The following is a 57,671-nucleotide window of genomic DNA, read 5'->3' on the forward strand; positions in this document are numbered from 1 at the left end:
CGTCATCGTAACAGAAAATATGTTCGGTGACATTCTGAGTGATGAAGCAGCTATGCTGACAGGTTCTATCGGTATGCTTGCTTCGGCATCGCTGGGTGAAGGAAGCTTCGGTCTATATGAACCGGTACACGGCTCTGCGCCGGATATTGCGGGTCAAGGCCTAGCTAACCCGATTGCTACCATCTTGTCGCTCGCGTTGATGTTCCGGACAACGTTTGGCTATGCAGAGGGTGCAGATGCGATTGAAGAAGCGGTAGCGAACGTACTGAATGCGGGCCACCGCACAAGTGACATCGCTGTTGATAAGAGCAAAGCGATCAGCACGACCGAAATGGGCGATCTGATTGTTGCAGCTATTCAGAAAAAGGCTTAGGTTTCGGTTAAGCCTTGTCCAATTTTAGAAACATTAACACTAACATATCTCAGGATACCGTCCTGTGGTTCGCATAAGAAACAGCCCTTTGATGCCCTAGTAGACCGTCTTTTGGTTTCTAATAGAGGAGAATGCAAAGGGCTGTTCCTTTCTCATTCTCGTCTTAGATTAGGCACTAAAAATTCTTATTTATAATTATTATAAAAAAATAACGTTTATAATCTTGACTTTGAGAAGTGCGGATGATAACATTTTATTTGTACTTGAGAACAAGTATCAACAAATTGATTAATGACAGGACAAGCGCTTGCGTGTATCCTGATGATGAGCAATCCATATGGATGCTTACATAATCCCAAAGGAGGAATTTTTAGTTATGGCAGAACGTTTGGTTGGTAGACCAGCACCAGATTTCGCAATGGAAACAGTATCAGGAGACGGACAAGATTTTGGTTCCGTTAAACTGTCCGATTACCGTGGCAAATGGCTTGTATTCTTCTTTTATCCTTTGGACTTCACATTCGTGTGCCCAACTGAAATCACAGCTTTGAGCGACGCTTCCGAGCAATTCAAAGCTTTGGATACAGAAATTCTTGGCGTGAGCGTAGACTCCGTACACAGCCACAAAGCATGGATCAACACACCTAAAGACAGCAACGGTCTTGGTCAGTTGAACTTCCCGCTCGCTTCCGATATCACGAAGCAAGTAGCTAAAGACTACGGCGTTCTGATCGAAGAAGAAGGCGTAGCATTGCGCGGTCTGTTCATCATCGATCCAGAAGGCGAACTGAAATACCAAGTCGTTAACCACAACGATGTAGGCCGCAGTGTTGAAGAAACACTTCGCGTACTGCAAGCACTTCAATCCGGTGGATTGTGTGCAATGAACTGGAAACCAGGCGACAGCAACCTGTAAGCCGGGTTTACTTGAACGATTGATGTTCAAGCCCTCATCCCACTCGGGATTGAGGGCTTTTTGCAACCTTTTCCAAAGATATAACGTTAACTTAATGGAGGTGTTTGAACAAGCTGTCAGACGTGTTAATAATGTTATAGAAGAAGAACTTCTTTTTATAAAAGAAAGAGGAATTGAAGGCTTGTAAGGCGAATAGGGTATGGAAACCCGGTAATTTAATTCCGGTGATCCGCACTTATCATTTGAATATGAATGTGATACACTGTTTGAACGATTCCCTTTCGGAAGTTTTCCAAGTGCACGGGTATATATTAACTATGTTCCCGGCACCTAATAAGGAGGGTGAACAAAAATGAGTTACTGTTGTGGGGCAAGTATGGTTGGAACGAAGGGCACGCTGAAGCATTACCGCACCCAGGTTCATAATGTTCCCCTGCTGTTTTGTCCGGTGTGTCACCGGGTTGAGGTGCATTACAAGGTTGAGAATGAATATGAAATTCTTGCTGAGTATGCGCATGGCGATGGGGCTTCTGAAATTGACTTTCAAGACTACGTGACTGAAGACGAGGATGCCATCTTCGAAAACTGTGTAAACCGCGAGAGCGAAGATGCAATGGTGATTGTTCAGCGTCAGATTGATATGTCACTTGATCTGCTACGGCTCGCCAAGGAAATGAAGGACGAGAAATGGGAGAGCGAATTGAAACGCCGCCTTGCCGTCATGAGTCAACGAAAACTTAAAATTCAGCATAACAAGACTGGGCTATAGATTGCAGTGAGATGTGACATGGATAGACCAATATCCGAATTATACAATATTGAACGAAGCTGATTTCCCAACAGGGCGATACGGCTTCGTTTTTTGTATTTTTTGGATAAACCTTTGTTGTTTTTGCAAAATTATTTCCATTCGACACTTTCTCCGATTGACTCTATTCCCTAAACTTGTCTATGATAAAAGCAGACTTGCAAAAGAGGCGGAGCAAAATAAAGGGTTTTCGTTTGGGAATTGGAAAAGGTTAGTAAGGAACAAACGTAAATGATATTTCCGGACATTCTCGAATGAGCCGGATAGACCAGCTTAAGTTCCGGACATGCCATCCTATTTTCGGCTCAGCCCCCTAATGAAAGGGACCCGGTAATCAATAAAAAATCGGCCCTTCCTGTTTCTGTGATGATATGATGTCCGAACGGCAAAGTTTATCATTTACGTGAAAAGGAGGAACCTGAAGTGATTCGTGAATTTCAGGATATAGTGCCTCAACCAACAGATGTGCTTCCTCAAGTACATCTGGATTACAATAAGTATGAAAATGTACTAGAACACATGGATAGCGGTATTATGTTATTTGATAATCATGGGGTTTTGACGTTTATTAACGTTCAGATGGCTAAATTGCTTGAACTGCCGAGAGGTCTGTTAAGCGGATGCACGTTACTGCAGATGTTGCATCTTCCCCAGATGAGCCGATTCAAGAAAAAGAAAATTTTACGAATTTATCGGGAAACGATCTTTCATCGTAAGCGTTATCATGAACTGACGGATGAGTATGGAAGGCACTGGCTCGTAACGGTGACCTACGGTGATCAGATGGACGGTGATTTTCTTTTTAGTGTCAAGGATGTTTCGGATTACAAACAGATCGAGCAGACGGCCTATCAAAACGATAAACTGGCTATGCTTGGCCGCATCTCTGCATCAATCGCTCATGAGATTCGTAACCCGTTAACAGCCATTCGCGGATTCATTCAGTTGCTTCGGCCTCATCTACTGCAGCTGGGTAAAGACGAGTATGCCAGAATCATACTCACCGAGATCGACAGGGCTAATGACATTATCTATGAATTTCTGAACTCCTCGAAACCTTCGGCTCCGCAGAAAACGGTCATGACCGTAGAATCTTTGCTGAAAGAGGTCGTTCTATTGACCGAGAGTGAAGGGTTGATGAAAGGATGCGAAATTCTGCTCGAAGTGGATGACACCCCGCTTAATGTATCCATTGATGTAAAACAGATTAAACAGGTCATTCTGAATATGGTCAAAAACGCAATGGACGCGATCGAAGAAGTGGGCGAAGAATATACAGGCTTGATAAGGATCACGACAGCGACGGAAAATAATTTTGTGCAAATTACGATTTCGGATAACGGAAGAGGAATGGATCATAACACGTTGGTACGGTTGTTCGATCCTTTCTTTACGACAAAAGAAAGCGGGACGGGCTTGGGACTTTCCGTAAGTTATCGTATTATTAAAAATCATGGAGGCACCATCTCTGTTGATAGTCAAAAAGGCGAAGGCACCAGCTTTATGATCAAACTTCCATTGGTGAATTGACACAGAGGATATCAGAAGGGATCGGTATTTGCCGATTCCTTTGTTTTTTGTCCGTGCGATTAGGGTTATAGTTAGAAATGAATGCGAATACATATGCATCACGGAAGGAAGGGATCGTTTTGAATATTCAGGATATGGAGCGTATGAACGGGCAACTCATCGAACATGTAGGCAAAGTAATCGTAGGGAAGGCACATACAGTGGAACTGATTCTGACAGCAATCGTTGCATCAGGTCATGTGCTTCTGGAAGATGTCCCGGGTACAGGTAAAACGATGATTGCCAAATCGATGGCTTCTTCACTAGATTGTACTTTTCAACGGATACAATTTACACCTGACTTGTTACCATCCGATTTGACGGGTATTCATTTCTATAATCAAAAATCAGGAGATTTCGAATTCAGGCCCGGTCCGCTATTTGCGAATCTTGTGCTGGCAGATGAGATCAATCGAGCAACACCGCGTACACAGTCCAGCTTGCTCGAATGCATGGAAGAGCGCCAGATCAGTATTGATGGCTCAACAAGGCAGCTTGAGCGGCCGTTTATCGTTATCGCCACGCAGAACCCCATTGATAATCAAGGGACATTTCCGTTACCTGAAGCACAGATGGATCGATTCATGATGAAGATTCGTATGGGGTATCCGTCCGGTGAAGAAAGTATTGAGATTCTGAGAAGAACGGTTGCCAGCCGCTCTGTAGATGACCTGTCTTCCATTATCTCGCGCGAGCAACTTCTGACAGCACAGGATACGTATAAAACGGTTAACGTAAACGAGGATCTCCTGCATTATATTGTGCAGGTCACTGAAGCAACGAGAAAACATCCTGAACTGTCGCTAGGCGTTAGTCCCCGGGGGGCGCAGGCGCTGTTGAAAGCGAGTCAGGCATGGGCTGCGCTTCACGGCAGAGACTATGTTGTACCCGATGACATTAAATTACTGGCAGAGCCTGTGCTGGCTCACCGTCTGGTGTTTCGTAATCGAATCAGACAGCAAGAAGGACTTGCTGAACTCATCATTCAACAGGTTCTGAACGAAATCGAAGTACCAACTGAGACACTTACTACAGGCGGACGTTAGGCTTATGGCACTTCTATGGCTTGTCGTTGTTGGGAGTTTAGTGATTGTGATGCATGGCATATGGTTTGGACGGCCAGTGTTACGTAATCTCAAATACAGCAGACAGTTCAGCAAAACGCGGTGTTACGCCGGCGATGAACTGGAGATGATCGAAACGATATCCAATGAAAAACGAATTTCTGTTCCTTGGCTTAGACTTGAAGCAATGATGCCGGCTTCCTTTGTGTTTCATTCAGGTTCGGGCATGGATATTAGTCAGGGGAATATTTATCAGAATCATAAAAGTGTTTTTACATTAAAGCCTTATAATCGAATTACTCGCACGCATCCATTTGTTTGCTCCAAACGTGGAGTGTTTACGATGGATACAGCAACCATGACTGGTGGAGACTTATTTGGAGTATGGCGTTCCTCAAAGCCGATTCCCGTGAAGATGGCGATGATTGTATATCCTTCATTGCTTAACACTGAAGATATGCCAGCCATCTATCAGGTGTGGCAAGGCGAGGTGGAAGTTTCTCGCTGGATTGTGGAAGACCCGTTTCTAATTCTGGGGGTGCGGCCTTACGGGGCTGGTGATCCGATGAATCGTATTCACTGGAAAGCAAGTGCACGTACAGGCGAACTTCAAGTGTACAAACAAGGCTGGACGGCAGATCCCCAGTCATGGATTATAGTGAACATACAGGACTCTGCTGAAATGTGGAGTGTGGTTACTCGGCCTGAGTTGATCGAGCAGTCACTCCGCTACGCTGCTACTGCAGCCGTAGAGGCTATTAGCAAAGGATTGCCTGCTGGATTTGCACATAATGGCTACCGTATAGGTGGGGGACGCGATGTGCTTCGTATTAAACCGGATTACGGCACACCTCATCTGGAGATGTTACTGGAAGCTATGGCTGAAACCGAGTTGAAGTGTTTGGTACCCATGGAGCAGTTTTTGCAAGATGAAGTAAGATTGAATGAAGAAGAGCAGCAGATTCGCAGTTATTTGTTGATTACGTCATATGTCTCGGCTGCCATGGAATATGAAATCGGACGTTTGCATGATCAGGGGCATCGGGTAACGATTTTGCCTGTAGAACAGCTGAAGCGTGATGCAGGGGCGGTGGGCGCATGAGTGAAAGTGATGCAATGAAGCGAACGCATATCCTATCCTTATTCGCTGTTCTTTCGATTGGGATCTACCTATTTCCAATCTTGACAATCACATCATTGTATACCAGTGCTTATTTTCCTTATCTATTGTTCGGTTTATATGTTATAACAAGCCTGCTCGGCCTATGGATTAGGCTTCGATTTACGAGCATTATAGAGAAAAACGCACTCGTTCGAGGTCTAATGGCATCGGCAACCGGTATTTTGTTCGCATGGGTTTCGGGGATGTTAGCGCCGCTTTCACTTCCAGAAATGATTACACTTGGAGCCGTTGTATGTATTGCGGCATACACAAGTTTGGATTTCGATCCTGCTTTTCATTCCAACAGGCTGTGGCGCCTGCAACTTGTGGGGGTAATCAGTGCCATTGTATCCACGATCGCGGCAACGCAGATCGAATTTATGTTGCCTGTTATGATGTATACGGGCTATATCTACGCTACTGGAGTCGTCAGTTTTGGATGTTGGGTTGTGGGACAATACAGGGCTCAACTGGATCGTGCGGTACTAAACGATGGTAAACGCAGATTAGTACTTCGGGAATTCACACGGGCTAACCATCTTCGGATCATATGGATGTTAATCATTATTGCAGGTATCGGTGCTTTTCCCAGTCTTGCTGCATGGCTTGCGCCGTTGAAGGATCGTCTGCTTGCTTGGATCAGAGGTCTGTTCGGAACTCCCTCACCTCAGAAACCACCACTTACACCAGAGATGCCGAACGAGCCGATGAACCTGCCGGACGAGTTAAGAGGGCCACCTTCAGAACCTTCTGTTATTTGGGAAATTCTCGGCTGGATTGTTTTTGGGGTAGCTGCGGCTGTGATTTTATGGCTTTTGGTCAAACTCGGCAGAACCATCATGGGTAAATTAGCGGAGCGTTTCAATGGATTGTTACAGCCTGTGCAGAAAAGACAAGTACCAAAAACAGAGTATGTGGATATCAGCGAAACACTGGAAGTGCCCACGAAGGTTCGTAAACGATGGTTTCGCAAAAAGGAACCCGTCCCCACTCAGGCTGGAGAGCGTATTCGATACTATTATCGGGTATGGGTAAGCAATGCGATGGATCGCGGAGTACAGGTTGAGAAGTCTTATACGCCGCTGGAGACAGCAGAGAGCATTAAAGAGACTTATCCTAAGAGTAAAGAGGGTACAGAGGCAGAGCTGGCAACGAGGCTTCCTGAGGTTTATAATGCTGTGCGCTACGGGAAAAAAGATGATGAAACCCCCGATATGATTGATATAGACCGAATCTGGAAATCTTACAGTAAATAAGCCCGGAATCCCTTTACTTTTCTTGTCACGTTCAAGTATCATGAGAGGAATACACAAGTTGGTCAGAAAAGGAGCAGACATTAATGAAGACAAATCATAGTAAAATTGTAGATTGTACCATTCGTGATGGTGGATTGGTGAATAATTGGGACTTTAGCGTTGACTTTGTTCAAAAGCTGTATGCAGGGCTGAATGAAGCTGGCGTTGATTATATGGAAATTGGCTACAAAAATTCGCCGAAGTTGCTTAAAGGCTCCGAAGATGCTGGACCATGGCGCTTCCTGAATGATGATTTTCTTCGTAAAGTTATTCCGCAAAAAGGCAACACGAAACTGTCTGCACTTGTAGATGTAGGGCGTGTAGATGAGAATGATATTTTGCCGCGCAGCGAAAGTATGCTGGATCTGATTCGTGTCGCTTGTTACAGTAAAGATGTGGACAAGGCGCTTGAGTTGGTGCAAACGTTCCATGATCGTGGTTACGAAACGACACTGAATATTATGGCGCTCTCGAATGTTATGGAGAACGAATTGCTGGAAGCTTTTGAAATGATCAAGGAGAGCTCGGTTGATGTCGTCTATATCGTAGACTCTTACGGCAGCCTGGATCATAACGATGTGAAATATCTGGTGGAGAAGTTCAAGACGCATCTTCCAAACAAACGTCTTGGCGTTCACACGCATAACAACATGCAGCTTGCGTTCTCTAACACCCTCGTAGCCGCTGAACTTGGAGTTGAATTGCTGGATGCTTCTGTATACGGTATGGGCCGCGCGGCAGGAAATTGCCCAACAGAACTACTGGTAGCTCATTTGAAAGGAACCAAGTATAGTCTACGTCCAGTACTTGAGGTATTGGAACAACTCATGGTTCCACTGAGAGAAAAAGAAGAATGGGGTTACATCCTGCCTTATATGATTACAGGCACGCTGGACGAGCACCCGCGGTCGGCTATGGCACTTCGTTCATCGGAGAACAAAGACAATGTCGTGGACTTCTACGATAAGTTAACAACTCCTGAAGTAAACTTCGACAAATAAAAATAGTCTTAAATACAGTTGTAAATTCGAAAAAACATGGTCTCTAACCTGAGGTCCATGTTTTTTTAGTTCTTTATGCCTTGTTTTTACTCATTTTTATGAATAGTTATTCCTACTTATAACTATTTTTTAGTTCACGAATAGGGATTTAAATGTTATTATGTACCAGATAGAACATATGGATTTTTAAATTAAACAGTGGTCAATATATGTTTTTGTCGAAATGTGTAATATACTTGGTGAATCAGATCAATAGAATTCAGTTGTACACGTATTACAGGATAGTGATCCCGGGAAGGAAAACATGGCATGAAGTTTAAAATGCAAGGTCAGAGTCAAATAGGTTGGGTCGCCATCGGCGGCTTATTGTTTTTCCTCGTAAGTCAATGGTTTCGTTCTTCTTCAGGCTCTGATCTGATTTTTTCGGGTTACCCGGTAATAACGCTTCTAGGTGGATTCGCTGCAACGGCTGCTTGTATTGGCATTTATAATCAAAGCTGGCTATTTCAAACTCAAAAATTGACACTGCGCAGAGTGTTGCTGACAACACTTTTTTTAATGATAGGTCTATTTGAACTGGTGCACATCGTTTCGTTTGCAGAAGAAGTTCCTAACAGAGCGATGATGGAATCCGATTTTTCATTAATGATGTCAACAATGGGATCACTGGTTTGTTCTGTAGGACTGTTATTTATATACACCGTACAGGAGAAGCAAGTTGCATTACCGCGCAAATTTCTTCTGTTCAGCGCTACCCTGGGAGCCTTTCTGATTTTGTATATCTGTTCTATTCAAGAGTGGAGTTTGCTGTCTGAGATGCTTGATGGTCATTTGCTTGGCAAAGTATTCACTCGTCTGCACTGGGTTGCAGGAATACTGTATGTTACTGGCGCTGTCGTTCTGTACGTACAATGGAAAAAGACAAAAAATGCCGATCTACCACCTATCCTGGGTGGCATGCTCTGCTTTTTGCTAGGTCAGGGATATTTCGTGACTGCGAGTGTAGTGAACGATCTCAATCTGCTGCTTGGTATGCTCAGCAATTGTTTGGGCTACTTTTTCATTCAAAAGGGGCTCTATGCATCTGTAGTGGACACCCCATTCCTGCAACAACAGGCCGCTGAGGCCAAAATGAATTACATTGCGCACCATGATGATGTCACCGGCCTTCCGAATCGTCGCCGCTTAAGCCAGCGCCTTCAACTCATGCTGGATGATGCGGTTGTGGAGGAAAAGCTCGTCGGTGTCCTTGTACTCAACATCAATCGTTTCAAAACCATAAATGACTCCCTCGGACAACAAGCGGCTAACCGCGTTCTGCGTCAGGTTGGACAGCGATTGAATCACTCATCTCTTCCGGGAGAAGAGGTGTTTGGTTTAGGTCGAGACGAATTCGCGTTGACCATGACAGATTTTTACAGTACAGATACCGCGTTACGCCGGACACGGTCGATTTTGCAGCTCTTTGAGAAACCGGTTATGGTGGATGGGAGTGAATATCATCTTACGCTGGGCATAGGCATGGCCATCTTTCCTTATGATGGAGAGTCTCCGCAAGAGATTATTCAGAATGCCGACACGGCTCTGCATAGTGCGAAGGAACAGGGGATTGAACTTAACCGTTATGCACATGCCATGCAGATGAAAGCTCAGGAACGATTGCAGCTTGAAAACGATTTACGTAAAGCACTGGCTCGGGGTCAATTTTATCTGGTATACCAACCCCAGGTGAATCTGCAAAGCGGACTGATTGTTGGTATGGAAGCCCTTGTTCGATGGCAACATCCGCAGCGCGGTTCAGTTTCTCCGGCAGAGTTTATCCCGCTGGCCGAGGAAAGTGGACTAATTGTTCCACTCGGGGAATGGGTGTTGCGACAGGCATGTGCACAGAACAAACTGTGGCAGGAAGCAGGATATCGCAAACTGTGTGTATCCGTCAATCTGTCGATGAGACAGTTCAGACACTCCCACCTGCTCGACAGTATCAACAGTATTCTCAGGGAAACGGGACTTGAGCCCGCATGGCTTGAACTGGAGATTACGGAGAGCATGACGTTTGACAAAGACCGGGCTTTTGAACAGCTTCATAAAATTAAGGAGATTGGTGTACATATCAGCATTGATGACTTTGGCACGGGATACAGCTCGCTCCATTATCTCAAGGATTTGCCGATTGACCGGCTCAAGATTGACCGGTCATTTGTGAATGAAATCATGGAAGACAGCAATAACGCTGCTATTGTATCCACGATTACTTCGATGGCACACCATTTACAACTCAAGGTCACAGCAGAAGGTGTTGAGAACGAGGAACAGATGATGTTTCTTCGCAATCAGCATTGTCATGAGGCACAAGGTTATTTTTTCGGTAAACCGATTGAAGCGGCGGACTTTGAGCAAAGGTTCCTTAGAGATATTGACAAGCCTGCGGGATAAGGAGTAGCAGGGCCGCGAGAGCGTTCCTGCCTTTCTGGTATCCAGTTCTAGGAAAAAACTGTTGATATGCCTTGCACCTTAGTGCGGATCGTGGTATATTAGGTTTTGTAAAATCACTGTTAACTTCCATTTGGAATTTAACGGGACGTAGCTCAGCTTGGTAGAGCACCTGGTTTGGGACCAGGGGGTCGCATGTTCAAATCGTGTCGTCCCGATTGTTCATTTTGCGGGTGTAGTTCAATGGTAGAACTTTAGCCTTCCAAGCTAATAGCGTGGGTTCGATTCCCATCACCCGCTTAACAGAAGTACCTGGAAAACCCTTGGATGTTCAAGGGTTTTTCTTTTTTTTGAATTTAGATACAGACAATTACATCTTGACCTTTGCTTTTTTTCAATGATCTGGTACAATAACGGAGAATTGATACTACACATGAATGAGAGGTAACCATACGTCCCATGAAGTAAGACACATGAAGTGAACCCCAGTTAACTGCAGATTGTTGTATGACGCAGTCAGCCGAGCGGCTGAGCAATGAGGGGATTCGTGTGTCCAAATTCAGCTATAGGGAATAGTATGGAATAAGCAAGTCTTTCGGCTTGCGTAGGCCCTCGTCAGGGTTTCTTTGTTCATGCTATGGTAGCCTCATATCTGTATTTTGAACGCGTTAATCCATTCGAAATTGCTAAACCGCCGGCTGATGCCAGCGGTTTTTTTTGGATTTTTGGTCAGGAAGGATGAGGACTCATGACGACATTGGTGCGCTTACATGAAGTATCAAAAGAATGGAACGGTAACGAATTGTTTTCCGGATTGAACCTTGAAATTAACGAAGGCGAACGACTCGCTATTTTAGGCCGTAACGGATGCGGCAAAACGACACTTTTACGAATTATACTTGGTGAAGAGCAAGGGGGTGGACGGATTGACCGCCAGCTTCCACTCTCGGAGTGGGGCTTCATGCGTCAGCGTTCAGAGGTGCCGAGTGGAATAAATGTATTGGAAGCCGTGAGGCGGGAGAGTGGGAGGATCGACGAGGTCAAACGAAAGCTTGAAGAGCTGGAGCGCCGATTGAGCGACGCGGATGCTGCCGGAGACGTTGCTTTACTGGACGAATATGCCCGTTTTTTGGAGGAATATGAGCAACTGAACGGCTACATGTGGGAAACAGAGGTAGAGAAGGTACTAACACGTCTCGGGCTAAGCGTGGAACACTGGAGCAGGCCTTATCGATCCCTTAGCGGTGGTCAGAAAACGAAAGCTCGCCTCGCAGGACTCCTAGTCAGCAAGCCCAGGTTTTTGATTTTGGATGAACCAACCAACCATCTGGACGAAGAGAGCATGCGTTGGCTCGAAGCCTGGTTATCTGCATACGAGGGTACGGTACTGTTTGTATCCCATGACCGGACATTTATTGACCGGGTAGCGACCAGTGTAATTGAATTTAGCGCAGACAAACTGACAAAATATAGAGGTGGTTATACCGATTACAAGGGGCATAAAGAGCGGGAGTTGAAGGAACAGGAGACGCTCTACCGCAAACAGCAACTGGAACGAAAAGCGCTGGAGGAAACGATTCGCAATTATCAGCAATGGTTTCACAAGGCTCATAATGAGGCAGGCGGCCAAGAGGTGAAGATTACCCAAAGCTTCTACAAGGCGAGAGCGAACAAAAATATTTCGCGTTACCACGCCAAACAGAAGCAGCTGGAGCGGCTGGACAATGAACGTGTGGATAAACCGCGTGAAGCCGCAAAGCTGAACATGGAGCTACAGATGAGTTCAATCGGGGCTCGACAACTTCTTGCGCTGGAGGAGGTAAACTTTTCGTACGATCCCAAGCACACGTTTCTTCACGATTTGCGGATTGCGGTCGAGCGTGGGGATCGACTTGCCGTGCGCGGAGCAAACGGGACAGGTAAGAGCACACTGTTGAAGTTAATGATCGGAGAACTTCAGCCTTTGCAGGGAAAAGTAAGCCGTCATCCCCAGCTTAGCATCGGTTACTTTTCGCAAGAGCTGGAGGGCTTGCCTGAGGATGCAACGCTGCTCGACAGCTTACTTGTTCTCCCTTCGATGACACAGAGTGCTGCGCGTACCATCCTGGGATGTTTTCTTTTTTCACGAGAAGATGTGTTTAAACGCATTGGGAATTTAAGCATGGGGGAGAAATGCCGCGTTGCATTTCTGCGATTATATTTCGGTGGTGCCAATCTGCTGGTACTCGATGAGCCAACGAATTATCTGGACATTGATACGCAGGAAGTGATGGAAAACGTGCTACAGGAAGCCTCCGGCGCACTGGTTATCGTATCCCACGACCGGATGTTAGTCCGGACGCTTGCGAATCGTCTATGTGACTTGAAGTCGGATGGTACAGCATCACTTTTTGAAGGAGGCGTGGCGGATTGGGAGCAGACGGTGCAACTACGGGAGTCTGCACTGCAAACACGTGATTCAGATGATGAACGTCTACGACTGGAGATGAGGTTATCTGAATTGCTATCTCCGGTGAGCAATGCAGGAACAGAACGAGAACGATTTGTGGTCACTGAGCCTGCGGCAGAGATGGAAGCCGAAGCAGCCGAGATTCGTGCCATTCAGCAACGATTGAAGGAGCTGAAAAATCAAGGTGCATCTACAAATTAGCAACGGGGCATGCTTGCTATTTCGCCGCATATTGCATATAATAATGAACGATCATCGATCATTGGTATCGATAAAGGTTAGTTTAATTCGAACAAACGTATTGATGGAGACAAGTAAGCAGTGCCTCTGGACAGGGAGGAAGCGCCGTAGATTGAGAGCGTTTCTGTAGAACCAGGCTGCCGAAATTCACTCCGGAGCGGTTCCCTGAACCTGACGATGTGTGAAGACACAAAGGCGACAGTAGGGGTAAACGGTTAACGGTCGTTATTCCGTACAAAGTGAGACAGAACGTGTTGCAGAGCTTGTTGCAATGTGACAACGGGAGTCTAACAAGGGTGGTACCACGGTCTTTTCGTCCCTTTTGGGAGAAAAGGCCTTTTTTTGTTGCAATTACAGCATATAAAGGAGGCAATTACACATGAAAGAACGTTTAGAGGCATTAAAGATCGAAGCGCTGGAGCAGTTGTCTGGCGTAAACGATCCGCAGACGCTGGCTGATCTGCGTGTAAAGTATTTGGGCAAAAAAGGGGCACTGACTGAGATTCTGCGCGGCATGGGTGCACTTAGTGCGGAAGAGCGTCCAGTCATTGGGCAAGTGGGTAACGAGGTTCGTGGAGCGATTGAAGAGGTGATCAACAGCAAACAGGAACAATTCCAGAAGGAAGAAACCGCGAAGCGCCTTCAATCTGAAAAGATTGACGTAACCTTGCCTGGTCGCATTGGACGTCAAGGTGGACTGCATCCACTGACGAAAGTGGTGCAGGAGATCGAAGATATTTTCATCGGTATGGGATACCGTGTAGCAGAAGGTCCAGAAGTCGAGATGGACTATTATAACTTTGAAGCATTGAACCTGCCTAAGAACCACCCGGCGCGTGATATGCAGGATTCCTTTTATGTTACTGAGGATCTGCTGATGCGCACGCATACTTCTCCGGTACAGGTTCGTACGATGCAGAGCATGAAAGGTGAAGTGCCCGTCAAGGTCATCTGCCCAGGTAAAGTATATCGCCGTGATGATGACGATGCGACACATTCCTTCCAGTTCCATCAGGTCGAGGGCCTTGTGATCAGTGAAAACATTCGCATGAGTGACCTGAAAGGAACGTTGCTGCAATTTGTGCGCGAAATGTTCGGGGCTCATACCGAAATTCGTCTGCGTCCAAGCTTCTTCCCGTTCACCGAGCCAAGTGCGGAAGTGGATGTAACTTGTGTACAATGCGGTGGTAGCGGATGTCGGGTCTGTAAGCAAACAGGCTGGCTTGAGATTCTAGGCGGCGGTATGGTTCACCCGAAAGTGCTGGAGATGGGCGGATATGACCCGGAGAAATACAGTGGTTTTGCCTTTGGCATGGGTGTAGAGCGTATCGCGATGCTGAAGTACGGCATTGATGACATCCGTCATTTCTATAACAGTGATCAGGCTTTCCTGAAACAATTCGCACGGCTGTAATGATATTTGAACGTCAATGAGCGTCAAACTAATATATAGATTAAGGAAGTGAACGTGCATGAGAGTATCGACAGATTGGCTGTCTGATTATATTGCCCTTGAAGGTGTAACCCCACAGGAGCTGGCAGAAAAAATCACCCGTGCAGGGATCGAAATTGATGTTGTAGAGAACCGCAACCAAGGAGTAAACAAGGTTGTTGTCGGTTATGTGAAGAGCAAGGAGAAACATCCGGACGCTGATAAACTGAATGTCTGTGTGATTGATGCAGGACAAGAGGAAGAGCTACAGATTGTATGTGGCGCGAAAAATGTGGATGCGGGTCAAAAAGTAGCGGTAGCCCTTGTTGGCGCAAAGCTTCCAGGCGGGCTGGATATTAAAAAAGCGAAGCTGCGCGGCGTTGTATCGCTTGGTATGATCTGTTCGGCCAAGGAGCTTGGCATGAACGACAAATTGCTGCCTAAAGAGCAACAGGAAGGTATTCTTGTGCTGCCGGAAAACACAGAGATCGGCACGCCAATCAGCCAGGTGCTGGGTCTGGATGACCATGTGCTGGAGCTCGACTTGACGCCGAACCGTTCTGACGCCTTGAGTATGCGCGGTGCGGCATACGAAGTGGGTGCGATCCTGGGACGCGAAGTGACGTTGCCGAATCCGAAAGATCAACTGGTTGAAGCTGGTGATGAAGCGGCTAATCATATTTCTGTAGAGATCAAAGCCCAGGAGCAATGTAGCCATTATGCGGCTCGTTATGTGACTGGAATCAAGCTGGGGGCTTCCCCGCTCTGGATGCAGAACCGTCTCATGGCGGCAGGCGTACGTCCGATTAACAATATCGTGGATATTACGAATTATGTCATGCTTGAATATGGGCAACCGCTGCATGCGTTTGATGCAGATAAGCTGGAGAACGGCCGTATTGAAGTGCGTATGGCACACGAAGGCGAAACGATTGTGACGTTGGATGGACAGGAGCGTAAGCTGGAACCGCATATGCTGCTGATTACCGATGGCGTGAAACCTGTTGCCATCGCTGGGGTTATGGGTGGTGAAAATTCCGAAGTATCAGAAAGCACCGTGAATCTGCTCTTGGAGTCCGCCAAGTTTGATGGCGGAACCGTTCGGAAGACGTCGCGCCAATTAGGGCTGCGTTCCGAAGCAAGCTTGCGTTTTGAAAAAGAAGTAGACCCGGGTGCGGTAATTACGGCTTTGGATCGTGCGGCCGAACTCATTCAGCGTTATGCATCAGGCCAAGTACATCAAGGGATTGTTCAAGCTGGTGCTGAAGCTTCCGAGAAACGTGTCATTCAAATGTCTTTGAACAGACTTAACCGTTATCTGGGAACGGATCTGTCCTTGCTTGAGGTGAAAACAATCTTTGCCCGGTTGCACTTTGCATGTGGTGATGCGGAGCAGGGTGTTCTCGATGTGGAAGTGCCTACTCGCAGAGGGGATATCACGATGGATGTGGATCTGTTCGAAGAGGTTGCTCGTCTATACGGGTACGACAACATTCCGACAACGTGGATTGAAGGACCGACTACACCAGGAGCATATACTCGTCCCCAGGCTATCCGTCGTACGATCCGTGGCTTGATGTCTGGTAGCGGATGGCAGGAAATGATCAGTTATTCGTTTGTTCATCCAGACAAAGCAGTGCTGTTTCCTTCCCTGACACAAGGAAGCAAAGCGGTTAAACTGGCTATGCCGATGAGTGAAGACCGCAGCGTGTTGCGTACGAGCATTTTGCCGCAGATGCTGGATGCTGCTGTATACAACATGAACCGGAAGCAGGATTCGCTTGCTGTGTTTGAAGTGGGCAGTGTTTTCTTCACGGAGGAAGAGAAGCTGACGAAGCAGCCGCATGAAATTCCGGTACTCTCCATGTTGCTTACGGGTAACGGTGTAGCGCAACAATGGAATGTTGGAGCAGAGAAAGTGGATTTCTTTGATATCAAAGGTGCACTTGAGAACTTGTTTGCTTATTTGGGACTGGGACAGCGGATCCGTTACGTGGCAAACAGCCCGGAAGGATTTCATCCAGGGCGTTCTGCCTCTATCTACTTGGATGGCAAAGACGGTAGCGAAGGTACAATGATCGGTACTCTCGGTCAATTGCATCCAGAATTACAGCAACAATATGATCTGAACGATGTTTATGTTGCTGAAATTGTTCTTGAAACGATTTATCAGGAAGCGGATGCGGATATCCGTTATCGTGAGCTTCCGCGCTTCCCGGCAGTAGAGCGTGATGTTGCTGTTGTGGTAAGCAAAGATATTGAAGCCGGTGACATGCTTCGTGCGATTCGCGAATCCGCTGGTGAACTGTTGCAGACGGTGCAGGTATTCGATGTATTTACAGGCAGCAAGCTTGGGGAAGACAAGAAAAGTGTGGCGATGGCACTGGTATACCGGAACCGTGAGCGCACGCTTACAGACGAAGAGATTACCGAAGTTCATGCGCGTGTTGTAACACGTCTGGAAGAGCAATTCAACGCAGAACTGCGCAAATAGGACAGAAGTCAATTTTTTGAACAAAGATTAGCAGGAATTGCTTGAAGTCACATCGAATCCTTAGCATTAGAGGATCGATGTGACTTTTTTGTCATTACAGCTTAGAATCAACATACAGACTTGAAGGAGGGCACAACTGTGACTACACCTGATCGTACACGCGTCACCGTAGAGATCTACGGGACTTCCTATAAACTGGTCGGCAGCAGTGCTGACTATATGAAACAAGTAGCTAATCTGGTAGATGAGCGTATGAGCGCCATCTCCAAAAGTCATTCCCGTTTGGACACGCCGCGTATTGCTGTACTTGCGGCCGTACATATGGCTGAGCAGTCTCTGCAGACGCAGGAGATCCGTAATGAGCTTAAGATGCTCACGGGAGAACGTACAGAACTTCGAAATGAATTGAATCGGTTGAACGCCGTACAAAGTGAGCATCAAAAAGAACTGCAGTTACGGGATCAGTCACTTGCTGACATGAAGCAACAGAAGATTGAAGCTGAACAGGCTTTGCAAAAATTGAAAGCAGACAAGCAGGCTGAAATATCCAAGCTGAATGCTCTGCTGGAACAAGAGCGTAGCCAAATGAAGGATCAGATCCAGAAGATGCAGGCGCAAGCCGCGGCTCAACTCAAAGAGGCAGAAGCGAAAGGCAATTCACGTCTGAAGGAAACTGAGGAAAAAGCAGCAAACCAACTCAAGCAAGTTCAGGCTCAATCTGCTTCGCAACTTAAAGAAGCACAGAACCGTGCGGCAACAGAGCTGCAGCAGGTTCGGGCCAAAGCCTCGGCTGAGTACAAGGAGTTGCAGGACAGAACTGCGGCACAATTGAAGGAAGCCGAAAGCAAGGCAGTAGCAGATCGCCAAAAACTGCAGGTTCAGGCAGCAGAACAGGTCCAAGCGGCCAAAGAAGAGGCAGAAGCAGCAATCCTCTCGGAACTGGAGCAGGCTGAACTCAAATTGAGACAGGTGCAAGAAGAGGCGGCCCTTCAATATAGCGAACTTGAAAATCAAATGAAGCAGCGTCTGGAGCAAGCCGAGCAGAATGCACAGAAGCAGGCAGATGCGTTCGAAGCTCAAGCGAAACAGGAGCATGAAGCTTTGCTTGGTGAAGCCGAGCAGAAGCACCAGGCTGTCCTGGAGCAACTGCAGGCTGAGTTTAAAGCACTTTCCGAGCAATCTGAACTGGAATGGATGGAGAAAGAAGCATTCTACGAAGAGCAATTGAAAGAAGAACAAGAAGCCGCGGCTACCCGTACAGCTGAGGCAACGGCTGCGGCTGAGGAGATGCTCCAGCAAGAGCAGCGTAAACTGGCTCGTCAGCTGGAGGAAGAACGCGCTCAGGCCAATGCCCGTATAACGGAGATCAATGAACAACTGGGCGAGGTTCGGAGTCAGCTTCAACATGCGCAGGAAGTGGTGTCAGAGCAAGAGCAGTTGCTTCAAACGGAACGTACTCAGGTGGAGTCGTTGCGACAAGAGCACGATGTCCGTATTCAGGAACAGGAGACTCAAACACGTCGAATTGCGGAGCTCCAGCAGCAATTGGAGCAATTGAGAGGAGACAGCAATGATCTGCAAAACAAGCTTCGTGAAACGGAGCAGTCGTTGAAACAATCGCAGGAGTCTCAGCAACAGTGGCAAGATCAATATAATGAAGCTGTGGATCGTGAAACAGCGCTAACCGCTCAACTGCGTAAACTCCAGGAACAGCATGTCCAGCTTGAACAGGATGCGCAGCATTTGCTTGAAGCAGAAGCGAAGTCAGAAGAAGAACAGCGCAGACTGCACAAAGTGCTTGAACAGGCACATGCGGCTGTACGTACATTGCAAAATGAGATCACAACACTAACGGAGAGTGAACAATCCTGGAAAGATCTTGCTGAACAGCGACTCGCCGATATTGGCGATCTGGAGAATCAGATTCTCGAAGCGGCCGATCAGAATGAAACGCTGGAGGCTGGTGTACAGTCCTTACATGATGAACTTTCCGTTGTAAAGGAAGAAGCACGTCTCTACAATGAAGAGGCTGTTCGTTATGAGAAAGAAAACGAGGTCCTGGAAGAAAAACTCAAGCAATTGGATGAGGAATTACAAGGCACACGCCGTGAACTAAATGATAAGCATGAGGAGTTAGCTGATACTCGCGATGAACTTCATAGTGCCCAAGAGGAATTAAGCCGTTTGCAAGAACAATACAAGCAGATCCGTCACGATTATAGTGATGCTCTCCAACGAGAAGAAAATGCTGGTTCTCTAATGAGTGAACTCGAAGCGGAGAAGAATGCGCTGGAGCAATCGCTGAACGAAGCAAGACAGTCCGCTGAGCAGCTTGCCAAGCGTTATACAGAGCAAGCGAATCAACTCGCGCAGACGGAAGAGGAAGCTCTCGAATGGCAAATTAAACATGAGGATCTGTCGGCCAACCAGGCGGAACTGTCATCTCGCATCGAGCAACTGATGAGACGTGAAGAAGAGCTTCGCTCACAGTTGGAACAGGCAACTCAGTCGGCAGAACAGAACGAACAGGTATGGAAGCTCCGAGCTGACGAATGGGCGGAGCAGGAGCAGGCATGGCAGGATCGCTGGACAGCGCTGGAGAGTGAATTGACAGCGTGGCAACGAGAGAGTGCAGCGAGTTCCGAGAAGCTGGAAGAACTGGTACAAGAACGAGACCAGTTGCTCAGGGAACGTTCACAGCGGGAACAGCATCAAGTGGAGGCTGATGAGGAGAAGCAGATCATGGAGAATGAACTGCGAGAAATAAGTGAACGTTATGAGCTGGCAGCTAACCAGCTTCGCTTGTTACAGGTCGAACGGGAGATGGAACAGGAAAAGGCGGAGCAGCTCAATACGGAATATCGTCAGCTGCACGATGAATATACGAAGTTACAGACGGAATATAACGAATGGATTGAATTGATCGAGCAGGATCAGACGTAGCTGATAGACACTTTCGTCGATGCGCTGACCAGCGAACTCTTGCATAATTTGTTATAATACAAGACAAGAGCTCCCGTCGCTGCGGGAGCTCTTGTCTTGAAGTGTTATTCCTCTACAATAATTTTGGAGATCATGCTGCTGTGTCCAGAACCACAAAAAACGGAACATGACATTTCGAACTCTCCAACTTTGTCTGGGGTGATCACTTTTGAACTTTTTTGAGTGTCTAACTGAAGATTGAGCTCAGGTACAAGCAGACCGTGATTTCCGTTGACGTTTTCATAAACAATCTTCACAGGCACGCCTTTTTTGAGTCGATATTCGGGTTGATCGAATTCGTAGTTGCTTGCCTTGATCACTAGTTGTTCACTGGTTGTAATCTCTGGCTCGGATGCTGAAGAATCTTTGGGACTACCGCATGCAGCAAGAACAAGAATGAACATACACGCGGCAAGCCATGTTATACCCTTCTTCATCATGTACCTCCTTTAACGTTTGGAATGGATAAAATTTGAATGATTTCTCAAGTCATCATACCGCAATCTGACGATGCCTGTACATGCGGGGTATGTCGTTTTATTGAAATTTATCGATAGTTGCTGTTCGCTTGATGTGCAAAAAGAAAAACCTCTTCAGGCCAACGGCCTTCCGAGGTTTAGGTGTCTTGTTAAAGCGTTAGCCAACATGTCAGGCTGTCTTTAGCTTTTGGAGCTGCGTCCGGCATCAAACGGTGTAGATACCGGGATGAAGAGATCGATAATCCCGATGACCAATGCGGCGAGAATGGCACCGAGCAGGCTGACCTCAACATGATCAACCACATATTGGCCCAGCCAAATGACCAGTGCACTTACGATAAAGCCGACGATTCCACGGCCAAAAGGATTCACTCTTTTGCCAAAGATACCTTCAACGATCCAGCCCAGCAAGGCGATGACCAATGCAAGCATCAGTGCGCTCCAGAAACCACCAACGGCGAAACCGGGAACGATCCAGCTTACAACCATTAAGACGATAGCTGCGATAATAAATCGTACGACATGGCCCAGAAAATTCATAGGGGTTACCTCCTTTGTTCAGATTGGATTGGGCATAAACATGGGAACTCTAAGGGAGTAAAATGAATAGCACAATCCTGACACATGTAGTTTGTGGCGTCATACCTCAAGTTATGTGTGGAAGGATTCGTTAAATAGCGCAACAACGTTTCTTTCGTTATAATACAGGTATAGTTTGGAAGGAGTTGTACACTTGGACACGAAAATATTACACACATTAGAATATCGCAAAATTCTAAATACATTGATTGGCTTTGCTCAAACGTCAATGGGCAAGAAAAAAGCGGAGCAACTTGAACCAAATAGTGATCTGGAAGAAGTCAAACGTTTACTTCAACAAACGGATGAAGCTTTCACCTTTGAGCGTCTCAAAGGTTCCCCATCATTTGGCGGGATTGTAGATATAACTACTTCTGTAAAACGAGCTGAGATCGGGGGCACGCTCAACCCGCATGAGCTGCTGAGCATTTCCACGACGACACATGCGGCTAGACGGTTGAAACGTCAGATTGCAACGCTACATGAGGACGAACCGATTGCGTCGCTATTTTATATCAGTGACCAGTTGTCCGAGCAGAAGGAGCTTGAAGATGCGATCCGTATCTGTATTGATGATAATGCGGAGGTTGCAGATAGTGCGAGTGTAACGCTGTCTCAGATTCGCCGTGAACTACGCGGGGGTGAAGCACGGATTCGGGAAAAGCTGGATTCAATGATTCGTTCATCTACGGTATCCAAAATGCTTCAAGATCAGCTTATTACGATTCGTGGAGATCGATTTGTGATTCCGGTCAAAGCTGAATACCGCTCATATTTCGGTGGCATTGTTCATGATCAGTCAGGTTCAGGAGCGACTCTATTCATTGAGCCGGAATCCATCGTGGCCATGAACAATAAATTACGCGAAACCCGGATTCGGGAAGAGCGCGAAATTGAGATCATTTTGCAAAAATTGACGGCCCTTGTCAGTGAGCAGGGGGAGTGGCTGTTATATGATGTCGATTTGCTGGCATCGCTTGATTTTATTTTTGCCAAAGCACGTTTAGCCCGTGAATTGAAAGCAACCCTGCCTCGGATGAATGATCGGGGTTTCTTGAAGCTGAAAAAAGGACGTCATCCGCTGATTCCGATTGAACATGTTGTTCCGATTGATGTGGAGCTTGGTAACGACTATACCTCTATTATCGTGACAGGACCCAATACGGGTGGTAAAACAGTAACGTTGAAAACCATCGGTCTATTAAGTTTGATGGCCATGTCGGGATTGTTTGTTCCAGCCGAAGACGGCAGTCAGCTATGTGTCTTTGATGCGATCTATGCCGACATTGGTGATGAGCAGAGTATCGAGCAGAATCTGAGTACGTTCTCTAGCCACATGACCAACATCATTCGTATTTTGAAAAATATGACGCCGAAAAGTCTCATCCTGTTGGACGAGCTTGGAGCAGGGACAGATCCAGCAGAAGGTTCTGCTCTTGCCATCTCCATGTTAGAACATATGCACCAGACAGGTTGCCGGATGGTGGCAACGACTCACTATAGTGAGTTGAAAGCTTATGCGTATGAGCGTAAAGGTGTTATTAATGCCAGCATGGAATTTGATATCAATACACTGAGTCCGACATACCGTCTGCTCGTTGGTGTACCGGGACGCAGTAACGCTTTTGCGATTGCAGAGAGACTTGGACTTCCAGCGTACATTCTGGATTATGCCCGCGGTGAAGTGAAAGAAGAAGATCAGCGGATTGAACACATGATCGCTTCCCTGGAAGAGAACCGCCTTACAGCTGAACAAGAGCGTCAAAAAGCGGAAACGCTTCGCCAGGATATGGAGAAACTTCGCAGTCGCCATCAAGCCGAACTCGACAAGCTGGAACAACAGCGTGATCGGCGGATTGAGAAAGCGGAGGAAGATGCACGTAGCATTGTAGATAAGGCTCGTGCAGAAGCGGAGAAAATTATTGCTGATCTTCGTCAGCTGGCCCTGGAAGAGGGAGCTTCTGTCAAGGAGCATAAATTGATCGCTGCTCGTAAGCAACTGGATGAAGCAGAGCCGGAAAAACGTAGAAAAACGGTGAAAAAGACAGCCGCTCCGAAAGCACGTGCGATTGGTCCAGGTGATGAAGTTCTGGTTTACAGTCTCAATCAGAAGGGACATGTCGTGGAGATGGCAGGCAACAAGGATGCTATGGTACAGCTTGGCATAATGAAAATGAAGGTTTCGCTGGATGATTTGGAGTTGCAACAAACCGCTCCGGCAGCAAAACAGCCAAAGCAAAAACCCGTCACTGGTATGAAGCGCACTCGAGATGATAACGTGAAGAGTGAGCTGGATCTACGGGGGGCTAACTTGGAAGAGGCGCTAATGGAAGCGGATCGTTTCATCGATGAAGCATTCCTTGCCAACTTGGGTCAAGTGTATATTATCCATGGTAAAGGTACAGGAATTTTGCGTACGGGTATTCAGGATTACCTGCGGAAGCATAAACATATTAAAAGTTATCGTCTAGGCAATTACGGAGAGGGAGGCAACGGTGTAACCGTCGCTGAACTGGAATAGCCTCAAGATGAAAAAACAATACCTGCTGTTCAGTCAAGTGGATAGCAGGTTCGGAAGGAGAATGGGAGTGAAAGAAGCGATTGACGGACTACTGTCTCATCCGCTCGGGATGGTCCTCGGTTTCTTCTCGGTTGCCATTATGGAGTTGCTTGTTTTTCTGGCATGCTTCGAACTGGTGACCAAATATAAATGCTGGACGGAGATCAAAAAAGGCAATATAGCCGTTGCTATGGCTACAGGCGGGAAAATTTTTGGAATTTGCAACGTGCTCCGTTTTTGTATTCAAGCAAAATCTTCAGTATATGAAGCGATGACATGGTCATTTGTCGGGTTTGCTTTGCTGCTCATTGCGTATTTTTTGTTCGAGTTCCTGACGCCAGTGTTTTCAATTGACCGGGAGATTGAAGCAGATAACCGTGCAGTTGGATTAATATCCATGATCATTTCTGTCTCACTGTCCTTTGTTATTGGTGCAAGCATTGTCTAGGGGGATCGATGATGAAAATATTGATACGGATTTTGTTTGCGGCGTCGATTGTGTTTTTTGCCATCGGTGTGATCTATGTGTTAAATACGTAATTATATGAAAGAGAAAGGTTGATACATGATGGAAACAACGGTATGTCCTTGGTGTCAAACAGAGATTGTATGGGATGAGGAACTGGGTCCGGAAGAAGAGTGTCCGTATTGTCATAATGAATTAAAGGGTTACCGTACACTGAACATTAACATTGGTGATGAAGAGAATGATGATAGCGAAGAAGAGTTCGACATGAAGGACATTTCAAACGATAAAGAGCAAATCTCGGACCTAACTTCGCTTTGGGGTGATGAAGTGGAACTGAAGTTGCCAGAACTCCGGACATTGAATAAATATGCAGATGAGGGCAACGATCTGATTCAATATGAACAAGGTGTAGAAAAGCAACTGGATCAGCAAGAGGAAGTACCAGAGTGTCCGAATTGTCGGGAATTCATGATTCTAGCTGGTACGCAGACAGCGAGTCAGGATACATTCACACCAGTGGCCAATGCTGCTTCTGGAAAAGGTGTTGTCTTGTCATCTCCATTTACGGTATTGACTTACGTGTGCTCTGGTTGCTTCCAGGTTCAATACAGCTTGTCTGAGGATGACCGTCTGCGTTTGATTCAGAACCTGAGTGCACACGAATAGATCACATTGGTTTGAAAACTAATTTTATACAACATCAAAGATTCATCATGTTTTCCTCCGGCTTGGGGTACGTTAAGCCTTAAGAGCCACCTGTTCAAGTTAAAAGTTGGATTCAGGTCATGGAGGAGGGGCAGATGAAGATTACTTTGGGAAGACAATCCATTCTGCTTTTAGGCGTGAATGGATTGTTTGCGTTAGCCGGAGCCTTGTCCGGTACGTTTTTGAACGTGTTTCTATGGAAAAGCCGTCCGGATTACGCCATGCTCGGCTGGTTTACCATCAGTCAGCAACTGGCTATTGGCATCACGTTTTGGCTCGCGGGGAAGTGGGTCAAGGAACATAATAAAATGAGTGCATTGAGGCTTGGGACAGCATTATCTGGTATGTTCTATATGCTTGTTCTGTGGACTGGCAAGAGCGCTGTGGATTGGATCTGGCCGTTAGGTTTGCTCCTGGGATGTGCATTGGGGCTATTCTGGATTGCCTTTAATGTCGTCTATTTCGAAGTGACGGATCGGGAAAATAGGGACTTGTTTAATGGCTGGGTTGGTTTGCTAGGCTCCATGACAGGCATTGTTGGGCCGTGGTTTTCGGGCCTCATTATTTCACGTATGGCAGATAATACAGGATATCGGCTTATATTCACCGTATCTCTTGTTATTTATATTATTGCAGTGATTTTCAGTTTTTTTCTGAAAAAACGAAAAGTTAGCGGGACATACTGCTGGTTAGAACCCATCCGGCAGTTGTCCGCCCCAAAGAGTCCCTGGCGGCCGCTCTCCATGGGGCTGTTTGCCCAAGGCGTTCGGGAAGGGGTATTTGCCTTTTTGATTGCACTGCTTGTTTATGTGGCGACAACACAGGAGTATAAGCTTGGACAATTCTCTCTTATTACTTCAGCTGTGGCGCTCGCCAGTTATTGGGCTGCAGGAAAATGGTTTAAACCTCATTACCGATCTAGAGGGATGCTCATAGGTTCCGTATTGCTATTTCTGGTGTTGTTGCCTCTTCTCTGGAAAGTGACCTATGGGACACTGCTTTTTATGGGAATCGGAAGCGCTATAGCGATGCCCCTATATATTTTACCGATGATCTCCGCAGGTTTCGACATGATGGGCACGAGCGGCGAAAATGTGGAGAAAAGGGTTGAACTTGTCGTATTGAGGGAACTCAGTCTGATGTGCGGGCGGCTTTTTGGCTTGACCGTATTTATGATTACTGTGTTAAACTCGCCATCAACTAAAGTGTTAATCTGGCTCATTATCATCCTGGGGGCTTTTCCGCTCATTGGCTGGATGTTTATGAGGAAACTTTGGATCAACACGACAGCTCGTGATTCATGAAAGTTTATAAATGAGAAAAAAAGGGTGCAGCGAGGGAATGGAAGTTATCCCTTAGCCGTACCCTTTTGTTGTTTTTCATACGACGAAACTGTATGTCATCCAATTTGTTTTTGCGTTTAGGCTGGAGATGGTTTGCTCGTTCTTGTCAGGGAGAAAAGCTTCATATCTTCATTCTGAACGCCGCTAATGGCATCTGCGATCAGGGAGGCCGCAATCATGCTGTATACCGTTCCGTTCCCTCCGTACCCTTCGACAAAGTATGAGTGCGGGTAATCCGGATGCGTACCAATGAGGGGAAGGCCATCATGTGTATTACCAAACACAGCACCCCAAGCATAATCTACCTCCAGCTCGTTAAGCGGAAAATACGCTTTGAGTTCTTCTAACAGAACATCGCCTTGATTTTTGGAACGGAGCTCGCGCTGATCCTGGTCCGGTGTTTCTTCGTCAAGCCCACCCACGATAATGCGGTTGTCTGGCGTGGTACGCATATATAGATAAGGGCGAGCCGTTTCCCAGATCATAGCTTGCTCGTGCCAAGAGCTCAGATCAGACAGAGGTTTGGTTGTTATTGCATACGTTGCTTTTAAATACGCTCCCCGGTCTTTCTTGATCTCTTGTGTTTCATAACCGGCCGCATAAACGACTTGCTTAGCACGAATTTTGCCATGGGGAGTATAACACGATACCCCTTCATCATCATATTCACAGTGAATCATTTCTGTTTGTTCGTAGATTCGTGCCCCATGTTGAATGGCCGACTCAAACAAGCCTTGAACAAAGCGATACGGGTTTACTTCTGCATCTCCTTTGGTGTACAAGGCAGCGGGTTTCACAAAAGGAAAGTGGCTTTTGATCTGGTCAGAGTTCCATAACTCTGCTTCGAATCCATGCTTTTGTAAGGTCTGATATTCTTCCTCTAGCAAAGAAACATCTTCTTCGCTGCTGGCAAAACAAAAGCTGTTTCGCGGAATAAACCACGGATCGGTCTTCAGACTCCCCGCAATTTCGGAAAGCTGCTGCATGGCTTCACGGCACAGCTGATAAAAGCGTACCCCTTTTGCTTCTCCAAATGTGTTGATGCACGATGTCAACGTTTTGTCATTGGTATATTGTAGCAGGCCGGTGTTGGCTGAACTGCTTCCATGTGCTATTTTTCGCTTGTCAATGACAACCGTATCGAATCCACGCTCTGCAAGCAATCTAGAAGTCAGAGCACCTCCCATTCCGCCACCAATAATCAAGCAGTCACAAGAGATATCGCCGTTTAACGAGGGATAATCCACATCCGATTTATAAGTTGAAGGCCAGTAAGGTGTACCATAAACGAGATCCATTAGAACCAGCTCCTTTGTCTTCACGTTGGTATAGTTTTGTCATTCAAGGTAACAATAAACTCGCATAAACTTTAGATCTAGGAGGTACGATGTACATGCAACATTCACAAATGCAAGCCCTGAGTCCGAAAGAATTGAACTACATTGCCGATTCCATCTCCAACGAGGAGATGTTGATCAAGCAATGTGCAGCCACAGCTTCCGTATCCACACATCCAGCTATTCAACAGGCATTGAATCAATATGTTCGTTCTCATGAGCAACATATGAACACCTTGATTCAAACCTTGCATCAGCATCAATCTCTTGCACCTTCCCAATCCCAATAATTCACATTAACAAGCAACCCACAGCAATAAATTAGCACACAGGAGGAAAACACATGTATAATCAAACGAGTACTTTTATGCAAGAACAGGATTTGTTAAAAACGATTCTTGCAGACCTGAGACGAACTTCGCGTGAATACACGACGGCTACAACAGAATCTTCCTGTCCGATGGTTCGCACGATGTTCAATGATTTGACGAATGATACACTTCGTCTGCAAGGAGAACTGTTCAACCTGATGCAGCAGAACAACATGTACTCCGCTTCTGCCAAAGCACCGCGTCAGGATTTAGACAAGCAGATTCAATCGGCACACCAAGCACAGCAGAAGTGTCAGCAATTCGTGCAAGAAAAAACTGTACAAACGAGCTCTTATGGTCAAGTGCCAAATGTATCTCCGCGTCAACCGAATTACGGCAACCCTTATTACATGTAACCTGTAGATAAGGGTTTTGAAGCATATGCTTAAAGACCATACCACCGCTTGCCTGAATTGAAGGCAGGCGGTCTTTTGTCTATGCACCAACGTTGAATTCATGTAATATAAGTATTAATTCATTTTAGGAACCTGGATGACGCTGGAGGGAAAACGATGAAAGAGTTGAACGATCTGCAACTCAAAGTTCTGGATCTGTTGAAGGAAGACGCGAGAAGGACTCCCGCACTGCTGTCAACGCTGCTGGGGGAGTCGGAAGATAAAATCAAAACTGTTGTAGCACAGCTTGAAGAAGAACACGTCATCGTGAAATATGCAACGGTCGTGAACTGGAGCAAAATTGATGATGAGAAAGTGACGGCCCTGATTGAAGTTCAGATTACTCCCGAGCGTGGGCGTGGATTTGAAGGGATTGCTGAGCGGATCTACCTATACCCGCAAGTGAAGTCGGTTTACCTCATGTCGGGAGCATATGATCTACTTGTCGAAGTAGAGGGCGGCAATCTGCGTGAAGTGGCTAATTTTGTATCGGAGAAGCTGTCTCCGATTGATTCAGTACTGTCAACCAAGACGAACTTTATTCTTAAAAAATATAAGCAGGACGGGATTATTTTTGAAGACCATCAGGAAGACAACCGTCTCATGATCTCGCCGTAAAGGAAGATGTGTCATGATAGTGAATGAACAGACAACCGGGAATAACAAAACAATGTCCTCATATTTGGCTCCGCTTGTGAAGCAGATCCCGCCATCCGGCATCCGCAAGTTTTTTGATCTGGTGGGCGACAATAAAGATATCATCACGCTTGGTGTAGGCGAGCCGGATTTCGTAACACCGTGGCATATGCGTGAAGCTTGTGTGTACTCTCTTGAAAGAGGCATGACTAGCTATACATCGAATGCAGGTATGCCGAAGCTGCGTGAAGCACTTAGCGATTATTTGGATACACAGTTTGACACGAAGTATGATCCGAAAGATGAGATCATTGTCACTGTTGGGGGAAGTGAAGCGATTGACCTTGCTTTGCGTGCATTGATCGTGCCCGGTGACGAGATTCTAATCCCGGAGCCTTCTTACGTAGCATACTCTCCTATTGCATCTATCGGTGGAGGTATCCCTATCGGTGTAGAGACATATGCAAAAGATCAGTTCAAGGTAACGGCTGAAGCGCTGGAAGCTAGCATTACTCCGAAATCCAAGGTCGTTATTTTATGTTACCCGAGCAATCCTACAGGGGCAATTATGACTTATGAAGACTGGCTACCGATCGCAGAAGTCGTCAAAAAACACGATCTGATCGTCATTGCTGACGAAATTTATGCTGAATTGACGTATAATCAAAAACATGTCAGCTTCGCTTCAATTCCTGATATGAAAGATCGCACGATTTTGGTGAGTGGTTTTTCCAAAGCGTTTGCGATGACAGGCTGGCGGATCGGATATATGTGCGGACATCCTGAACTTATTGCAGCCATGCTCAAAATCCATCAGTACACGGTAATGTGTGCGCCGGCAATGGGTCAGGTAGCAGCTCTCGAAGCATTGACAAATGGACTGGGTGAAAAAGACCGAATGGTCGAATCCTATAACCAGCGCAGACGTCTGATCGTACAGGGGTTCCGTGACATCGGACTGGATTGTCATGAACCTCAGGGAGCGTTTTATGCTTTTCCAAGTATTCAGAAGACAGGCCTCAGCTCCGATCTGTTTGCTGAACGATTGTTAACGGAGAACAAGGTGGCTGCGGTGCCAGGTAACGTGTTTGGGCCGCAAGGAGAAGGATTTTTACGTTGCTCTTATGCGACCTCAGTATCCCAGTTAACCGAAGCTTTGGAACGTATCGGAAATTTTGTTTACAAAGTTCAAAAAGAGGGTTAATACAAAGAAGAGCTACAGTATAAATAAGGCATTTGGTACTTTTCCAAAAAAATACTTTCTTTTACAAAATATTATGATATAATTTCAATTTGAAATAGGATTTCATATATTTGGAAAATTATTTTCTGAGGAGGGGTTAGCTTTGTTTTGTGTTGAATATGATTTACCGACAAATCGTGGACACGTTCTGGCAGAAAGCGATCATGGCGACCGATGGTCGGTGAACCCTGATGACGCATCCTTGCATAACATTTCCTTGGAAGATGAGATCCGCATGCTTCGCAGCAAGATGGAACAGATTTTTCTGGAAGAGAAATCATTTACATCCGACATTGTGATTGAAATCAGCAGTTTGCTGGACTTGAAAATTAACGAATACATGAAGGCTAATCCGGTCAAACCGAAGTAAATATCGGGTTGATGGATATATGCTAGGAACATGTAGAATGATATCATTTGTAACACGGCAGAGAGGAGGTCCGAAAGGGTCTCCTTTTTGTTATGTACTTTAATGTAATGTCGAATACGGGTTATTTTTTTGCGTGGAACAATTGTGATATATTGGAGTTAGGAGACTAAAGGGGGAACTGGAATGAGGAGATTTTGGGGACTGGGCGCAATAATTTCATTAATCTTTATATTAGCCGGATGTGGCGGTAAAGATGGTTTTACGGTGTTTATTATTGATAACCAGGGTAATCCATCGGGTATTTCGGAACAGTTACAAACAAATCTGCAGCAAAAGCTTGGTGAAGAACCAAAAGTAGAAATCATTACAAGTGCGATGTATGATGTTCAAAAAATATTGGTTGAATATGCCGCTGGCAGCCATGATATCTTTATTTTGCCTGAAAATGATATGAAACAGTATGGTCAGAACGGCTCGAATGTCCCGCTAGATGATACATTTGATCCCAAAAAATATGAACGTGGTGTATTTGAGGGATCTGTATTGGTAGAAAAAGGGAAGGGCGACGATGGATCTGATATGAAAAAAGAGACCCACTTGTACGGTATTCCGCTGGAGAATATGCAGATGTTCAAGGATGTAAACTATGCCCCAAGCAATCTGTTCGCTACCATTCCATTGTCAGCGGCTAACATTGAAGAGTCGAAAAAAGTGCTCAAGGCGCTGACAGAATAACATCTATCTAGAACAGGTATGGGAGGAGGGAACGGATTGCTGATTACGGTCACAGGCGGTATGGGCAGCGGAAAAACGCGCTTTGCGCTGAAATATGCGGCTCAAATGAGCCGGGAAGGTGTATATTTGTCCACTGGTGATCATGATTCCGTAATTCCCGAATTGCCATCCGCTCATTATCGTGCCATTCAGGTGGGGAACGGCCCGAAGCTTGCTGAAGTGGTGAACCAGATTAATCGGGAATCCAATCTTTTTCTGGCGGATCAACGCATGTTGATTGTGGATAGCCTGACGTCCTGGATGGCAGCGAGTTTCAGGGAAGCAACCGATCTGGATCTGCAACGTGTGGAAACACAACGGTTACTAGATGCACTACTATCCTATCAGGGGAAAATACTTATCATTACAAATGAGATGCAAGGTAGCTTACATCCGTCAGAAGAGGAACGTATTTTTGCAGCGAGAATGGCTTCGGTGAACCGGATTCTGCAGTCTAATGCAAAACAGATGTTTATGCTGGTGTCTGGACTTGCGATTGATCTGAAAGCTCTGCATTTGCGTTATGAAGATGAAGGATAGACGAGCTTTCGGTAATCGGGTAAGATATTTCAGCGTTTGATAAATGATTGATGCACAATTGGAGGGATTATGATGGGGATATATACACGAACCGGTGATGAAGGCCAGACTTCAGTCATTGGAGGCCGAGTTATCAAAGATGATGATCGGGTAGAGGCTTATGGCACGATCGATGAATTAAATTGCATTGTGGGTCAAGCAATCAGTTTGATTGACTCTGCTAACGGAGAATTTGAGGATTTGCGCGAACATTTGCTTGAAGTGCAACAGGAACTCTTTGACTGTGGATCAGATTTGGCTTTTGTGCGAATAAGTGAGACAAAGTACAAAGTAAGGGATGAGATGGTAACACGTTTGGAGCAGTGGATCGATCAATATGATGCTGAAAATCCTAAAGTGGAACGTTTTATTATCCCTGGCGGAAGTCAACTCTCATCTGCTCTACATGTGTGCCGCACAGTGTGCCGCCGGGCAGAGCGCCGTACCGTTACGCTGGGACAGCATACGGATATTAATCCGTCAGTGCGCCGGTATCTGAACCGTCTTTCGGATTACTTCTTTGTTGTTGCACGGACAGCCAATGCAAGACAACAAGTTGCGGATATTGAATATGTGCGGAGCAAAAAAGTATTCCGCCGCAAAGAATGAGCCAATATTATGCACCGATTGCCTACACGGTGACCGAAGTAGAGGACGGCTGGCTGCTAAAGACCGTGCTTCAAAAGAGGCTGCAGGTTTCACGTAAGCTTTTATCCAAAATCAAACTCACCGAGCAAGGGGTTATGTTGAATGGCGAACGGGTATACATCAGTGTCAAAGTAAGTGCAGGTGATCTGGTGGAGATTCGGATGGAGCAGGAGGAATCTGACGATATTTTGCCAGAGGATATTCCATTCACTGTGTTGTATGAAGACGAACACCTGCTGATCGTGAATAAAGATGCCGGAATTATCGTGCATCCAACCCATGGACACTACACAGGTACTTTGGCTAACGGTGTGGTGCATTATTGGCAACAAAAAGGAGAGAGATTCCGCTTCCGTCCTATCCATCGATTGGACCAAGAAACATCCGGTGTGCTGGCAATCGCCAAAAACCCGTATGTACACCAGCATGTATCAGAGCAGATGATCGCCGGCACTGTGGATAAAAAATATATCGCACTGGTGCATGGCAGCCCTGTTCCCGAACAGGGGGCAGTTGACGGGCCAATTGATCGCGATCCCGAGGAACCGCATCGCCGTATCGTTACACCAGACGGATATGTGGCCAGAACGCTCTACACAACGTTGTCTCGCTGGGATGATGGAAGTGCCAGTGCTGTAAGTTTGAAGCTGGAGAGTGGACGAACCCATCAGATCCGGGTACATATGACGTCTATCGGTTGCCCGTTGATCGGTGATCAGATGTATAAGACGTTGCCAGTGCATAACGTGGATGAGCAGACAATGGCTGTTCGTGAGGAACGGGATACGTGGATTGAACGCCAAGCGCTGCATGCGTGTGAACTGATATTCGAACATCCGATCCTCCGGGAACGTATGACATTCCAGGCTCCACTGCCGCCAGATATGGCCGCATTGGAGAAACGTTTGGATACCGAGGCGGCCCCGAGAGAAACGGTGCAATAAGCCAAGCTAAACACCCAAGTGGATGAGTAACTATAGATCCAGGGGAGCGAATGAGTGAGCGTAAGCTAGATGCCCCACGGTTTGGCGGCAAAGCAGCAGCCAAACCACACGCCGAAGGTTAAAGGGGTTTTGGTGTCTTAAGGTTTTGAAGTTTTAGAGTTTGGTGAGCGAAGCGCCAAACCATACGCCGAAGGCTAAAGGGGTTTTGGAGCCTTAAGGTTTTGAAGCCATAGAGTTTGGTGAGCAAAGCGCCAAACCACATGCCGAAGGCTAGAGAGGTTTTAGAGCTTTTAAGATTCTTCAGGCTTTAAGTTAGTTAAGCTTGAGTTCGTAAAATCTCTAGCTCTAGAAATGTTGGAATACATGTTGAAAAATCAAGGTGCAATGAGGGACGATATGCCCCCATTCACCAACAGAAAAATTGCAGGGCGAGGGTATCGGGATGGAGCGACTTTTGGATTTGCGGAGCAAACCAAGGGAAGCGAGAGACCGAAACCGGAGCCTCTCGAAAGGGACGATCCCATGACAAAACTGAAAGTATACCAATATGCAAAATGTGGTACGTGCCGTAAGGCTGTGAAATGGTTGGAAGCGAAAGGGCATGAACTGGAGCTAATCCCTATTTTTGATACACCACCATCGAAAGATGAATTGACAGAGCTTATTCAACAAAGCGGACTTGAAGTGAAAAAGTTTTTCAACACCAGTGGAGAGGTCTACAAAGAGCAACAACTCAAAGACAAACTGCCAGGGATGTCCAAGGAAGAGCAGATTGCGTTACTGGCTTCCAATGGTCGCCTGATCAAACGTCCAGTCGTAACCGATGGAGAAAAAGTCACCGTGGGTTTCAAAGAAGATACGTATGAGCAGGAATGGAACAACGTCTAAAAATTCGCCAGAGCTAAGTCTTGAATTGTTCACAATTCAGGGCTTTTTTTGGTGTACCGGGGGAGTGGCATAATTATGCTCTAAGGAGGGTTGGCGTAACTATGTTATAATGATAGAATGAGTTTCGATATTTAATATGCTATTGAAGTTGGAATCAATTGTTGTTCCAGCTTTCATAGATCAAGGAGAGAACAAATTCAAGTGAATCAACGTAATGAACCTACTTTGTTACTGGTAGACGGTATGGCAGTGTTGTTCCGGGCATTCTATGCAACTTCTGCAAGCGGATATATCAGACGTACAAAGGCAGGGCTTCCGACCAACGCAGTCTATGGGTTTATCCGTTATTTTTGGGATGCGGTTCAGACGTTTGGACCAAGCCATGTCATCTGCTGTTGGGATATGGGAGGCAAGACGTTTCGCGGTCAGGAGTATGCAGCGTACAAAGGAAATCGTGCTGAAGCACCAGATGACCTTATTCCCCAGTTTGCTCTGATTCGTGAAGTGATGGATAGTTTGAACATTCCGAATATTGGTGCAGAAGGGTATGAGGCTGACGATTGTATCGGGACACTTGCCAAGTATTACACGGAAGAAACAGATATGAACGTGATGGTACTTACGGGAGACCATGATATGTTACAGCTCATTAATGACCGCACAAGTATCATTATTATGAAAAAAGGTCACGGCAACTACATGGTATACAATCCTGAAACGTTGATGGCCGAGAAACAATTGACACCACGTCAGGTTATTGACATGAAGGGCTTGATGGGAGATGCCAGCGACAATTATCCCGGGGTACGTGGGATTGGCGAGAAAACGGCTTTGAAGCTCGTGCAAGAGTATGGAACGATTGAAGGGATTTTAAGCAATCTGGATCAACTCACCCCTTCGGTACGTAAAAAAATCGAGAGTGATCTCGATATGTTGCATCTGTCTCGCAGACTGGCAGAGATTCACTGTGCAGTTCCGGTGGCTTGTTCGCTGGAAGGCTGTGAATTGCGTCTGGACCCGGATACGGTAATGGACAAGTTTGAACAACTTGAGATGAAGAGCCTTGGCTCTTGGATGGGAGTGGCGATCGGGTGAGCAACATGATGATGAAAAAAACGAGTAAAAAGTGGTGGACTGGGGCGATGGCCCTTGTCCTCGCACTTCCGGTAGTGCTGTCGGGGGCGGTAAGTGCGCCGCAGACAGCGGAAGCCAAAGCATCGATTAGCACGAAGGTACAGAAAGTGAAAGCAGCAGGACGTAGTTTTAGCGTACAGACCGTATCCATTCCAAAAGGGACACCAGTAACCGTAGGACTTGCGAAGAAACAGGTCGGTCAAACCGCGACATTACCCTCGATTGTAAAAGCATATGGCGCACAAGCAGCAATTAACGGGGCTTTTTTTGAAGCATATCACGGAGCACCAGATCCTTACGGGATGTTAATAACAAATGGGAAAGTTATACATATAGGAAGATACGGCACATCTATCGGTTTTAAAGCGGATGGGTCAGCGATCATGGATTCACTTCAAGTGAGCTTAACGGGCACGGTCACAGATACGAGTGGAAAATCGCGTAGCTGGTATGCAACATTTATTAACCGAACACCATCAGCAGATGCAAGCATCTCGATGTTGTACACGCCAGAACGTGGAGCCAATGTAGGTTTCAAGGGCGGGACAGCAGTGATTATGGAAAAGGGTGTTGTGACCAAGAAAGTACCGAATACAAACGTAGCGATTCCTAAAAACGGTTCTGTTCTGGTCTTCACAGGTCGTGAGAAGTCCACAGCTGACCGGTTTACGGTAGGTTCCACCGTAGAGATGAATTACAGATATACGAACGCAGCCGGTCAGGAAATTCCTTGGCAGGATGTCGTCACGGCTGTAGGGGCTGGTCCGCGTCTGGTGAAGGACGGCAAGATATCGGTCAATCCAGCAAGTGAGGGGTTCAGAGATCCGAAGATTTTGAATTCGTCTGGAGCGAGAAGCGGAATTGCCATCATGCCCGACGGTTCGGTGATGCTTGCTACCGTTTCTGGTGCTACAATGAAAGAATGGGCAGCTGTGATGCAAAAGCTGGGAGCCAAACAGGCGATGAATTTGGATGGCGGTGCATCCTCAGGGATGTATGCAGGTGGCAAGATGCTGACTTCCCCAGGGCGGCTGTTAAGTAATACATTAGTATTTGGTGGTTCTGTTCAATAAAAAGTAATCATGGAGGTATGATGTGGCATGACACCTATACCCGATCCGATAACAGAAGAGGAAAGCACGGCAATTTTGGCGATTAATATAGGGCAACCTCAGCCATTGCCTGGCCAGAAGAAAGAAGTGTTGAGCGGTATTGTGAAACATGCCGTCTCCACCTCGGTGTTTCTGTCATTCACTGGAATGACAGGGGATGCCCAAGCAGATTTAGTGCACCACGGTGGTCCAGATAAGGCTGTCTGTGTATACGATCATAGTCGCTATGCGGCGATTGAACGCCTGATGGATCGTAAGCTGGAGTGGGGGGCATTCGGAGAGAATCTGACCGTCACAGGCTGCGCGGAAGAAGAGGTTCGCATTGGTGATGTATTTGAACTCGGTGATGCGCAGGTGCAAGTCAGTCAGCCAAGACAACCATGCTTCAAGCTGGGTGTAAGATATGATTACAAGGAGCTGCCTGTATATTTTCAGGAAAGCGGGCATACCGGTTTTTATTTTCGAGTATTGCAAGAGGGAGAGGTTGGCCCTACATCACGTTTCAGAAGAGTTCGCACAGACACTTCATTCATGACAATTCTTGAAGCTAACCGAATCATGCATCAGGGGAAACAGAATGTAGAAGGTATGCAGGCTCTATTAGCTATCCCTGCACTTTCAGATAGCTGGAAACAGACATTGCTTAAACGGTTGAACAAACTTGAATGTAACTGAGCCCTGCTGAAGAGTTCGAATCACGATATGGATAAGGCAGTGTTCCTATTTCAAACCAACGTAGGAGTGAGATCAACATGACAGTTTTAGGTGCGATTGAAGCAGGCGGAACCAAATTTGTATGTGGCCTTGGCACAGAACATGGGGAGGTCTTGGAACGAGTTAGCTTCCCTACGACCACACCGGAAGAAACGATGGCTCATGTCATCTCTTTTTTTGAAGGTAAAGGCATCGAAGCGATGGGCGTAGGTTCGTTCGGTCCAATTGATCCCATTGAAGGTAGTGCGACTTATGGTTACATCACGACAACACCGAAGCCACATTGGGGACAGTACAACATGATTGGCAAGCTCAAAGAACACTTTAACGTGCCTATGACGTTTGACACTGATGTGAACGGAGCTGCTTTGGGTGAAGCGACTTGGGGAGCTGCGCAGGGGCTGGATAGCTGTCTGTATATTACGGTAGGCACAGGCATCGGTGCAGGGGCTGTCGTTGGCGGGAAAATGGTACACGGACTGTCTCATCCCGAGATGGGGCATATTATCGTACGGAGACATCCCGAAGATTCATACGCAGGAACCTGCCCATATCATGGAGACTGTCTGGAAGGTCTTGCAGCGGGGCCGGCCCTGAACAAGCGCTGGGAACAACCTGCCTATGAGTTGCCGGCAGATCACAAAGCTTGGGAGATTGAAGCGCATTATCTTGCACATGCTTTGATGAATTATGTGCTGATTCTTTCGCCTCAGAAAATTGTGATGGGCGGAGGCGTGATGAAACAGGAGCACCTATTCCCGATGCTTCGCAGCAAACTACAGGAATTGCTCGCAGGTTATGTACAGCATCCATCGCTTCACGTTGGAATGGATGAGTATGTAGTACCACCGGGTTTAGGAGACAATGCAGGGTTGTGTGGTTCCCTGGCGCTGGCAAAATTAGCTTTATCGAAATAAACGTATTTAGGGATTGACGAAATTTACCAGTGTGGTATGATATGTTCAACAGTATAGTACGGTTAATGAGGAAGCACCTCTCTTGCAGCGATTTTGCAGGAGAGGTGCTTTTTTTGTGCTGTCTGTATAGAGAGACAGAGTGTCTTCATTAATCGAACAGGCTGTATCGTCCAAAGGAGGGAATAAGCAATGGAAGTCATTTTTATGAACAAGTTATCCAGAGTGTTTGATCAGCATGAGCAGATTGCTCAGTTATGGATTGGCGAGGAGGAGAATACTTGGCACTTGGGATGGAGTCGTTATGAAGCAGGGGATCGGGAAGATAGGATCTGGTATGAAGGCCATTCGTGGGAAGAGCTGATGCACATATATCGTCATCAACTTGCCATGCAAATGAGCGAGGGCTATCGTCCATTGATACATGGATTGTACAACGAAAATGAGGATCTGAAGCTACGCAGTTATGCTGGCCAGCGTCTGCATTGTTTTAGTGAACTATATGGAAATGAGCAATTGTATGAAGACTTGTGCACATGGCGCAGGCAAAAAGCGGCTTCGGATCGAAAGGCTCCTTATTTTGTAGCAACGAATCGTTTGTTGCGGCTGATCAGTGCTTTTGTGCCTCATACGATGGATGAACTAATGCAACTGCCGGGTGTTGGCGAGAGCAAAGCGACGGAATACGGGCTGGAATGGCTTGAAATGATGAGTGGAATCGAGCAATCGAGACCTTTCCCGTTAGACTGGGTATACATCGTATTGCAAGAAGAAGAGTACGAAAGCTGGTTATATAAGCAAAAAGAGCAGAAGTACAAGCAGGAACTGGATAAATTCATTACGCGTAAACAGGTACTGGAAGGCATGAAAGAGGGACAAACCTTAGAAGCGATCGTGAATCGATCCGGATTATCCCGGCGGGAATTAATCGAACTGCTGGAAACACTGGATCTGGAAGGCTATGACACGGATTCTTTGCTGGATGTGGAACTGGCCGTTATGCCTGAGAACGAACAAGAGGCGGTATGGAATGCATATGAGGAGTTAGGAGATACATTTCTGAAGCCTGTGTTACATAAGGTTTACGGAGGAGAGCGCCCTGAAGGAGGAAGCTTGGAGCAAGTGTATGAACGGTTACGGATGATTCGCATCCGTTTTCGGAGACATACTGAAACCGAGCGTAATGTTGGTTAGCTAAGAAATGCTGTGAAAGCGGTGGTATTCAAAAAGACGAAGCCGTTCCTGTGAAGGATGACTTCGTCTTATTTTTTGGATGTTATGATGTAGCGGATCCCGCGGTCGTTTCAAATCCAGTCTTTTTTACGGAAAATAAAGAACATCGTCAAGCCTAGTGTAATCATCAGGCCGATAACAGCATAATACCCGTATTTCCAGTGTAATTCGGGCATGTTGTCGAAGTTCATTCCATAAATACCGGTGATAACGGTCAGAGGCATGAACACGGTGGTGATGGCGGTAAACACACGCATGATCTCATTCGCGCGGTTAGCGATACTGGACTGATAAGCTTCTCGCAAGTTGCCCATCAGATCGCGGTACGTTTCGAATGTCTCCGATATTTTTACGGCATTCTCATAAATGTCACTAAAGTATTTTTGCAGCTGATCATCAATGAGACGCAGATCTTTTTTGTTAAGTGTATTGATGACCTCCTTTTGAGGTCCCAGTACTTTCTTCAGCCACAGAATTTCGCTTCGCAGACCGATTATCTCATTCAGATGTGACTTTTTGGTATGCATCAGAATGTCTTCCTCAAGCTTCTCAATTCGCGCTTCAATTCGATCACCAACGGTGAAGTAATTATCTACAATCAAGTCAACGAGCAGGTAGAGAAGACGATCGGGACTGCTGATTTCCTGTTCCCAGAGAATCGGCTTCAATGTACGTAATTCGCTGATCTTTTGTTTGGTAACGGTGATGATAAAATGTCTGCCCAGAAAGAGATTGACTGCACGCAGGAAGATCTCTTCATCATCAAAACGAATGCTATTAATCACGATAAAATAATGGTTCTCATAAATTTCAATCTTCGGACGCTGCTCTTCATCACTCAAGCAATCCTCAACAGCCAGATCATGCATGGAGAACAGCGGCTGAAGTACAGCCAAATCGTCCACGTCCGCATCAATCCAGTAAAATCCTTCTGCTGGTGGAGTCAGCGCTTGCTGAATGTCATCCACCGGGATAAATACACCGTTGTTAACCAACCGGATTTTCATGTTATCTACTCCTTCTGCACCCGCCGTTTTGGCGGATTTCATCATTAATATGGGCGCAAAAGAACAGATCAGCCGGTCGGCAGCGGAGCCTGTTATCAGGACTGTACTGCGTCATCAATCTATAATCAAACGGAAAAAACGTCCCGCTGCCGACATGCTGATGTCAATTCTCTATGCAGTTGTTCGGAATTCGACTGCCAGTTGGGCCTCGGGTCGCCATCCATTTAATATGTCACCTCTCACATAAGGGCTTATAAACACTTGTTTAGTATACCGCTGGTCCAAGGTGCTTTCAAGCGCAAAAATGTGTCTATTTCGAGCTATGAGGCAGTGTATGAGAACGGATGATGAAGGGTTCCGAGTTCAGTCCTAAAACCAATCAACTGGTTCTTGACGTGAGAGCGGTAATGTTTTAAAGTAAAAGTTAATAAATTTGAATTATAATTGAATACAGCGAAATCTTATCAAGAGTAGGTGGAGGGACCAGCCCGATGAAACCCGGCAACCGGCGATAATATGCACGGTGCTAATTCTTGCAGCGACCAAGCATCCTTGCGATGCTGTTGTAACTGAGAGATGAGAGAGGCGCATATCTGTTTACATATGACCTTTCTCGGAATCCGAGAGAGGTCTTTGTCATATGCAGAGCTTCTCAGAGCGTGATTTTCGTACCAGATGCGACCCATGAAAAAGGAGGAGTCAACTCACTATGCCAATTAAAATTCCAGACACATTACCAGCCAAAGAAGTGCTTGAGAGCGAGAATATTTTCGTCATGGACGAATCATCCGCATACAAGCAGGATATTCGTCCACTCCGAATCGCCATACTGAATCTGATGCCTACGAAGGAAACGACGGAAACGCAATTGCTTCGTCTGGTAGGTAATACACCGATTCAAGTGGATGTTGTGCTGGTACACCCCAAATCTCACACTTCCAAGAACACATCTCAAGAATACCTGGATCTGTTTTATAAAACATTTGATGAGATCCAGCATCGCCGTTTTGACGGGATGATCATTACCGGTGCACCGGTAGAGCAAATGGATTTTGAGGACGTGAATTATTGGGAAGAGATTCAGGAAATCTTTGAATGGACCAAAACGAATGTAACTTCGACGATGCATATATGTTGGGCTTCTCAAGCAGGTCTATACCACCATTTTGATGTACCCAAAGTTCCGCTGGATGAAAAGTGTTTTGGTGTATTCCCGCATACGATCAACAAACCTCATGTTCCGATACTGCGTGGATTTGATGAAGTGTTCAACGTTCCACACTCCCGTCACACGGAGGTAAGACGCGAGGATATTGAGAAAAATGATAAACTCGAAATTTTGGCAGAGTCCGAAGAAGCAGGAGTATTCCTTGTTGCCACCAAGGACGGGAAGCAAATTTTTGCCACAGGACATGCCGAGTATGATCCGTGTTCATTGAAATGGGAATATGACCGTGATGTTGCCAAGGGATTGGACATCGCGCTGCCGAAGTACTACTATCCAAAGGACGATCCTTCTCGGATACCTCCGGCTACATGGCGTGCACACGCTAACTTATTATTCTCTAACTGGCTCAATTACTATGTGTATCAGGAAACCCCTTACGATATTGGCCCACAAATCTAATCAAGATTACAGGAGGATGCAGTAATGGAAGATAACAAGTTAAAAATTGAAAGCCGTTTAGCTCAAATTGGGTCCATCAATGAACCCGTAACAGGTGCTGTTAACTTTCCGATCTATCAATCCACTGCGTTTCGTCACCCGAAGCTGGGACAAAGCACGGGGTTTGATTACATCCGTACAACAAACCCAACGCGCAAAGTGTTAGAGGAAGCAGCAGCGGCTCTGGAGTCCGGTGATGCGGGTTTTGCCTGTAGCTCCGGTATGGCCGCGTTGCAAACAATCTTCGCGATGTTCAGCCAAGGGGATCATCTGATTGTTTCTCTTGACCTATATGGCGGTACATATCGCTTGTTGGAACGCATATTGTCCCGGTTCGGTGTAACTGCAAGTTATGTAGATACGAACGATCTGGAAGCATTGGAGAACATCCGTCAGCCGAATACGAAGGCTGTTTTCATCGAGACACCAACTAATCCGCTCATGATGATTACGGACATTCAAGCTGTTGCTTCTTGGGCGAAAAAACACAATCTATTGACCATTGTAGATAATACGCTACTGACTCCATTCTTCCAGCGCCCGATTGAACTTGGTGCCGATATTATCATCCATAGTGCGACTAAATATCTGGGCGGACATAATGATGTGCTCGCTGGATTGATCATCACCAAAGGTGAAGCCTTGTCTGCTGAGATGGCGTTCCTTCATAACTCCATTGGAGCTGTGTTATCACCGAGTGATTCATATCAATTGATGAAAGGGATGAAAACACTGGCTCTTCGCATGGAGCGTCATGAATATAACGCACTTACCATTGCGAAGTTCCTCTTGGAACATCCGGCTGTAGCTGAAGTATTCCACCCTGGTTTATCCGATCATCCTGGATATGAAGTTCAGCGTAAGCAGTCTTCCGGCAATACAGGCATTTTTTCGTTTAAAGTGAAGGATGCACGCTATGTTGAGCCATTGCTGCGTCATATCCAATTAATTGCATTTGCAGAAAGTCTCGGTGGTGTAGAATCACTCATGACGTATCCTGCGGTGCAAACCCATGCGGATATTCCGCTTGAAATTCGTGACGCTGTAGGTGTGGACGATCGTCTGCTTCGCTTCTCGGTAGGCATCGAACATGCAGAAGATTTGATCGCGGATCTGAATGAAGCATTGCTGGCAGCACAGAAGGAAGTTGAAGGAGGCGTAACCTCATGAGTGAATCGAGTAACCATAAGCCCAGTACGTCGGAGCTGAAGTTTGATACCAAGCTGCTTCACTTTGGAGATGAAATTGATAAAACAACAGGTGCCTCCAGTGTACCGATTTATCAGGCATCCACGTTCCATCACTTTGATATCTTTAATCCGCCGCAACATGATTATAGCCGTTCAGGTAATCCGACTCGCCAGGCTCTGGAAGATTACATCGCGTTGCTTGAGGGCGGGGTACGCGGATTTGCATACTCGTCCGGGATGTCTGCAATCTCCAGTGTGTTCATGATGTTCTCCGCAGGCGATCATATCATCGTAACGGAAGATGTATACGGCGGCACGTATCGTCTACTCACAACGATACTAAGTCGGATGCAGATCGAGACCACTTTTGTTGACATGACGGACATTGAACAAGTCCAAGCAGCAATTAAGCCTAACACCAAGGCCGTATACATGGAGACACCTTCCAATCCGACCTTGAAAATTACGGATATTGCCGCAGTGACGTCTTGGTCCAAGGAACATGATCTAATTACCATCCTGGATAACACGTTTATGACACCGTACTATCAGCGTCCCATTGAGCTTGGCGTAGATATCGTCGTACATAGTGCTACGAAGTTTCTAGGCGGTCACAGTGATGTACTGGCAGGTTTGGCTGTTGCGCGTACAGACGAATTGGGCAGACAACTGAAACAGTTGCAAAACGGTCTCGGTACCGTTCTCGGAGCCCAGGAATCCTGGCTTCTGATGCGCGGGATGAAGACCCTGGGTGCGCGGATGGCTCACAGTGAACAGAGTACTGCCAAACTGGCCGCATGGCTCAGTGGGCGTCAAGATATAACAGCTGTGTATTACCCTGGACTTGAGGATCATCCAGGCCGTGAAGCGCATGAGCGTCAGTCGACGGGTTACGGAGCGGTAGTATCGTTTGACGTCGGTTCGGGTGATCGTGCAAAAGCTGTTCTGAATCAGGTGAAACTACCCATTGTCGCTGTAAGTCTTGGAGCAGTGGAGAGCATTCTTTCGTACCCAACGATGATGTCTCATGCGGCTATGCCAGCTGAGGTTCGGCATGAGCGCGGAATTACCGATGGGTTGCTGCGTTTCTCCGTAGGGCTTGAGGATATTGATGATCTGATTGCTGATCTTGAGCAAGCGTTGCAAGCCACACAATAAATTGAACGACTAAATAGGTGCACTGTAAAATCGGATGCAGCTAGCATTCAAACGGTTTTCATATGTCAAAATTTTAATTTATTTTATAAGCACCTTTTCATAAGGTGCTTTTTTTCACATGTAACCTGTGTTACGATATGTAGAGTACAAAATGCGATATTACAGCCACGACTTGCTTTTTGCTAACAAGCCGGGAGTGATCGTCGTATTATTTTCTCTTTACGAGGGAGGCTTTTTTACGATGAGTACGGTAGACCGTATCTTAGATAAAGCCCTTCGGGGCGAACGTTTAGACTTGGAAGACACGATTCAGTTATTTGAATCAGACGAAGTGGATAAAATCGGGGCAGCTGCCAATGTAATCATGAAACGTATGCACCCTGAACCATACAGAACATTTGTTATTGGGCGTAACGTCAATTACACGAATGTGTGCGACGTATACTGCCGTTTTTGTGCTTTTTACCGCAGACCTGGTTCAGAAGAAGGTTATGTGCTTCCAGATGAAGTGATTTTCCAGAAAATCAAGGAAACTGAAGATGTCAACGGAACCGAAATTCTGATGCAAGGTGGAACGAATCCAAATCTGCCTTTCAGCTATTATACGGACTTGTTGAAAGCGATCAAGGAACGTTTCCCGAATATTACGATGCACTCTTTCTCACCAGCCGAGATTATGAAAATGGTTGAAGTATCCGATGGTCTTACGCTGGAAGAGGTAGTGCGTGCCATTCACGAGGCGGGACTTGACTCCTTGCCAGGTGGCGGAGCCGAGATTCTTGATGACCGTACACGCCGCAAAATCAGCCGTCTGAAAGGTTCATGGCGCGACTGGATGGATGTGATGCAGACTGCTCACCGAATCGGTATGAATACTACAGCTACGATGGTTATTGGTCTGGGTGAATCCATGGAAGAGCGTGCGCTGCATCTGATGCGTGTACGTGAAGCGCAGGATGAGTGTATTGCCAATAAGTATGATTCTGAAGGCTTCCTCGCTTTTATTCCGTGGACATTCCAGCCAGATAATACGAACCTTAAGCTGGAGCGTCAAACTCCACAGGAGTACCTGAAAACGGTAGCGATTAGCCGTCTGGTGTTAGATAACATTAAAAACATCCAATCTTCCTGGGTCACAATGGGACCTGAAATCGGTAAGAAATCACTCGAATTCGGCTGTAATGACTTCGGCAGCACGATGATTGAAGAGAATGTTGTATCCTCCGCAGGAGCAACATACAAAGTGAACATTGAATCCATTCTGCGTCTGATTCGGGAGTCTGGTTATATTCCGGCACAGCGCAACACCCGTTACGATATTCTGCGTATGTTTGATGAAGAAAGCATTGTGCCTAAAGATTTCGTAATGCAGAACTAATCCCTACATTTATAGAAAAGCAATATGGTTTTTAATTTATGTCACATCATGTGAAGTAAATAGCAACTCGTTCCGCTTAAAAGGGCCAAAGCAGGTTAAATCTGCTTTGGCCCTTTTCGTTGTGCGTACCTGATACAGGTACAGTCCTCCTTTTTCCAGGAATCGAGATCATTAAACAGTACATATTACGCATTTGACGATATGTTATATAGATTTTTAACTGATACAATGGAGGGACAGTTGTGTAGTCAAACCTGCTGGGAGGAACGAATCGATGAAAACAAGAAAATTGGGAAAGACAGCATTAGACGTACCTGTTTTGAGCTTTGGCGCGTCATCATTGGGCTCTGTATTTCGTGATATTGACCGGGATGAAGGGATTCGTACCGTTCATGCAGCGATCGATGCAGGTATGAATTATATAGACGTGTCGCCGTACTATGGTTTAACCAAGGCGGAGACGGTACTCGGTGAAGCAATCCGTAGTTTGCCGCGTAGCTCTTATACGTTATCAACCAAAGCTGGACGGTATGGTGAGAACGAGTTTGATTTTTCTCGCAAGCGTATTTTGGATAGTGTACAAGAGAGTCTGGCAAGGTTGCATACGGATTATCTTGATATTTTATTTTTACATGATATCGAGTTTGTGGCTCCTGAGATCATCATTGAAGAAGCTTTTCCAACATTGTTAGAACTGAAAGAGAAGGGCGTGATTCGTTACGCCGGAATCTGCGGTTTGCCGTTGCCTTTATTCGAAAAAATGTTGCCGCAGCTTGATGCGGATGCCATCATCTCCTATTGTCATTATGCTCTGAATGATACGTCATTGTTATCGCTACTGCCGTTACTCGAGGAAAAAGGGGTTGGACTTGTAAACGCTTCCCCTCTTTCAATGGGATTGCTTAGCACACGCGGAACACCGGCTTGGCATCCAGCGGGTGAGCGGGTAAAAGAGCTTTGTTTGACAGCTGCCCGCTTCTGCGAGGAACAAGGCAGTAATATCGCCAAGCTGGCAGTACAATTTTCTACAGCAAATGAACAAATCCCAACAACTCTCGTTAGTAGCGCGAGCCAGCAAAATATTGTCAACAACGCGGCCTGGGTTGAAGAACCTATAGATAAGCAACTTCTGGAAGAGGTATTACGTATTCTGGCTCCATTAAACAATGAAACTTGGCCGAGTGGTCGTGCTGAATATAACGGATAGTTAAATATATCGTCGAATGGATCTGAGGGGGAACAATGATGAGAGCTATCGTATGTGAAGAAATTGATCGTTTGGTGCTGAAGGAACTGCCGCAGCCCGAAAGAGGTGAGGGAGAAGCGTTGGTGGCTATCCAGCGAATTGGTATCTGTGGTACGGATTTGCATGCGTACAAAGGCAATCAGCCGTTTTTTACGTATCCTCGTATACTTGGTCATGAACTTGCAGGCGTTATCGAAGAGATTGGTCCGAACGAGGCAGGTTTACAGCCGGGAGACCAGGTAAGCATTATTCCTTATCTGCATTGTGGACATTGTATTGCTTGTCGTTCAGGCAAAACCAATTGTTGTGCATCCATGCAAGTGATGGGTGTACATGTGGACGGTGGGATGAGAGAACGGATTACAGTGCCTGTCTCCCACCTGCTAAAAGCAGAGGGGTTAACATTAGATGAGACAGCTATGGTTGAACCACTTAGCATTGGGGCACATGCTGTGCGCAGAGCTGCACTCCAACCAGGAGAGCGTGTCGTTGTTATTGGAGCCGGACCTATCGGGCTGGGAGTCATGGCCTTTGCCAAACAAGCAGGTGCATATGTCATTGCAGTGGACCGAAATCTGGATAGGCTGGAATTGAGCCGAAGCTGGGCCGGCGTGGATGAGACCGTGCAGGCGAATGAACAGGCACTGCAACGAGTATCCGAGATTACTGGCGGTGATTATGCGACAGCTGTATTTGATGCGACAGGTAACGTACATTCGATGAATGGAGCGATACCTTATGTTGCCCACGGTGGACAGTTAATTTTTGTTGGGCTGGTAAAAGCCGATATTACGTTCCATGACCCGGAATTCCACAAACGTGAGATGAGTATGCTGGGTAGCCGAAATGCAACACGCGAGGATTTTGAGCAGGTGTTATCGACATTGCGTGACAAAAAATTAACGATGGATGGTTATATCACACATCGAGCGCCTTTTGCAGAGCTTCCAAACGCAATGAACACTTGGCTGTTACCGGAATCACAAGTGGTTAAAGCAATCATAGAATTATAATTTTCGAAAATTGAAGGTATGTACGAAGAAACGCTCTCTTCCCGGTTGATGAGCAATGGAGAAGGATCCATTAGTTCATGGGAAGAGAGCGTTTTATTATATCGTTATTTTATAAATATTATTATTTCTCTGGATTCGAGATAATACCTGCGTGAGGGTCAATGTGTCGAACAATAGATTTTAACCAGATTATCTCCAGGAAATGGACTTCGTAATAAAGTGTTCCTGGAATCTGTTTGATCCAGACCTCCGCGCCAGCGATCGGGGAAGACTCGAGTGTTGCATCAAACTTCCCTGGTTCCCTGCGCAGGCGGTTTCGTACAGCTTTTTCAACTTGAGCACGTTGCGTGGTCAGAATGCATATTTTGCGTTTGGAGGAAAATCCCCGGAATGCAAGGTACACCATTTCATAGGCAATCAGATAAGCGATGATAGAATACATGGCCTGATCCCAGCCAAAAACAACACCAGCAGCTGTCAGTATGATCAAGTTAAGCAGCATGATTATTTTTTCGATAAGCATCCGTTTCCCGCTAAACACACGTTCAGGTGGCCGAGAAGACGGATCACCGATTTCCAGCGTATCCAGTGTCCCACCATACCGAACAACAAGCCCGATTCCGAGCCCCAGGCATAACCCGCCAAACATGGCGGCAGCCAGAGGATGCTCGACGAGCGGCGGCATGGGATGTAGTACAATGGCACCGATCGAAAAGACAACCAAACCCAGAACAGTTACAAGTACAAACTTTTTCTTCACGATCCTGTAGGATAGAAATATAAATGGAACATTGAATAAAAACAGGAACAAGCCGATTCGTAGCTCCGTCCAGTGTGCGAACAGAGAAGAGATTCCTGTTATGCCACCAATAATAATTTTATTGGGGTGCAGAAACAACTCAAGTCCCACGGAGGCCAGTATTCCGCCAATGATGACCAGAAACAGATTTAACCAGCGGCGAGATGGCGATATGCTACTCTTCGTAGTACGTGGCACCGGATTAGCCGATATCAGAGGTGTTTTCACATGTCCATCCTCCTTCAGTGCGGCCTCGAGCCATTCTCCCTGGGTTGTTCACAGAAAGGTCGGCGTGCAGCCGCTCAGTTGCTTGATACGATCGATCATAGGTCTGCTCTGCACAGACAGGTTACTTAGCCTTCTTTCTGCAGAACTTTAGGTTCTTCTTTTTTCTTGCGAGGATCTTTGAACTTGAATATTTTATCCAAAATACGGAATACGTGTTTGGACTCTTTGGTTAACAACGGCCCAAGAATAGCGAGAATCAATACATATAGCGCGGCAAATGGTTGGAGCAATGGTAACAGTCCGCCGGCTTTACCCATATTGGCCATAATGATGGAGAACTCGCCACGCGATACAATGGTTAATCCGATATTAGCAGATGCTTTTGGTGAAAGCCCTGCACTGCGTCCAGCCAGCATACCTGCGAGAAAGTTACCAAACAGTGTAATCACTACAGCAATCAAAGCGAGCCAAACGGCTTCACCACCAAGGGACAACGGATCAATAGAGAGTCCGAAACTGAAGAAAAAGATAGCTCCAAAGAAATCTCGGAACGGCAGAATCAGATGTTCAATCCGTTTAGCATGTTCCGTTTCCGCAAGCACAAGACCAACAAGCAACGCACCGATGGCTTCAGCGACATGGATCGTTTCAGAGAAACCAGCGACAAGGAACAATGCCCCGAAAACGACAAGTGAGAATAATTCATTGGAACGGATTTTAAGCAATTTATTCAGTAGTGGTGTAGCTTTACGTCCGAGAATGATGACTACAAGCATGAAGCCTAGAGCAATCAGTGCAGACATGATTACGCCTCCGATGGAGGATGAATCACTGAGTACAAGTCCGGACAGGATGGAAATATATACGGCGAGGAATACGTCCTCAAACATAATGATACCCAGAATCATCTCGGTCTCCGGATTGGCTGTTCGTTTCAGGTCAACGAGCACCTTCGCTACAATGGCACTGGATGAGATCGTTGTTATACCTGCAATGATGAGTGCTTCAGCTGCCGGGAAACCGGAGGCAAAGCCGAATACTAATCCGAGTGTGAAGTTAATACCGATATAGATCGAGCCCCCCACAACGATAGAGCGACCCGATTTAACTAAACGACCTACTGAGAACTCCAGCCCCAGATAGAACAAAAGGAACAAAATACCGATCCGTCCCATAAAGTCGATGAACGGCTGACTTTCAATGAATCGGAAATCCAAATGCCAGATTTGCATGGCATGTGGTCCCACAGCCATTCCGATCAAAATGTAGAACGGAACAACCGAAAATCTCAGTTTTGCGGATAAAAGGCCGGCTGCTGCAATAAGCACCAGTGCCAGACCCACTTCAAAAATCAAATGATCCATCGAGTTACCCCCTTCCCGTCAGGAGGAGGGACTTGAAAAGCTTCTGCTGGTTGCGTTCGCCAACGGCGACTACCGTAGATTCTGCACTAATCACAACCTCCGGACCTGGGCTGATATGTTTTTTATGATTTTTCTCTACAACGGCAATGACCGTTGCGCCAGAGTTTTGACGTACATTCAATTCACCGATCGATTTACCAATACATCCGAATGATGCTTCGATTTTGTACCATTCGATAATCAGATCATCAAAGGTAACTTCAATATTTTCAAGTTGCTTCGGTTTGTAAGTTAATCCGCCAACGATCGCGGCAATCTGTCTTGCCTCATTGTCGTCAAGTGTAATCATAGAGATGCTTTGATCCGGGTCATCATATTCAAAATGATACATTTCACGGCGTCCATCATCGTGAATAATAATGACTATTTTATCACCGCTGCTCGTTTCAATTTGAAATTTTTTGCCGATTCCCGGCAAGTCTGTTTCGCGTACATCCATGGATAGTATGCCTCCTTAGTAATTGAGGCTGGCCATAGAAGGAAGGCCTTTCTTCCCGTAATCAATTGATCTGCTGCTCAGGCGGAACATCAAATGGTGCAGGGAAACAGAGCCAGTAATTCCTGACACAGCCGAATATATGATGTGTAATCAAAATCAGTTTTGTGAAATAAGTTCAACAAATAAACGAACACATATAAGAGTTCAAATCAGTTGTTTCAAAACTAACGTTTACATAATGGGTTATAAGTTATGCATGAGAACACCGTCTGTAGCAAGAGGTGGCTCCATGCTCTGGCAACCTGACGAATACGGCAAACAGGCTCTTAACGAGCTCAGGCGTATCTCGGTGCCATTGGGGAGAGGGATAAATACATACTGGTGTATTTAATTGGCAACAGAAATAATCTGCGCTTGAACAGACAATACCACGGTTTAAAAGACAGGCCTGCTGTAGGAATTCGCAGCACGATTAATAATGCGAGGACAAGAAATACAGGCTTGGTTTGCTTAACTGCAGCCAGCTTAGACATTACTTGCGGATTTTTGCGAATGACAGGTTTCTGCTGAGACTCGGGTATTTGAGACAGCACTTCAAGCCCTTCTTTATTCGAAGTGGCATCGACGGATACACCAACGGCAGACTCTGTCTGCATTGGAATCGGGAAGCACAGCGCCTGAAAAACGCATAAAATGATGATAATCATGTGATGGAGCAGTCTAGGATGTTGTCTCATTTTCGGCTTCCCCCCTTCCGTGAAGATACTGTTATAAAAATAATAACACATTTTTGCGTGATCTCCAAACCATTCATTCATAGTTCACGAAACCTTCTATTATTCTTTTTGCCAAAAAACTTTTGTTCGCGTTTTATGCTGAGAAATCATGACACCCTTTCCATCAAACCGCTTCGTATATCCCTTTGGGCCTTGCCATATACTTTGAAGAGAAAGGAAAGGAGTGATTCTTATGGAACTGTTTGCAGTATGGACCGATGTGTCTGGGCAAGAGGAGGCAGCCCTTTTTCAACAATGCATTAAGGAAAAAATCAAAGGTTTACATATAAGTAAAAGAGGCTTCCGGCTCACCTTCAAACATAAGGATGGCAGAGCAGTCTGGACGTGCAGAGGCAATGAGAATCACGAAGATTTCCAGCAGTGGTTGCCACGCATCAGCGATTTGCTTTCCCTGGGCATCGCGGATTATATTATGGAAACGCAGGAACGCAGCATGGTAGAGAATATCATTGCCAAATCTTGCTCGGTTATGGATGAACACGAAGTTGAGAAGGTTCACCGCATCTGCATGCCGCTACTCATGAATAGTGACTTAGATCAACCGGGTCTGCGGGAGCGCCGACGTACAACATTAGCGAGGGGTTTAAGGCAGGATTTGGAGGACATTCATTTTTTCCATCTCGAAGGAATCCTGAATTTCCGTATACGTGCCTACAAGCAGGAATTGCAGGAGCTCGTGGAATATGCACTCGATGAGTTCTGGATGGATCGTCAATATGAAGAGTTCATGGGACTTTTGAAGTATTTTGTATTTTTTCAGGAGGCTAAAGTTCCTTTAATCCATCTGATTCACAAGGGAAAACATGAATTTCAGGTGCTTGATGCAGGACTTAATCTGCTGCCTGTGCAGAAAGATGAGCAGGTGGTTGTGGAGATGCCAGGGCTGGAACTGGAGATGGATATCGAGGATATGATCGTGAGTACGCTGATTTCCATATCACCCGAAAAAGTCATGCTGCACACCAGCACTCCCGAGTTGCCCATCATCTCGACGATATGCCAAATTTTCGAAGATAAGGTGCAGATATGTCATCAATGTCCCGAATGCGAAGTGCTTCGTTCTGGATTGCTGACAAGTCTTGACGCAGGCGATCTGGGCAATTATAATAACTGTTGATACAAAAGCGTTGACAAAGACAAGAGCCACACGTTAGATCGGTGCAGAGAGAGGAACCTGGGCTGAAATTTCCTCCGGATATCGCGTATGGTTTACCCCTTTGGAGCTGCAATTTTGAAAATAAAACCGGTTACCCAACCATTTGAAGGATGGCGGTTTTGTGAGTAAGGATTCGCCGGGTCATGCCCGTTACCGACATGCCAATGAGGGCTGTTTTCCTAATATGAGGAACAATCAGCTGAATTAGGGTGGAACCACGAGATATAACACTCGTCCCTTGACCGGGACGGGTGTTTTTTGCGTTTTTTCCGTTATTCTTCTAAGGGAGCGGAATGCGTAATAGATGATCAGTCCATTGCAAGACAAAGAAAATGGATGATGTTTAATTTACAGGAGGAATGAGACAAATGGCAGTAAACATTAAACTACCGGATGGTTCTGTACGTGAGTACGCAGACGGAAGCAGTATTGAGGATGTAGCCGCTTCGATTAGCAGCGGGCTTCGCAAAAATGCCGCAGCAGGTAAACTGGATGGTATCGTGGTGGATCTTTCCACTCCAATTCATGAAGGAGCTTTGGTGGAGATCGTAACGCTGGATTCCCCTGAAGGTCTCGAAGTGATGCGTCACAGTACAGCTCACTTGCTGGCTCAGGCGGTAAAACGCCTGTACGGTAACAAAGAAGTTCATCTGGGCGTAGGGCCAGTCATTGAGGATGGTTTCTACTATGACATGGATCTCGAACATCCCCTTAACCCGGAGGATCTGCAAAAGATCGAGAAAGAAATGGAGCGCATCGTCAATGAAAATCTGCCTATCGTGCGCAAAGAAGTGAGCCGTGCGGAAGCCATCAACATTTTCAATGAAGTCGGTGACCCATATAAACTTGAATTAATCAATGCTCTACCGGAAGATAGCGTAATTACGATCTATGAACAAGGCGAATTTTTCGACTTGTGCCGTGGACCACACGTTCCATCTACAAGCAAGATTAAAGTATTCAAACTGATGAATGTAGCGGGTGCATACTGGCGCGGGGACAGCAAGAACAAAATGTTGCAACGGGTGTACGGTACTGCTTTTGTGAAAAAAGCACAGCTGGACGAGCACTTGCACTTCCTGGAGGAAGCTCGCAAGCGTGACCACCGTAAATTGGGTAAAGAACTGGAAATGTTCACGTTCTCGCAACTCGTGGGTCAAGGTCTGCCGATCTGGTTGCCTAACGGTGCAAAATTGCGCCGTACACTGGAGCGTTATATCGTTGATCTGGAAGAAAGCCTGGGATACCAGCACGTTTACACTCCTGTATTGGGGAACGTAGAGCTGTACAAAACTTCCGGTCACTGGGAGCACTACCAGGAAGACATGTTCCCGAAAATGATCATGGACAATGAAGAACTGGTTCTTCGTCCGATGAACTGTCCTCACCACATGATGGTGTACAAATCCAATATGCACAGCTATCGTGATCTTCCGATCCGCATTGCCGAACTGGGTATGATGCATCGTTATGAGATGTCAGGCGCGTTGACAGGTCTACACCGTGTACGTGCGATGACACTGAATGACTCTCACATCTTTGCACGTCCGGATCAGATCAAAGAAGAGTTTGCTCGTGTTATCGAATTGATCCAAACGGTATATAAAGACTTCGGCATTCACGAATATCGTTTCCGTCTATCTTACCGTGATCCGCAAGACACCGAGAAATACTTCCAAAACGATGAGATGTGGGAAATGTCTCAGCGTATGCTGCGTGAAGTTGTGGAAGAACTTGATCTTCCGTTCTATGAAGCTGAAGGCGAAGCGGCGTTCTACGGTCCGAAGCTGGATGTACAGATCAAGACTGCACTGGGCAAAGAAGAAACGCTCTCTACCGTTCAACTGGACTTCTTGCTCCCTGAGCGCTTTGAGCTTGAATACGTTGGTGATGATGGACAGAAGCATCGTCCGGTCGTTATCCACCGGGGCGTAATTAGTACAATGGAACGTTTCACTGCATTTTTGCTGGAGAACTTCGCAGGTGCATTCCCGCTTTGGTTGTCTCCAGTACAAGCCAAAGTCATTCCGGTATCCGGAAATTACGACGAGTATGCTCGTGAAGTAGAAGCGAAGCTGAAACGTGCGGGAATCGCGGCGGAAGCAGATCTTCGCAATGAGAAGCTTGGTTACAAAATCCGTGAGGCGCAGCTAGAAAAAATGCCTTACATGTTCGTTGTGGGCGAGAACGAGAAAAATGCTGCATCGGTATCCGTACGTAAACGCGGAGAGGGCGATCTGGGCATGAAGCTGGTGGATGAGATTGTGGCTCAATTGAAAGAGGAAATTGCTTCAAGACAAGTTTAATCCCAACTAAATTGGACTCTGTCGCAATGAAATAAATCTAACGAAACCGTCTGAGAACATGGGCTGAATCCATCGTTTCAGACGGTTTTTTGCGCTTGTTTTTGTAACTGTAGTCTGAGAAAAGGTATAGGATGGATGTTTTTTGGTAACCCTTTGCAAGTGAGGGGGAGGTTATACCATGAAAAAGCATTTTTTAAAATTCAATGAAAACCACAAGTTCATCATCATGTGCTGCTTCATATTTGCCGGGATTATAATGAGTTTCAATGAGGCCAAAGCCTATATATTTGAAGAGGAAAGCACGGCAATACATGTCAAGGAATTGAATAACCATGACGAGAATAGTATGGTTCGTAACTTAAAAGCCGAGCGGACAGCCGAACAAAACCAACTCGAACCCGAATACACAGACGAGGTTCATCTGACTACCCTCGTGTACATGGCTTTCATGTGGTCTCCACAGCCGATGGTACTGCCAAAACCCGAATTGCCGGCCAAACAAGTGATTGATCCTGCGGATCGTGCTATGCCAGTGCTGGCTCCGCGTTCAGAACAAATCTTGGAGACACAGAAGGTAACCGCAACAGGGTACACAGCAGGAGTCGAATCCACAGGTAAAACGCCAAAACATCCGCAATATGGCATTACGTATTCTGGGGTAAAAGTTCGTCGGGACAAGGAAACCGTATCTACCATTGCAGCAGATCCGAAATTATTTCCGATGGGTTCCATATTGTATATACCCGGTTATGGTTACGGTATCGTTGCTGACACGGGTTCAGCCATTAAAGGCAACAAGATCGATCTGTATTTTCCGACGACTAAGCAGGTGTACAAAGAATGGGGTAAGAAAGATGTCGAGGTACAGGTCATTAAGCAGGGTGCAGGAAAATGTACCGAGCAGATGCTGGCGGAGTTATCCAAAGCGATTGATGTCTATAAAACTGTTCCGGATTCCTGGCTGGACAAAGCCATCTGAGGATGGAATGTTATGCCAGAATAACAAAAAGGCTCTCTTCACATAATATTGACTGGGGACGAACCCCGCACTGCAACAAGCAGTGTAAATATGAAGAGAGAGGTGATTCGTTGTGGCAAAGAAATCCCAAGGTTACCAAACGCCAAACGAGAAATATGATGCTGAGTTTGGACAGGAAAATGGAAGCGCAGCTTCTAAAGTGAAGCAATCCGCTCAAAACAAAGTGCAAGATAATTTCCAAACACCTGATGAAAAATATAATGCCGAGTTCGGTGTTGAAAACACAGGTCAAACTGGCCGTGCAGGAAAAATGAAAAAGTAAGTTGCCAAGATTAAAGCATCAAGCCATGCAAGATGAATAAAGAATTAATGTTGATTCGTACACCCTGGAGCGGTTGCTCTGGGGTGTTTTCATTTTCATCTTCCAAATTCATCTTCCCTACTGTATGTTCTCTTTTCGAAATGAATGAAATTTACATAATTCTCCTTAAGCCTCAGTCTCTAGACCGAGATGATTTCCACCTGTCGGCGCTGTTAACCTTTGCATGTCTAAGGTACACTGGATATAGAATAAGGACAAAGGAGACATGAGTGATGAAACGATCTACGCTAGACCGTTTGTGGGTTGGCATACCTCTTATCGCTATAGGTGCAATGATCCTGCTCAGACAATTGGGATATGACATTGATGTAGGATATATATTTAGAACATACTGGCCGGTGTTTTTGATCTGGTGGGGAGTAAAAGGATTGACGGAAATTCGTCGTAACGGGGGATATGCTGCTATTGGGCCTGTTGTTGTGCTTTCTATAGGCGGATTCTTCCTTGCACGCAACTTGGGTGTGATTGGTTACTCAGCGGGAGAATTAATTCGTTATCTTGTTCCCATTTTGTTGATCGGTGGAGGGCTATATGTATTAATTGGACCAGGTCATCGGGATCGGAAATCGTATGGAAGTGGAAGCAAAACACCGCCTCCACCGCCTGAGCAACCGTATAAGCCGTTGTCCCCTGAGGATCTGGAGATGCCCTCTTCATTCGATGAAGAGTTCGAGAAGACGTTCGGCAAACCAGAGCAGGACTCAACCTCTAATAAACATCAATCTTTTCATTCTGAAAAGGAGTCGGAAACGAAATACCATTCACACTCGGATGATCAGAAATTTGGAGGCTTTGGCCACGCTAATTCTCACAAGTATAAGTATGGATATGAAGAGAGCTATGGCAAAACATTCAATA

Annotated in this window: 51 protein-coding genes, 2 tRNA genes and 1 riboswitch (2 of these 54 only partly in view); of the genes, 45 read left to right on the forward strand and 8 right to left on the reverse strand. The window is 46.1% G+C overall.

The features are described from left to right. The 15 genes from leuB to zapA all read left to right on the forward strand — a co-directional run. On the forward strand, nt 1–373 hold the 3' end of the coding sequence (gene leuB, locus M3629_RS01480; RefSeq protein WP_110897647.1) for a 3-isopropylmalate dehydrogenase. The gene continues 713 nt to the left of window position 1, outside the view; 373 of the gene's 1,086 nt are visible here — the last part of the coding sequence; its start codon lies off the left edge, out of view; it ends in the stop codon at nt 371–373. Between the two features lie 376 nt (nt 374–749). Next, entirely contained in the window at nt 750–1,289 is a 540-nt protein-coding gene (locus tag M3629_RS01485; RefSeq protein ID WP_062320195.1) for a peroxiredoxin, read from the forward strand. Nucleotides 1,290–1,641: 352 nt separating this feature from the next. Further along, nucleotides 1,642–2,058, forward strand: coding sequence for a hypothetical protein (locus M3629_RS01490; RefSeq protein ID WP_090922221.1), 417 nt, complete (start codon nt 1,642–1,644; stop codon nt 2,056–2,058). Nucleotides 2,059–2,520: 462 nt separating this feature from the next. Further along, nucleotides 2,521–3,627, forward strand: a complete 1,107-nt coding sequence (locus M3629_RS01495) for an ATP-binding protein (RefSeq protein ID WP_435368163.1) — start codon at nt 2,521–2,523, stop codon at nt 3,625–3,627. 119 nt (nt 3,628–3,746) lie between these two features. Continuing rightward, a complete protein-coding gene (locus M3629_RS01500) occupies nt 3,747–4,712 on the forward strand; it encodes an AAA family ATPase (protein ID WP_251502623.1) in 966 nt (321 codons plus the stop codon). Nucleotides 4,713–4,716: 4 nt separating this feature from the next. After that, complete coding sequence (locus tag M3629_RS01505) at nt 4,717–5,832, forward strand: DUF58 domain-containing protein (protein ID WP_251502625.1); 1,116 nt, start codon at nt 4,717–4,719, stop codon at nt 5,830–5,832. After that, complete coding sequence (locus M3629_RS01510) at nt 5,829–7,148, forward strand: hypothetical protein (protein ID WP_251502626.1); 1,320 nt, start codon at nt 5,829–5,831, stop codon at nt 7,146–7,148. Before M3629_RS01505 ends, M3629_RS01510 begins: the two co-directional genes overlap by 4 nt. A gap of 83 nt (nt 7,149–7,231) precedes the next feature. Then, a complete protein-coding gene (locus M3629_RS01515) occupies nt 7,232–8,188 on the forward strand; it encodes an aldolase catalytic domain-containing protein (RefSeq protein WP_251502627.1) in 957 nt (318 codons plus the stop codon). 309 nt (nt 8,189–8,497) lie between these two features. Continuing rightward, nucleotides 8,498–10,624 carry a bifunctional diguanylate cyclase/phosphodiesterase gene (locus tag M3629_RS01520; protein ID WP_251502628.1) on the forward strand — a complete coding sequence of 709 codons (2,127 nt, stop codon included), beginning with the start codon at nt 8,498–8,500 and terminating at the stop codon, nt 10,622–10,624. 141 nt (nt 10,625–10,765) lie between these two features. Then, nucleotides 10,766–10,839, forward strand: a tRNA-Pro gene (locus M3629_RS01525). Nucleotides 10,840–10,850: 11 nt separating this feature from the next. Continuing rightward, nucleotides 10,851–10,921, forward strand: a tRNA-Gly gene (locus M3629_RS01530). 448 nt (nt 10,922–11,369) lie between these two features. Then, nucleotides 11,370–13,271, forward strand: coding sequence for a ribosomal protection-like ABC-F family protein (gene abc-f / locus M3629_RS01535; protein WP_251502629.1), 1,902 nt, complete (start codon nt 11,370–11,372; stop codon nt 13,269–13,271). 418 nt (nt 13,272–13,689) lie between these two features. Continuing rightward, complete coding sequence (pheS, locus tag M3629_RS01540) at nt 13,690–14,724, forward strand: phenylalanine--tRNA ligase subunit alpha (protein WP_251502630.1); 1,035 nt, start codon at nt 13,690–13,692, stop codon at nt 14,722–14,724. Nucleotides 14,725–14,782: 58 nt separating this feature from the next. Next, nucleotides 14,783–17,236, forward strand: coding sequence for a phenylalanine--tRNA ligase subunit beta (gene pheT, locus M3629_RS01545; protein WP_251502631.1), 2,454 nt, complete (start codon nt 14,783–14,785; stop codon nt 17,234–17,236). A 138-nt stretch (nt 17,237–17,374) separates the two neighbouring features. Further along, a complete protein-coding gene (gene zapA / locus M3629_RS01550) occupies nt 17,375–20,179 on the forward strand; it encodes a cell division protein ZapA (protein WP_251502632.1) in 2,805 nt (934 codons plus the stop codon). A gap of 104 nt (nt 20,180–20,283) precedes the next feature. On the opposite strand, the gene M3629_RS01555 is transcribed toward zapA, so the two are convergent. Together M3629_RS01555 and M3629_RS01560 are read right to left on the reverse strand one after the other, a co-directional pair. After that, nucleotides 20,284–20,658: a cytochrome C oxidase subunit II gene (locus M3629_RS01555; protein WP_353056714.1), complete on the reverse strand. Its 375-nt coding sequence runs from the start codon at nt 20,656–20,658 to the stop codon at nt 20,284–20,286. A 219-nt stretch (nt 20,659–20,877) separates the two neighbouring features. Continuing rightward, nucleotides 20,878–21,237 (reverse strand): phage holin family protein, encoded by a 360-nt coding sequence (locus M3629_RS01560; protein WP_090922244.1) that lies wholly within the window; start codon nt 21,235–21,237, stop codon nt 20,878–20,880. A 193-nt stretch (nt 21,238–21,430) separates the two neighbouring features. Here M3629_RS01560 and M3629_RS01565 point away from each other — a divergent pair, with 193 nt between their 5' ends. The 4 genes from M3629_RS01565 to M3629_RS01580 all read left to right on the forward strand — a co-directional run bounded on the left by M3629_RS01565 (nt 21,431) and on the right by M3629_RS01580 (nt 26,314). After that, complete coding sequence (locus M3629_RS01565; protein ID WP_251502633.1) at nt 21,431–23,797, forward strand: endonuclease MutS2; 2,367 nt, start codon at nt 21,431–21,433, stop codon at nt 23,795–23,797. A gap of 61 nt (nt 23,798–23,858) precedes the next feature. Further along, nucleotides 23,859–24,284 carry a DUF350 domain-containing protein gene (locus tag M3629_RS01570; protein WP_251504400.1) on the forward strand — a complete coding sequence of 142 codons (426 nt, stop codon included), beginning with the start codon at nt 23,859–23,861 and terminating at the stop codon, nt 24,282–24,284. A gap of 120 nt (nt 24,285–24,404) precedes the next feature. Continuing rightward, complete coding sequence (locus tag M3629_RS01575; protein ID WP_090922301.1) at nt 24,405–24,971, forward strand: hypothetical protein; 567 nt, start codon at nt 24,405–24,407, stop codon at nt 24,969–24,971. Between the two features lie 134 nt (nt 24,972–25,105). Then, complete coding sequence (locus M3629_RS01580; protein WP_251502634.1) at nt 25,106–26,314, forward strand: MFS transporter; 1,209 nt, start codon at nt 25,106–25,108, stop codon at nt 26,312–26,314. A 116-nt stretch (nt 26,315–26,430) separates the two neighbouring features. Here the strand turns inward: M3629_RS01580 and M3629_RS01585 are convergent, their stop codons facing one another. Next, the gene (locus tag M3629_RS01585) at nt 26,431–27,651 is read right to left on the reverse strand and encodes an NAD(P)/FAD-dependent oxidoreductase (protein ID WP_251502635.1); all 1,221 of its coding nucleotides are present in this window, start codon (nt 27,649–27,651) and stop codon (nt 26,431–26,433) included. Between the two features lie 95 nt (nt 27,652–27,746). On the opposite strand from M3629_RS01585, the gene M3629_RS01590 reads away from it, so the two are divergent. The 15 genes from M3629_RS01590 to M3629_RS01660 all read left to right on the forward strand — a co-directional run bounded on the left by M3629_RS01590 (nt 27,747) and on the right by M3629_RS01660 (nt 39,606). Further along, nucleotides 27,747–27,980, forward strand: a complete 234-nt coding sequence (locus tag M3629_RS01590; protein WP_251502636.1) for a hypothetical protein — start codon at nt 27,747–27,749, stop codon at nt 27,978–27,980. A 53-nt stretch (nt 27,981–28,033) separates the two neighbouring features. Beyond that, entirely contained in the window at nt 28,034–28,417 is a 384-nt protein-coding gene (locus tag M3629_RS01595; RefSeq protein ID WP_251502637.1) for a spore coat protein, read from the forward strand. 156 nt (nt 28,418–28,573) lie between these two features. Further along, nucleotides 28,574–29,074 carry an Lrp/AsnC family transcriptional regulator gene (locus M3629_RS01600; protein WP_251502638.1) on the forward strand — a complete coding sequence of 167 codons (501 nt, stop codon included), beginning with the start codon at nt 28,574–28,576 and terminating at the stop codon, nt 29,072–29,074. A gap of 13 nt (nt 29,075–29,087) precedes the next feature. Next, complete coding sequence (locus M3629_RS01605) at nt 29,088–30,296, forward strand: aminotransferase class I/II-fold pyridoxal phosphate-dependent enzyme (protein WP_285888002.1); 1,209 nt, start codon at nt 29,088–29,090, stop codon at nt 30,294–30,296. Nucleotides 30,297–30,516: 220 nt separating this feature from the next. Next, a complete protein-coding gene (locus M3629_RS01610) occupies nt 30,517–30,705 on the forward strand; it encodes an aspartyl-phosphate phosphatase Spo0E family protein (RefSeq protein ID WP_308722269.1) in 189 nt (62 codons plus the stop codon). Nucleotides 30,706–30,888: 183 nt separating this feature from the next. Beyond that, complete coding sequence (locus tag M3629_RS01615; RefSeq protein ID WP_251502639.1) at nt 30,889–31,440, forward strand: hypothetical protein; 552 nt, start codon at nt 30,889–30,891, stop codon at nt 31,438–31,440. 36 nt (nt 31,441–31,476) lie between these two features. Continuing rightward, nucleotides 31,477–32,019, forward strand: a complete 543-nt coding sequence (locus M3629_RS01620) for a bifunctional adenosylcobinamide kinase/adenosylcobinamide-phosphate guanylyltransferase (protein WP_186812213.1) — start codon at nt 31,477–31,479, stop codon at nt 32,017–32,019. 72 nt (nt 32,020–32,091) lie between these two features. After that, the gene (locus M3629_RS01625; protein WP_251504405.1) at nt 32,092–32,667 is read left to right on the forward strand and encodes a cob(I)yrinic acid a,c-diamide adenosyltransferase; all 576 of its coding nucleotides are present in this window, start codon (nt 32,092–32,094) and stop codon (nt 32,665–32,667) included. Then, nucleotides 32,664–33,650 carry an RluA family pseudouridine synthase gene (locus M3629_RS01630; protein WP_251502640.1) on the forward strand — a complete coding sequence of 329 codons (987 nt, stop codon included), beginning with the start codon at nt 32,664–32,666 and terminating at the stop codon, nt 33,648–33,650. The genes M3629_RS01625 and M3629_RS01630 overlap by 4 nt, the downstream gene beginning before the upstream one ends. 522 nt (nt 33,651–34,172) lie before the next feature. Beyond that, entirely contained in the window at nt 34,173–34,538 is a 366-nt protein-coding gene (locus M3629_RS01635; protein WP_251504407.1) for an arsenate reductase family protein, read from the forward strand. A 201-nt stretch (nt 34,539–34,739) separates the two neighbouring features. Continuing rightward, a complete protein-coding gene (locus M3629_RS01640) occupies nt 34,740–35,633 on the forward strand; it encodes a 5'-3' exonuclease (RefSeq protein ID WP_251502641.1) in 894 nt (297 codons plus the stop codon). A gap of 5 nt (nt 35,634–35,638) precedes the next feature. After that, complete coding sequence (locus M3629_RS01645; protein WP_251504410.1) at nt 35,639–36,745, forward strand: phosphodiester glycosidase family protein; 1,107 nt, start codon at nt 35,639–35,641, stop codon at nt 36,743–36,745. Between the two features lie 27 nt (nt 36,746–36,772). Continuing rightward, nucleotides 36,773–37,459 carry an MOSC domain-containing protein gene (locus tag M3629_RS01650; RefSeq protein ID WP_251502642.1) on the forward strand — a complete coding sequence of 229 codons (687 nt, stop codon included), beginning with the start codon at nt 36,773–36,775 and terminating at the stop codon, nt 37,457–37,459. 77 nt (nt 37,460–37,536) lie between these two features. Then, nucleotides 37,537–38,415: an ROK family protein gene (locus M3629_RS01655; RefSeq protein ID WP_251502643.1), complete on the forward strand. Its 879-nt coding sequence runs from the start codon at nt 37,537–37,539 to the stop codon at nt 38,413–38,415. A 189-nt stretch (nt 38,416–38,604) separates the two neighbouring features. Then, nucleotides 38,605–39,606: an HRDC domain-containing protein gene (locus tag M3629_RS01660; RefSeq protein WP_251502644.1), complete on the forward strand. Its 1,002-nt coding sequence runs from the start codon at nt 38,605–38,607 to the stop codon at nt 39,604–39,606. 110 nt (nt 39,607–39,716) lie between these two features. On the opposite strand, the gene corA is transcribed toward M3629_RS01660, so the two are convergent. Beyond that, nucleotides 39,717–40,652 (reverse strand): magnesium/cobalt transporter CorA, encoded by a 936-nt coding sequence (corA, locus tag M3629_RS01665; protein WP_090919837.1) that lies wholly within the window; start codon nt 40,650–40,652, stop codon nt 39,717–39,719. A 458-nt stretch (nt 40,653–41,110) separates the two neighbouring features. Then, a riboswitch (SAM riboswitch) is annotated at nt 41,111–41,235 on the forward strand. A gap of 126 nt (nt 41,236–41,361) precedes the next feature. Here corA and metA point away from each other — a divergent pair. From metA to M3629_RS01695, 6 genes are all read left to right on the forward strand, one after another. Further along, on the forward strand, nt 41,362–42,279 hold the full coding sequence (gene metA, locus M3629_RS01670; protein WP_251502645.1) for a homoserine O-acetyltransferase MetA: 918 nt from the start codon (nt 41,362–41,364) through the stop codon (nt 42,277–42,279). Between the two features lie 24 nt (nt 42,280–42,303). Beyond that, nucleotides 42,304–43,488 carry an aminotransferase class I/II-fold pyridoxal phosphate-dependent enzyme gene (locus M3629_RS01675; protein ID WP_251502646.1) on the forward strand — a complete coding sequence of 395 codons (1,185 nt, stop codon included), beginning with the start codon at nt 42,304–42,306 and terminating at the stop codon, nt 43,486–43,488. Next, nucleotides 43,485–44,666, forward strand: a complete 1,182-nt coding sequence (locus M3629_RS01680; RefSeq protein ID WP_251502647.1) for a trans-sulfuration enzyme family protein — start codon at nt 43,485–43,487, stop codon at nt 44,664–44,666. Before M3629_RS01675 ends, M3629_RS01680 begins: the two co-directional genes overlap by 4 nt. A gap of 241 nt (nt 44,667–44,907) precedes the next feature. Then, nucleotides 44,908–46,044, forward strand: a complete 1,137-nt coding sequence (gene mqnC / locus M3629_RS01685; protein WP_090919848.1) for a cyclic dehypoxanthinyl futalosine synthase — start codon at nt 44,908–44,910, stop codon at nt 46,042–46,044. Between the two features lie 274 nt (nt 46,045–46,318). After that, a complete protein-coding gene (locus M3629_RS01690) occupies nt 46,319–47,251 on the forward strand; it encodes an aldo/keto reductase (protein WP_251502648.1) in 933 nt (310 codons plus the stop codon). Between the two features lie 38 nt (nt 47,252–47,289). Then, a complete protein-coding gene (locus M3629_RS01695; protein WP_251504413.1) occupies nt 47,290–48,303 on the forward strand; it encodes a zinc-binding alcohol dehydrogenase family protein in 1,014 nt (337 codons plus the stop codon). 121 nt (nt 48,304–48,424) lie between these two features. Here the strand turns inward: M3629_RS01695 and M3629_RS01700 are convergent, their stop codons facing one another. The 4 genes from M3629_RS01700 to M3629_RS01715 form a co-directional block, all read right to left on the reverse strand. Then, complete coding sequence (locus M3629_RS01700) at nt 48,425–49,330, reverse strand: YitT family protein (RefSeq protein WP_251502649.1); 906 nt, start codon at nt 49,328–49,330, stop codon at nt 48,425–48,427. Between the two features lie 125 nt (nt 49,331–49,455). Next, nucleotides 49,456–50,694, reverse strand: coding sequence for a cation:proton antiporter (locus tag M3629_RS01705; protein WP_090919859.1), 1,239 nt, complete (start codon nt 50,692–50,694; stop codon nt 49,456–49,458). A gap of 4 nt (nt 50,695–50,698) precedes the next feature. After that, entirely contained in the window at nt 50,699–51,193 is a 495-nt protein-coding gene (locus M3629_RS01710) for a cation:proton antiporter regulatory subunit (RefSeq protein WP_090919862.1), read from the reverse strand. Nucleotides 51,194–51,528: 335 nt separating this feature from the next. After that, nucleotides 51,529–51,930, reverse strand: a complete 402-nt coding sequence (locus tag M3629_RS01715; protein WP_139168886.1) for a hypothetical protein — start codon at nt 51,928–51,930, stop codon at nt 51,529–51,531. A 232-nt stretch (nt 51,931–52,162) separates the two neighbouring features. Between M3629_RS01715 and M3629_RS01720 the strand changes: the two genes are divergently transcribed. From M3629_RS01720 to liaF, 5 genes are all read left to right on the forward strand, one after another. After that, nucleotides 52,163–53,107 carry a putative sporulation protein YtxC gene (locus M3629_RS01720; protein ID WP_251502650.1) on the forward strand — a complete coding sequence of 315 codons (945 nt, stop codon included), beginning with the start codon at nt 52,163–52,165 and terminating at the stop codon, nt 53,105–53,107. 407 nt (nt 53,108–53,514) lie between these two features. Then, entirely contained in the window at nt 53,515–55,452 is a 1,938-nt protein-coding gene (gene thrS / locus M3629_RS01725; protein WP_090919871.1) for a threonine--tRNA ligase, read from the forward strand. Nucleotides 55,453–55,918: 466 nt separating this feature from the next. Next, nucleotides 55,919–56,431, forward strand: a complete 513-nt coding sequence (locus M3629_RS28800; protein WP_435368188.1) for a 3D domain-containing protein — start codon at nt 55,919–55,921, stop codon at nt 56,429–56,431. Nucleotides 56,432–56,543: 112 nt separating this feature from the next. Continuing rightward, nucleotides 56,544–56,753, forward strand: coding sequence for a hypothetical protein (locus M3629_RS01735; protein ID WP_090919874.1), 210 nt, complete (start codon nt 56,544–56,546; stop codon nt 56,751–56,753). 272 nt (nt 56,754–57,025) lie between these two features. Next, nucleotides 57,026–57,671: the 5' portion of a cell wall-active antibiotics response protein LiaF gene (gene liaF / locus M3629_RS01740; protein ID WP_251502651.1), read on the forward strand. The gene runs 368 nt beyond the window's last position; only the first 646 of its 1,014 coding nucleotides appear in the window; its start codon is at nt 57,026–57,028; its stop codon lies beyond the right edge, outside the window.

Origin of the sequence: Paenibacillus polysaccharolyticus (genome assembly GCF_023714295.1) — a bacterium.
Classification (GTDB): domain Bacteria; phylum Bacillota; class Bacilli; order Paenibacillales; family Paenibacillaceae; genus Paenibacillus; species Paenibacillus polysaccharolyticus_A.

Bases quoted from the DNA above. Each gene is read 5' to 3' on its own strand.
- M3629_RS01485 (WP_062320195.1), top strand. From the start codon at position 750: ATGGCAGAACGTTTGGTTGGTAGACCAGCACCAGATTTCGCAATGGAA.
- M3629_RS01490 (WP_090922221.1), top strand. From the start codon at position 1,642: ATGAGTTACTGTTGTGGGGCAAGTATGGTTGGAACGAAGGGCACGCTG.
- M3629_RS01505 (WP_251502625.1), top strand. From the start codon at position 4,717: ATGGCACTTCTATGGCTTGTCGTTGTTGGGAGTTTAGTGATTGTGATG.
- M3629_RS01510 (WP_251502626.1), top strand. From the start codon at position 5,829: ATGAGTGAAAGTGATGCAATGAAGCGAACGCATATCCTATCCTTATTC.
- M3629_RS01515 (WP_251502627.1), top strand. From the start codon at position 7,232: ATGAAGACAAATCATAGTAAAATTGTAGATTGTACCATTCGTGATGGT.
- M3629_RS01520 (WP_251502628.1), top strand. From the start codon at position 8,498: ATGAAGTTTAAAATGCAAGGTCAGAGTCAAATAGGTTGGGTCGCCATC.
- abc-f (WP_251502629.1), top strand. From the start codon at position 11,370: ATGACGACATTGGTGCGCTTACATGAAGTATCAAAAGAATGGAACGGT.
- pheS (WP_251502630.1), top strand. From the start codon at position 13,690: ATGAAAGAACGTTTAGAGGCATTAAAGATCGAAGCGCTGGAGCAGTTG.
- pheT (WP_251502631.1), top strand. From the start codon at position 14,783: ATGAGAGTATCGACAGATTGGCTGTCTGATTATATTGCCCTTGAAGGT.
- M3629_RS01555 (WP_353056714.1), bottom strand. From the start codon at position 20,658: ATGATGAAGAAGGGTATAACATGGCTTGCCGCGTGTATGTTCATTCTT.
- M3629_RS01560 (WP_090922244.1), bottom strand. From the start codon at position 21,237: ATGAATTTTCTGGGCCATGTCGTACGATTTATTATCGCAGCTATCGTC.
- M3629_RS01570 (WP_251504400.1), top strand. From the start codon at position 23,859: ATGGGAGTGAAAGAAGCGATTGACGGACTACTGTCTCATCCGCTCGGG.
- M3629_RS01575 (WP_090922301.1), top strand. From the start codon at position 24,405: ATGGAAACAACGGTATGTCCTTGGTGTCAAACAGAGATTGTATGGGAT.
- M3629_RS01580 (WP_251502634.1), top strand. From the start codon at position 25,106: ATGAAGATTACTTTGGGAAGACAATCCATTCTGCTTTTAGGCGTGAAT.
- M3629_RS01585 (WP_251502635.1), bottom strand. From the start codon at position 27,651: ATGGATCTCGTTTATGGTACACCTTACTGGCCTTCAACTTATAAATCG.
- M3629_RS01590 (WP_251502636.1), top strand. From the start codon at position 27,747: ATGCAACATTCACAAATGCAAGCCCTGAGTCCGAAAGAATTGAACTAC.
- M3629_RS01595 (WP_251502637.1), top strand. From the start codon at position 28,034: ATGTATAATCAAACGAGTACTTTTATGCAAGAACAGGATTTGTTAAAA.
- M3629_RS01600 (WP_251502638.1), top strand. From the start codon at position 28,574: ATGAAAGAGTTGAACGATCTGCAACTCAAAGTTCTGGATCTGTTGAAG.
- M3629_RS01605 (WP_285888002.1), top strand. From the start codon at position 29,088: ATGATAGTGAATGAACAGACAACCGGGAATAACAAAACAATGTCCTCA.
- M3629_RS01615 (WP_251502639.1), top strand. From the start codon at position 30,889: ATGAGGAGATTTTGGGGACTGGGCGCAATAATTTCATTAATCTTTATA.
- M3629_RS01625 (WP_251504405.1), top strand. From the start codon at position 32,092: ATGGGGATATATACACGAACCGGTGATGAAGGCCAGACTTCAGTCATT.
- M3629_RS01630 (WP_251502640.1), top strand. From the start codon at position 32,664: ATGAGCCAATATTATGCACCGATTGCCTACACGGTGACCGAAGTAGAG.
- M3629_RS01635 (WP_251504407.1), top strand. From the start codon at position 34,173: ATGACAAAACTGAAAGTATACCAATATGCAAAATGTGGTACGTGCCGT.
- M3629_RS01645 (WP_251504410.1), top strand. From the start codon at position 35,639: ATGATGATGAAAAAAACGAGTAAAAAGTGGTGGACTGGGGCGATGGCC.
- M3629_RS01650 (WP_251502642.1), top strand. From the start codon at position 36,773: ATGACACCTATACCCGATCCGATAACAGAAGAGGAAAGCACGGCAATT.
- M3629_RS01655 (WP_251502643.1), top strand. From the start codon at position 37,537: ATGACAGTTTTAGGTGCGATTGAAGCAGGCGGAACCAAATTTGTATGT.
- M3629_RS01660 (WP_251502644.1), top strand. From the start codon at position 38,605: ATGGAAGTCATTTTTATGAACAAGTTATCCAGAGTGTTTGATCAGCAT.
- corA (WP_090919837.1), bottom strand. From the start codon at position 40,652: ATGAAAATCCGGTTGGTTAACAACGGTGTATTTATCCCGGTGGATGAC.
- metA (WP_251502645.1), top strand. From the start codon at position 41,362: ATGCCAATTAAAATTCCAGACACATTACCAGCCAAAGAAGTGCTTGAG.
- M3629_RS01675 (WP_251502646.1), top strand. From the start codon at position 42,304: ATGGAAGATAACAAGTTAAAAATTGAAAGCCGTTTAGCTCAAATTGGG.
- M3629_RS01680 (WP_251502647.1), top strand. From the start codon at position 43,485: ATGAGTGAATCGAGTAACCATAAGCCCAGTACGTCGGAGCTGAAGTTT.
- mqnC (WP_090919848.1), top strand. From the start codon at position 44,908: ATGAGTACGGTAGACCGTATCTTAGATAAAGCCCTTCGGGGCGAACGT.
- M3629_RS01690 (WP_251502648.1), top strand. From the start codon at position 46,319: ATGAAAACAAGAAAATTGGGAAAGACAGCATTAGACGTACCTGTTTTG.
- M3629_RS01695 (WP_251504413.1), top strand. From the start codon at position 47,290: ATGAGAGCTATCGTATGTGAAGAAATTGATCGTTTGGTGCTGAAGGAA.
- M3629_RS01705 (WP_090919859.1), bottom strand. From the start codon at position 50,694: ATGGATCATTTGATTTTTGAAGTGGGTCTGGCACTGGTGCTTATTGCA.
- M3629_RS01710 (WP_090919862.1), bottom strand. From the start codon at position 51,193: ATGGATGTACGCGAAACAGACTTGCCGGGAATCGGCAAAAAATTTCAA.
- M3629_RS01715 (WP_139168886.1), bottom strand. From the start codon at position 51,930: ATGAGACAACATCCTAGACTGCTCCATCACATGATTATCATCATTTTA.
- M3629_RS01720 (WP_251502650.1), top strand. From the start codon at position 52,163: ATGGAACTGTTTGCAGTATGGACCGATGTGTCTGGGCAAGAGGAGGCA.
- thrS (WP_090919871.1), top strand. From the start codon at position 53,515: ATGGCAGTAAACATTAAACTACCGGATGGTTCTGTACGTGAGTACGCA.
- M3629_RS28800 (WP_435368188.1), top strand. From the start codon at position 55,919: ATGGTACTGCCAAAACCCGAATTGCCGGCCAAACAAGTGATTGATCCT.